The 57,671-nt window shown below is 65.8% G+C and carries 46 protein-coding genes (1 of these 46 running past the window's edge); 26 read left to right on the top strand and 20 right to left on the bottom strand.

The features are described 5' to 3' along the window. The 3 genes in view from E4K65_RS13875 to E4K65_RS13865 are tightly spaced (at most 19 nt apart) and all read left to right on the top strand, a layout consistent with a single transcriptional unit that may run on beyond the window. Positions 1–782 carry the 3' portion of an MlaE family ABC transporter permease gene (locus E4K65_RS13875; RefSeq protein WP_135174634.1) on the top strand. 352 nt of this gene lie to the left of the window's left edge, so only the last 782 of its 1,134 coding nucleotides appear in the window; its start codon lies off the left edge, out of view; it ends in the stop codon at positions 780–782. A gap of 2 nt (positions 783–784) precedes the next feature. Further along, complete coding sequence (locus tag E4K65_RS13870) at positions 785–1,555, top strand: ABC transporter ATP-binding protein (protein ID WP_027545159.1); 771 nt, start codon at positions 785–787, stop codon at positions 1,553–1,555. Between the two features lie 19 nt (positions 1,556–1,574). After that, positions 1,575–2,450 (top strand): MlaD family protein, encoded by an 876-nt coding sequence (locus tag E4K65_RS13865; protein ID WP_135174633.1) that lies wholly within the window; start codon positions 1,575–1,577, stop codon positions 2,448–2,450. A gap of 236 nt (positions 2,451–2,686) precedes the next feature. On the opposite strand, the gene E4K65_RS13860 is transcribed toward E4K65_RS13865, so the two are convergent. Next, positions 2,687–8,398 carry an apolipoprotein A-IV repeat region-like domain-containing protein gene (locus E4K65_RS13860; protein WP_135174632.1) on the bottom strand — a complete coding sequence of 1,904 codons (5,712 nt, stop codon included), beginning with the start codon at positions 8,396–8,398 and terminating at the stop codon, positions 2,687–2,689. Between the two features lie 396 nt (positions 8,399–8,794). Here E4K65_RS13860 and E4K65_RS13855 point away from each other — a divergent pair, with 396 nt between their 5' ends. Together E4K65_RS13855 and E4K65_RS13850 are read left to right on the top strand one after the other, a co-directional pair. Beyond that, on the top strand, positions 8,795–9,169 hold the full coding sequence (locus E4K65_RS13855) for an Hpt domain-containing protein (protein ID WP_135174631.1): 375 nt from the start codon (positions 8,795–8,797) through the stop codon (positions 9,167–9,169). 170 nt (positions 9,170–9,339) lie between these two features. Further along, positions 9,340–9,660: a 2Fe-2S iron-sulfur cluster-binding protein gene (locus E4K65_RS13850; RefSeq protein WP_018642875.1), complete on the top strand. Its 321-nt coding sequence runs from the start codon at positions 9,340–9,342 to the stop codon at positions 9,658–9,660. An 18-nt stretch (positions 9,661–9,678) separates the two neighbouring features. Here E4K65_RS13850 and E4K65_RS13845 read toward each other — a convergent pair whose 3' ends face one another. Continuing rightward, complete coding sequence (locus E4K65_RS13845; RefSeq protein WP_135174630.1) at positions 9,679–10,146, bottom strand: acyl-CoA thioesterase; 468 nt, start codon at positions 10,144–10,146, stop codon at positions 9,679–9,681. 182 nt (positions 10,147–10,328) lie between these two features. Between E4K65_RS13845 and E4K65_RS13840 the strand changes: the two genes are divergently transcribed. After that, positions 10,329–11,357 carry an NAD(P)/FAD-dependent oxidoreductase gene (locus E4K65_RS13840; protein ID WP_135174629.1) on the top strand — a complete coding sequence of 343 codons (1,029 nt, stop codon included), beginning with the start codon at positions 10,329–10,331 and terminating at the stop codon, positions 11,355–11,357. A gap of 108 nt (positions 11,358–11,465) precedes the next feature. Continuing rightward, the gene (locus E4K65_RS13835; RefSeq protein WP_167770791.1) at positions 11,466–12,083 is read left to right on the top strand and encodes a DUF2147 domain-containing protein; all 618 of its coding nucleotides are present in this window, start codon (positions 11,466–11,468) and stop codon (positions 12,081–12,083) included. A gap of 96 nt (positions 12,084–12,179) precedes the next feature. On the opposite strand, the gene E4K65_RS13830 is transcribed toward E4K65_RS13835, so the two are convergent. After that, entirely contained in the window at positions 12,180–13,280 is a 1,101-nt protein-coding gene (locus E4K65_RS13830; protein WP_235885633.1) for a hypothetical protein, read from the bottom strand. Positions 13,281–13,678: 398 nt separating this feature from the next. On the opposite strand from E4K65_RS13830, the gene E4K65_RS13825 reads away from it, so the two are divergent. Continuing rightward, positions 13,679–14,035 carry a hypothetical protein gene (locus tag E4K65_RS13825; protein ID WP_135174626.1) on the top strand — a complete coding sequence of 119 codons (357 nt, stop codon included), beginning with the start codon at positions 13,679–13,681 and terminating at the stop codon, positions 14,033–14,035. 176 nt (positions 14,036–14,211) lie between these two features. On the opposite strand, the gene E4K65_RS13820 is transcribed toward E4K65_RS13825, so the two are convergent. The 3 genes from E4K65_RS13820 to E4K65_RS13810 form a co-directional block, all read right to left on the bottom strand. Continuing rightward, entirely contained in the window at positions 14,212–14,481 is a 270-nt protein-coding gene (locus tag E4K65_RS13820; RefSeq protein ID WP_235885632.1) for a hypothetical protein, read from the bottom strand. A 191-nt stretch (positions 14,482–14,672) separates the two neighbouring features. Then, complete coding sequence (locus tag E4K65_RS13815; RefSeq protein ID WP_135174624.1) at positions 14,673–16,037, bottom strand: sensor histidine kinase; 1,365 nt, start codon at positions 16,035–16,037, stop codon at positions 14,673–14,675. Then, complete coding sequence (locus E4K65_RS13810; RefSeq protein WP_028173254.1) at positions 16,034–16,714, bottom strand: response regulator transcription factor; 681 nt, start codon at positions 16,712–16,714, stop codon at positions 16,034–16,036. Before E4K65_RS13810 ends, E4K65_RS13815 begins: the two co-directional genes overlap by 4 nt. A gap of 351 nt (positions 16,715–17,065) precedes the next feature. Here E4K65_RS13810 and E4K65_RS13805 point away from each other — a divergent pair, with 351 nt between their 5' ends. Together E4K65_RS13805 and E4K65_RS13800 are read left to right on the top strand one after the other, a co-directional pair. After that, entirely contained in the window at positions 17,066–17,959 is an 894-nt protein-coding gene (locus E4K65_RS13805; protein WP_167770790.1) for a MipA/OmpV family protein, read from the top strand. Between the two features lie 6 nt (positions 17,960–17,965). After that, the gene (locus E4K65_RS13800; protein ID WP_135174623.1) at positions 17,966–18,706 is read left to right on the top strand and encodes a hypothetical protein; all 741 of its coding nucleotides are present in this window, start codon (positions 17,966–17,968) and stop codon (positions 18,704–18,706) included. 4 nt (positions 18,707–18,710) lie between these two features. Here the strand turns inward: E4K65_RS13800 and garD are convergent, their stop codons facing one another. From garD to E4K65_RS13755, 8 genes are all read right to left on the bottom strand, one after another. After that, positions 18,711–20,252, bottom strand: coding sequence for a galactarate dehydratase (garD, locus tag E4K65_RS13795; RefSeq protein ID WP_135174622.1), 1,542 nt, complete (start codon positions 20,250–20,252; stop codon positions 18,711–18,713). Between the two features lie 126 nt (positions 20,253–20,378). Beyond that, positions 20,379–21,827 carry an aldehyde dehydrogenase family protein gene (locus E4K65_RS13790; RefSeq protein WP_135174621.1) on the bottom strand — a complete coding sequence of 483 codons (1,449 nt, stop codon included), beginning with the start codon at positions 21,825–21,827 and terminating at the stop codon, positions 20,379–20,381. A gap of 23 nt (positions 21,828–21,850) precedes the next feature. Further along, positions 21,851–23,209, bottom strand: a complete 1,359-nt coding sequence (gene gudD / locus E4K65_RS13785) for a glucarate dehydratase (protein ID WP_135174620.1) — start codon at positions 23,207–23,209, stop codon at positions 21,851–21,853. A gap of 29 nt (positions 23,210–23,238) precedes the next feature. Continuing rightward, the gene (gene kdgD / locus E4K65_RS13780; RefSeq protein ID WP_027548051.1) at positions 23,239–24,183 is read right to left on the bottom strand and encodes a 5-dehydro-4-deoxyglucarate dehydratase; all 945 of its coding nucleotides are present in this window, start codon (positions 24,181–24,183) and stop codon (positions 23,239–23,241) included. A 123-nt stretch (positions 24,184–24,306) separates the two neighbouring features. Next, positions 24,307–25,212, bottom strand: coding sequence for a LysR family transcriptional regulator (locus tag E4K65_RS13775; RefSeq protein WP_011088611.1), 906 nt, complete (start codon positions 25,210–25,212; stop codon positions 24,307–24,309). A 122-nt stretch (positions 25,213–25,334) separates the two neighbouring features. Continuing rightward, positions 25,335–26,687: an MFS transporter gene (locus E4K65_RS13770; RefSeq protein WP_167770789.1), complete on the bottom strand. Its 1,353-nt coding sequence runs from the start codon at positions 26,685–26,687 to the stop codon at positions 25,335–25,337. 342 nt (positions 26,688–27,029) lie between these two features. Then, positions 27,030–28,982 carry an SGNH/GDSL hydrolase family protein gene (locus E4K65_RS13760; RefSeq protein WP_135174618.1) on the bottom strand — a complete coding sequence of 651 codons (1,953 nt, stop codon included), beginning with the start codon at positions 28,980–28,982 and terminating at the stop codon, positions 27,030–27,032. A gap of 101 nt (positions 28,983–29,083) precedes the next feature. Continuing rightward, positions 29,084–30,166, bottom strand: a complete 1,083-nt coding sequence (locus E4K65_RS13755; RefSeq protein ID WP_135174617.1) for a lysylphosphatidylglycerol synthase transmembrane domain-containing protein — start codon at positions 30,164–30,166, stop codon at positions 29,084–29,086. Between the two features lie 427 nt (positions 30,167–30,593). Here E4K65_RS13755 and E4K65_RS13750 point away from each other — a divergent pair, with 427 nt between their 5' ends. Further along, positions 30,594–31,100: a YciE/YciF ferroxidase family protein gene (locus E4K65_RS13750; protein WP_135174616.1), complete on the top strand. Its 507-nt coding sequence runs from the start codon at positions 30,594–30,596 to the stop codon at positions 31,098–31,100. Positions 31,101–31,146: 46 nt separating this feature from the next. Here the strand turns inward: E4K65_RS13750 and E4K65_RS13745 are convergent, their stop codons facing one another. Then, positions 31,147–32,388, bottom strand: a complete 1,242-nt coding sequence (locus E4K65_RS13745; protein WP_135174615.1) for an MFS transporter — start codon at positions 32,386–32,388, stop codon at positions 31,147–31,149. 228 nt (positions 32,389–32,616) lie between these two features. On the opposite strand from E4K65_RS13745, the gene E4K65_RS13740 reads away from it, so the two are divergent. Beyond that, the gene (locus E4K65_RS13740; RefSeq protein WP_135174614.1) at positions 32,617–34,020 is read left to right on the top strand and encodes an MFS transporter; all 1,404 of its coding nucleotides are present in this window, start codon (positions 32,617–32,619) and stop codon (positions 34,018–34,020) included. A gap of 114 nt (positions 34,021–34,134) precedes the next feature. After that, complete coding sequence (locus E4K65_RS13735; RefSeq protein ID WP_135174613.1) at positions 34,135–36,534, top strand: bifunctional diguanylate cyclase/phosphodiesterase; 2,400 nt, start codon at positions 34,135–34,137, stop codon at positions 36,532–36,534. 5 nt (positions 36,535–36,539) lie between these two features. Here E4K65_RS13735 and E4K65_RS13730 read toward each other — a convergent pair whose 3' ends face one another. Continuing rightward, positions 36,540–36,974, bottom strand: a complete 435-nt coding sequence (locus E4K65_RS13730) for a hypothetical protein (RefSeq protein WP_135174612.1) — start codon at positions 36,972–36,974, stop codon at positions 36,540–36,542. A 79-nt stretch (positions 36,975–37,053) separates the two neighbouring features. Here E4K65_RS13730 and E4K65_RS13725 point away from each other — a divergent pair, with 79 nt between their 5' ends. Together E4K65_RS13725 and E4K65_RS13720 are read left to right on the top strand one after the other, a co-directional pair. Beyond that, entirely contained in the window at positions 37,054–37,641 is a 588-nt protein-coding gene (locus tag E4K65_RS13725) for a hypothetical protein (RefSeq protein ID WP_135174611.1), read from the top strand. Positions 37,642–37,704: 63 nt separating this feature from the next. Further along, positions 37,705–38,304, top strand: coding sequence for a YdcF family protein (locus tag E4K65_RS13720; RefSeq protein ID WP_167770788.1), 600 nt, complete (start codon positions 37,705–37,707; stop codon positions 38,302–38,304). A 70-nt stretch (positions 38,305–38,374) separates the two neighbouring features. Here the strand turns inward: E4K65_RS13720 and E4K65_RS13715 are convergent, their stop codons facing one another. Continuing rightward, positions 38,375–39,718 (bottom strand): aminotransferase-like domain-containing protein, encoded by a 1,344-nt coding sequence (locus E4K65_RS13715; protein WP_167770787.1) that lies wholly within the window; start codon positions 39,716–39,718, stop codon positions 38,375–38,377. Positions 39,719–39,903: 185 nt separating this feature from the next. Between E4K65_RS13715 and E4K65_RS13710 the strand changes: the two genes are divergently transcribed. Then, positions 39,904–40,140, top strand: coding sequence for a DUF1127 domain-containing protein (locus E4K65_RS13710; protein ID WP_135174608.1), 237 nt, complete (start codon positions 39,904–39,906; stop codon positions 40,138–40,140). A 929-nt stretch (positions 40,141–41,069) separates the two neighbouring features. Here E4K65_RS13710 and E4K65_RS13700 read toward each other — a convergent pair. Continuing rightward, positions 41,070–41,495, bottom strand: a complete 426-nt coding sequence (locus tag E4K65_RS13700) for a universal stress protein (protein WP_011088599.1) — start codon at positions 41,493–41,495, stop codon at positions 41,070–41,072. Positions 41,496–41,566: 71 nt separating this feature from the next. Continuing rightward, the gene (locus tag E4K65_RS13695) at positions 41,567–42,103 is read right to left on the bottom strand and encodes a SixA phosphatase family protein (RefSeq protein WP_135174607.1); all 537 of its coding nucleotides are present in this window, start codon (positions 42,101–42,103) and stop codon (positions 41,567–41,569) included. Positions 42,104–42,297: 194 nt separating this feature from the next. Between E4K65_RS13695 and E4K65_RS13690 the strand changes: the two genes are divergently transcribed. From E4K65_RS13690 to E4K65_RS13650, 9 genes are all read left to right on the top strand, one after another. Then, positions 42,298–43,755: an NAD(P)/FAD-dependent oxidoreductase gene (locus E4K65_RS13690; protein ID WP_135174606.1), complete on the top strand. Its 1,458-nt coding sequence runs from the start codon at positions 42,298–42,300 to the stop codon at positions 43,753–43,755. A gap of 85 nt (positions 43,756–43,840) precedes the next feature. Further along, positions 43,841–44,353 (top strand): peptide-methionine (R)-S-oxide reductase MsrB, encoded by a 513-nt coding sequence (msrB, locus tag E4K65_RS13685; RefSeq protein WP_135174605.1) that lies wholly within the window; start codon positions 43,841–43,843, stop codon positions 44,351–44,353. Positions 44,354–44,530: 177 nt separating this feature from the next. After that, positions 44,531–46,795, top strand: a complete 2,265-nt coding sequence (locus tag E4K65_RS13680; RefSeq protein ID WP_135174604.1) for a flagellar hook-basal body complex protein — start codon at positions 44,531–44,533, stop codon at positions 46,793–46,795. 36 nt (positions 46,796–46,831) lie between these two features. Next, on the top strand, positions 46,832–48,715 hold the full coding sequence (flgK, locus tag E4K65_RS13675) for a flagellar hook-associated protein FlgK (protein WP_135174603.1): 1,884 nt from the start codon (positions 46,832–46,834) through the stop codon (positions 48,713–48,715). 21 nt (positions 48,716–48,736) lie between these two features. After that, the gene (locus E4K65_RS13670) at positions 48,737–50,620 is read left to right on the top strand and encodes a flagellar protein (RefSeq protein WP_135174602.1); all 1,884 of its coding nucleotides are present in this window, start codon (positions 48,737–48,739) and stop codon (positions 50,618–50,620) included. 71 nt (positions 50,621–50,691) lie between these two features. Continuing rightward, a complete protein-coding gene (locus E4K65_RS13665) occupies positions 50,692–51,474 on the top strand; it encodes a hypothetical protein (RefSeq protein WP_135174601.1) in 783 nt (260 codons plus the stop codon). Next, positions 51,464–53,107: a hypothetical protein gene (locus E4K65_RS13660; protein ID WP_167770786.1), complete on the top strand. Its 1,644-nt coding sequence runs from the start codon at positions 51,464–51,466 to the stop codon at positions 53,105–53,107. The genes E4K65_RS13665 and E4K65_RS13660 overlap by 11 nt, the downstream gene beginning before the upstream one ends. 1 nt (position 53,108) lies before the next feature. Then, on the top strand, positions 53,109–54,362 hold the full coding sequence (locus E4K65_RS13655; RefSeq protein WP_167770785.1) for an ATP-grasp domain-containing protein: 1,254 nt from the start codon (positions 53,109–53,111) through the stop codon (positions 54,360–54,362). Next, positions 54,359–55,858 (top strand): pyridoxal phosphate-dependent decarboxylase family protein, encoded by a 1,500-nt coding sequence (locus E4K65_RS13650; protein WP_135174598.1) that lies wholly within the window; start codon positions 54,359–54,361, stop codon positions 55,856–55,858. The genes E4K65_RS13655 and E4K65_RS13650 overlap by 4 nt, the downstream gene beginning before the upstream one ends. Positions 55,859–55,961: 103 nt before the next feature. On the opposite strand, the gene flbT is transcribed toward E4K65_RS13650, so the two are convergent. Then, a complete protein-coding gene (gene flbT, locus E4K65_RS13645; RefSeq protein ID WP_135174597.1) occupies positions 55,962–56,402 on the bottom strand; it encodes a flagellar biosynthesis repressor FlbT in 441 nt (146 codons plus the stop codon). 315 nt (positions 56,403–56,717) lie between these two features. Between flbT and E4K65_RS13640 the strand changes: the two genes are divergently transcribed. Further along, positions 56,718–57,671: DUF1522 domain-containing protein (locus E4K65_RS13640; protein ID WP_135174596.1), on the top strand; the 954-nt coding region annotated here is incomplete at its 3' end.

Below are 57,671 nucleotides of genomic sequence, written 5' to 3'. Positions count from 1 at the left end.
AGCAGATCGGCCGCGCCGTGGCCGGTGTCGCCGGCACGGTTGCGGGCCTGATCGACATGCTCGGCGCGGTGCTCGCGGCGGGCGGCCGCGTGCTGATCCATCCCCGCTCGTTCCGCCTGACCTCGACCGTGCACCACATGGAGCAGGTCTGCTGGCGCGCGGTGCCGATCATCGTGCTGATCACCTTCCTGATCGGCTGCATAATCGCGCAACAAGGCATCTTCCATTTCCGCAGGTTCGGCGCCGACATCTTCGTCGTCGACATGCTGGGCGTGCTGGTGCTGCGCGAGATCGGCGTGCTCCTGGTCGCCATCATGGTCGCGGGCCGCTCGGGCAGCGCCTACACCGCCGAGCTCGGCTCGATGAAGATGCGCGAGGAGATCGACGCGCTGCGCACCATGGGCTTCGACCCGATCGAGGTGCTGGTGCTGCCGCGCATGCTGGCCCTGGTGCTGGCGTTGCCGATCCTGGCCTTCCTCGGCGCCATGGCCGCGCTCTATGGCGGCGGGCTCGTCGCCTGGCTCTATGGCGGCGTCGATCCCGAAGCCTTCCTGCTCCGCCTGCGCGATGCCATCTCGATCGACCATTTCATCGTCGGCATCGTCAAGGCGCCCGTCATGGCCGCCGTGATCGGCATCGTCGCCTGCGTCGAGGGCCTTGCGGTGCAGGGCAGCGCGGAATCGCTCGGACAGCACACCACTGCGTCGGTGGTGAAGGGCATCTTCTTCGTCATCGTCATGGACGGCGTGTTCGCCATCTTCTTCGCCTCGATCGGAATGTGACGATGGCTGGCGAAATCCAAAATCCCATCATCCGCGTCCGCGACATCACCGTGCAGTTCGGCAGCACGCGCGTGCTCGACGGCCTCAACCTCGACGTCAAGCGCGGCGAGATCCTCGGCTTCGTCGGCCCATCGGGTGCGGGCAAGTCGGTGCTGACGCGCACCATCATCGGCCTCGTGCCGAAGGTCGCAGGCTCCATCGAGGTGTTCGGCGTCGATCTCGATTCCTCCAACACGTCGCAGCGCCGCAACGTCGAGCGGCGCTGGGGCGTGCTGTTCCAGCAGGGCGCGCTGTTCTCCTCGCTCACCGTGCGGCAGAACATCCAGTTTCCGATGCGTGAATATTTGCGCGTCTCGCAGCGGCTGATGGACGAGATCACCATGGCCAAGCTCACCATGGTTGGTCTGAAGCCCGAGGTCGCCGAGCGCTTCCCGTCGGAGCTCTCGGGCGGCATGATCAAGCGCGTCGCGCTCGCACGCGCGCTTTCGCTCGATCCGGACCTCGTTTTCCTCGACGAGCCGACCTCCGGCCTCGACCCGATCGGCGCCGGCGACTTCGACGAGCTGGTCAGGACGCTCCAGCGCACTTTGGGCCTGACCGTTTTCATGGTAACGCACGACCTCGACAGCCTTTACACCGCTTGCGACCGCATCGCCGTTTTAGGGAACGGTAAGATCATTGCGGCAGGGTCGATCGCCGACATGCAGGCCTCGCAACATCCCTGGCTGAGGCAATATTTCCATGGCAAGCGCGCCCGCGCGGTCATGGGCTGAGTGGTAGCCGGAGCACCTGATGGAAACGCGGGCGAATTACGTACTGATCGGGTCGTTCACGCTGGCAGTAATTGCCGCGGCGATCGGCTTCGTGCTGTGGTTTCAGTCGCTGCACACCACCAAGCAGCGCAGCCCGCTGCGCGTGGTGTTCGAAGGCCCGGCGGCAGGCCTGCGCAACGGCGGCAGCGTCAATTTCAACGGTATCCGGGTGGGTGAAGTGGTCTCGGTGAAGCTCGACAACCCGCGACGGGTTGTCGCACTCGCCATGGTCGAGAACAACACCCCGCTCCGCAAGGACACCCTGGTCGGCCTCGAATTCCAGGGCCTGACCGGCGTCGCCGCAATCTCGCTCAAGGGAGGCGAGGAGGCCGCGCCCCCGCCGCCGCTCGACGAGGACGGCATCCCGTCGCTGACCGCCGATCCCAACAAGCTCCAGGACGTCACCGAGGCGATCCGCGGCACGCTCCAGAACATCAACAAGATCGTCGCGGACAATCAGGAATCGGTGAAGAACTCGCTCAAGAACCTCGAGACCTTCACCAACTCGCTGGCGCGCAACTCCGAGAAGATCGACGGCGTGATGGCCAAGGTCGACGGCGTGATGCTCAAGGCCGACAGCCTCATGCTCGGCCTCAACACGCTCGCCGGCGGCAAGGATGGCGGCGAGCTGTTCCAGGCGGTGAAGTCGATCCGCGAACTCGCTGATGATTTCGACAAGCGCTCCGGATTGCTGATCTCGGACGGCCGCCGCACCCTCGGCGACATCAGCCGCGCCGTGAACAATTTCGACCGCAACCCGACCCGCGTGCTGTTCGGTGCCAGCAACAGCGCGCCAGCAGCCGCTCCGCAGCCCGAGCCGCCGAAGCCGGCGGCGAACGAGCGCAAGCGGCAGTAGCGTTTAGAACACGGACCTCACCTCGTCATTGCGAGCGTAGCGAAGCAATCCAGACTGCCTCCTCGGAGACAGTCTGGATTGCTTCGTCGCAAGAGCTCCTCGCAATGACGGTGCTTGTAGAGACGCCGCGATCCACCGACCCGCATCGAATGGTTGGCCCGATGACGAGCTCAAAGCAAAAACGGAGGCCGTGAGGCCTCCGTTTTCATTCGCTATTCGTTGTCGCTACTTGCCGCTCACCCCAGCCGGCCCGCCGCGTGGGCGAGCAGGGTGTAGACGAGGCCGGTCTCCGAGGTCAGGTGGCTGCGCAGCTCCTGCGGGCCGCGGCCGTCGCGGGCGACTTCGTCGAGCAGGCGCTCGAACTCGGCGACATAGCGGTCGACCGTGCCCTTGAAGTTGCGGTCGGCGCGATATTTGCGGGCGACCTCGTCGAAGGCCTTCTGGCCGGCGGGCGTGTAGAGGCGCTTGGTGAAGGCCTTGTTCTCGCCGCGCTGGTAGCGGTCCCACATCTCGGCGGCGAGGTTGCGGTCCATCAGCCGGCCGATGTCGAGCGACAGCGATTCCAGCGGATTGCCGTTACCTTGCGGAGCTTGCGGCTGCGGAGCCGGTGCAGCCGGGCGGCCGCGCGGGGCCTCGCGTCCGGTCGGAGCGCCCTGGTTGGCGTCCGTACGGTTCAAGAGGTCCGACAGCCAGCCGTCGCGGCCTTGGTCGTTGCCGCCAGGTGCAACCGGCGGGGCTTCGGTGCGGCGCGAGGTGGCCGGCATGCCGAGGTCCGGCGGCGGCAGCGTCGAGGCGCTGCCGGTGTCGCGGATGCGGGTCTCGGTGCTGCGCGCGCCGACGGCCGCCAGCATCGGCTCTTCCTGGCGCTGCACGCTGGCGCGGCCCGCCGTCGAGACGTCGAGGCCACGGCCATGCTGGGCCACGATGCGGTTGAGCTCGGCGAGGGCCTCGATCTGGTCGACGATCACCTTGCGCATCTGCGCAGTGCTCTCGGCGGCCTCCTGCGGCATCTCGAGCACGCCGCGGCGCAGCTCGTTGCGGGTGGCTTCGAGCTCGTTGTGCATCTCGAAGGCCATCTGCTTCATGCTGGAGACGAGGTTGGAGAACTTCTCCGTCGACTGCTTGAACATCGCATCCGCCTCGTCCGTGGTCTGGCGGTAGATGTCGTGCATGGCGTCGAGGGTCTGCCGGTGCTCTTCCTCGGATGCCGCGCGCACCGCCTCGAACTGGCGGGTGATTGCGGCGGAGCCTGCGCCGGCGGTCTCCGCGACGACGCGGGCGATGTCGCGGGCACGCTCTTCGGCCGCGGCCAGCGATTCATCGAGCAGGCCGGTGAAGCGCGACAGGCGCTGGTCGAGATCGGCCGTGCGCAGGTCGATCGTGGTGACGAGCGATTCCAGCGCCTGCTTGCGTTCGGCGAGCGAGGCGGTGGTGTTCTTGTTGCTCACCTCGACGACCTGGGCAGCCTCGACGAGCGCCTTGCCGTGCGCGTCGAACTGGGTCGACAGCTCGCCGAGATCCTGGAGCGCCCGCGTGGTCTTCGTGTTGAACACGTTGAGCTGGTCTTCCAGGTTCTGCGTCGCAGCGCCGTTGCGCGAGGTGACGTCGTTCATCGCCGAGACGAAGTCGGCAACGCGGGTCACCAGCGCCCGCTCGAGCGAGTTGAGGTTGTCGTGCGCACCGGTCAGCACCTCCTGGAGGAGGATGTTGCCTTCGCGCAGACGCTCGAACAGGGCGACCGTGTCGGTGCGCAGGATCTTGCTGGTCTCCTGCATCTCGGTGACGGCCGCGATCGAGACCTGGCGCGACTGGTCGATCGCCGCGCGTGAGGCCTGCTCGAGGTCCTTGAGCGACTTGCCGACCGCGCCGGTGGCGATCTCGCTTGCCGCGTTGATGGTGCGGGCGACTTCGGAGCCGTTGCCCATCATGGTCTGCGAGAACGCATGGCCGCGGGTCTCGATCGACTTCAGCGCGTCCGAGGTGACGCGGTCGATGTCGAGCGTGAGCTGGCTGGTCTTGGAGCCGATCGCATCGATCAGGGCGCCGCGCTTGGCGTCGATCATGTTCGACAGACGGTCGGCCTGTTGCTGCACATAGGTGACGATCTCGTCGGTCTTGCCGGTCATGGCCTGGCCGAAGCTGCTGCTGGCGGCGAGCACGGAGCGCTCGACGTCGGCCGAGCTCGACTTGACCCGCGAACTCGCCTCGTTGGAGGCGGAGATCAGCGCGTTCTGGGCGTTGAGCGCGCTGGTCTGGATGTCGTTGGTCGCGTTCGCGGTGGCCGCGCTCAGCGCACGCTCGATCTCGGTCGAGATCGTGCGGATCTGGCTCGCGGCATCCGCCGAGGTCGAGGTCAGCGAGGTCTGGGCCTCACGCGCGCTGTTGAGGATGGTCGAGGCGGTGTCGGCGCCGACCGCGGTCAGCGTGCGCTCGATGTCCGTGGTCAGCGACTTGATCTGGCCCGCCGCGTCCGTCGAAGCGGAGATCAGCGTGCCCTGGGCCTCGCGCACGCCGCTGGTGAGCGCCTCGATGGTGGCGCCGCCGGCGGTCGCCAGCGCGCGCTGCATCTCGGCCGCGAGCGAACGGACCTGGCTGGTCTGTTCGGCCGAGACCGCGAGCAGGGTGCTCTGGGCGTCGCGGGCGCTGGTCGTGATCGTCTCGGCGGTCGACTGGCCGACCTGCGAGAGCGAACGATGCACTTCGGCCGCGAGCGACTTGACCTGGCTCGCCGCATCCGAGGACGCCGTGACCAGGGTGTTCTGCGCCTCGCGGGCGCCGGTCGTGATGGTCTCGGCCGTCGCGGTGCCCGCCATCGAGAGCGAACGCTGCACATCCGAGGACAGTGCCTTGATCTGGTTGGCGGTCTCGCTCGAGGCCGCGATCAGCGTGCTCTGCGCATCGCGGGCGCCGGCGGTGATGGATTCCGCCGTGGTGGCGCCGGCCATCGACAGCGAGCGCTGCACGTCGGCGGTGAGCGTCTTGACGTGGTTGGCCGCGTCCGAAGATGCGGTGACGAGCGTGGTCTGCACCTCGCGGGCACCGGCCAGGATCGAGGCTGCGGTCGCAGAGCCGGCCGCCGACAGCGTGCGTTCGACGTCGGCCGCGAGCCCCTTGATCTGGTTGGAGGCATCGCCCGAGGCGGCAACCAGCGTCGACTGCGCTTCGCGGGCGCTGGTCAGGATCGAGTTCGCAGCACCGGTGCCGACCGCGGTCAGCGCGCGCTCGACCTCGGAGGAGGTCATCTTGAGCTGGGCGTTGACGTCGGAGGAGACCGTCATCAGCGACTGCTGGGCGGTGCGCGCCCCGGTCTGGATGGTCTCGCTGGTGTTGACGACCAGGTTGGTGAGCGAGCGCTCGGCGTCCTCGACATGCGAGCGGATCGCGGTCGAGATCATCTCGGCGCGGGACATCATGTCCTCGCTGGCCTGGCGGCCGCTGCTCTCGATGCGGCCGGCGACGGCCTCGACGCGCGAGCCGAGCAGGTCCTCGAACTGCGCCACGCGCACGTCGATGTCGCTGGCGACCGAGCCGACCTTGGTCTCGATGGCCTGCTGGATGTCCTGGAAGCGCGCCGTGACCGTGTCGGTCAGATGCGTGCTGCGGCCGTCGATGATCTCGGCGACGCTGGTGATGCGGCGGTCGACCGCCTCGATCGCCTGCGCGGTGCCGTCGGTGAGCGTCGAGGTCAGGAGCGTGAGGCGTGTGTCGATCGACTGCACGGCCTGCGAGGCGCCGTTCGTCAGCGCGTTGTTCAGGTAGGTGAGGCGGGAGTCGATGGATTCGAGCGCCTGCGAGGCGCCGCCGGTGAGCGTCGTCGTGAGGTGCGTCAGGCGCGTATCGATCGTCTGGATCGTCTGAGAGGCGCCGTCGGTCAGCGACGTCGTGAGGCTGGTGAGGCGGGAGTCGATGGACTCGAGCGCCTGCGAGGCGCCTCCTGTCAGCGACGTCGTGAGATGAGTGAGGCGGGAGTCGATGGACTGGATCGCCTGCGTGGCACCGTCGGTCAGCGACGTGGCGAGCGTGTTGAGACGCCCGTCGATGGTCTCGGTGACGGACCTCGCGCGGGTGTCGAACGACTGTTCGAGTGCGGTGACACGGCCGCCGAGCTGCGCGTCGAAGGTCTTGATGTGGCCGTCGATCGTGCTGTCGAGGCTGGCGATCTTGCCGTTCAGCGAGGCATCGAGGTTGGTGACGCGTTCGCCGACCGTGGTCTCGAACTGCATCAGGCGCTGGTCCAGTACGGCAGTGATCTGGCCGCCGTTCGATGTGAAGCGGGTGTCGAAATTGTCGACATAGGTCTTCAGCGTCTCGGCGATGTCCTGCGTGCGCTGGCCCATGCGCTCGACGACTTCGCCGCCGAACGTCTTCACGGTGCGGTCGAACTCGGAGATGTGACGGGTGATCAGCGCGCCCAGCGTGCCGGAGTCGCGGGCGAACTTCTCGACCAGCTCGGTGCCCTGGTTCTTCACCAGTTCGTCGAACGCGCTCATCTGGAGCGACAGCGAGTCGTGCGCGGTCTCGGTCTGGCTGACGACCTTGGCGACGAGGGTGTTGACGGTGGCGTCGAGCGCCTCGCTCGCCTTGTCGCCGGAGGTCATGATCTGGTTGGCGAGCCGGTTGCCGGCGTCGTCGATCTTGGCGGAGATGTCGTTGGAGCGCAGCTCGAGCTCGAGCAGCAGGGAGTCCGACGAATTCTTCAGGCTATCGTGCACCTGCTCGGTGCGCTCGGAGATGCCGTCGACGATCGCGGCGGAGCGCTGCTCGAACTCGCCGGTGATGCGGTCGATGCGCTCGTTCAGCATCTCGTGGACGCGGTCGGCGAGGTCGACGAACTCGTCGTGGACGTGGCCGGTCTTGAAGTTGAGGCTGGTGGTCAGCCGCTCGCTGGCATCGAGCACGGCGCGCGTGGTCTCGTTGCTGGCTTCCTCGAGGCGGTCGAGCAGGTCGCCGCCGCGCTCGCCGAGCGCGAGGATCATGTTGTCGCCGGCATTGCTCAAGGCGCCGGTGATGTGGGCGCCGCGCTCCTCGAGCGCGCCGGTGATGCTCTTGGCGACCTCGTCGACGCGCGAGGCGATCGCGTCCGAGATCAGCGCGATGTCGTGGCGCAGGTCGATCTGCACGCCGGAGATGGCGCTGCGGACCTGCTCGGCCTGGCCGACCAGGTTGTCGCGCTGATGCGCGATGTCCTGGAGCAGGGCGCGGATGCGCACCTCGTTGTCGGAATAGGCGCGCTCCAGCGCTGCGACCTCGTTGGCCACCAGCGTCTCAAGCTCGCCGGCGCGCGCAATCGCACGCTCGATGCCGTCGCCCATCGCCGCGACCTCGCGGCGGATGGCCTGGCCGACGGTGACCATGGAATCGGAGGCCGAGCCCTCGGGCTCGGAGAAGCGGATCGCGACCTGCGCCATCGCCTGCGCGATCATGCGCATTTCCTGGCCGCGCCAGACCAGGCTCGCGAGGAAGTAGAACAGCATGATCGGCGCGAAGAACATCGCAATCAGGCCGGCGATGACGAGCACGCCGCCGCTTTGGCCCATGGCGGCCTGGATCGAGGGCAGGAAGCCGACGGTCAGCGCGGCGCAGGCAGCGAGCCAGACGCCGGCGAAGATGGTGGCGAAGGTATAGACGCTGCGGGCAGGGCGGCCCTTCTGAAGCGCCTGGAGCAGCTGGCCGATGGTCTCGCGATCGTCATTGGCGGCGCGGCGCGTCGAGCGCGGCTCCTCGATCGTATCGAACACGGTGGCCCGCTCGTTCGCGGCAGGGCGCGGCTCGAAGCTCGGCTCGTCAAAGATCGGGGGCTCCGGGGGGGACACCGACGACGCCGTTTCGTTGCGCATCGAGGCGTTGCGGCTGGTGTCCGCAGCGGTGTCGCTGATGTTCAGGGCTTCCTGGATCGCAGAAAGCGCAACTTCTGTCGGGTCTTTGACCTTTTTCGGAGTGTTCGCCATGTTCAGTCCGAGCCCTCGTTACTTGTACGCGTCCCCCCGCGAGCCCCGCGCGCTACGCAAGCCCACAGACCGGATCATGCCGCTTGCGCGGATCATCGAGCCGTCCCCACCCGGACGGCTTGTCCGCCAATTTCTGCAACATCCTATTGGCAGAGCGTCGCGAATGAAATGCCTGCGATTAAGACAATCTTAATCATCGTTAACAGGATTGCGCCCTAACGCCTTAGCAACAAATGGAATTCTCCACCGGACTCGGCCGATTGAGGCAAGTTTTTGTCAATAAACGGGCGGAGTTGCGTCAAACGACCCAAACATTTCGTTAACCATTTCCATGCTTGGGTGGGAGGAACCGCGCCGCCGAACCGGCGGAACCGTCGCGATGCCGGGGCCTGCGCCATGACGCCTGAACTGCAACGGATGGAATGGATGCCCTCGCCCCCGCTTGCGCCCGTCGACAGCCCGCTCGATCTCGACCACCTCTCCCGCATGACGCTCGGCGACGCCGAGCTGGAACAGGAAGTGCTGGCGATGTTTGCCGAGCAGGCGGTTCGTCTGCTTGCCGCGATGACCAATTTGCCGGCCGAGGCCGGCGCGCTCGCGCACAAGCTCAAGGGCTCGGCCCGCGGAATCGGCGCCTTTGCCGTAGCGGACGCCGCCGCCCACCTGGAGACCGCGATCCGGACCGGCCACGACCGGCTCCCCGCCTTCGCCGCGCTGAAGGAGGCCGTGGCCGACGCCCGCGCCGCCATCGAGGCGATCCTGAAACACTAGGCCGGCAACCCCGCAAACGGCGGTGTCCCTAGTCTTTTGTTTTGACGCGTTTTCTGCCCGCAAACCGGGATCCAGCTCGCATCAAAACGCTATGGCGCCGGGCTAACCGACCCGTTATAGGACAGCCCGGACCCTCCTTCATTCCCAACATCGCGGCAGCACGAGCACACATGGCCAAGATCCACTTTGTCGACCACAAGGGCGAAACCCGTACGGTGGAAATCGAGAACGGCGCAACCGTGATGGAAGCCGCCATCCGCAACAGCATTCCCGGCATCGAGGCCGAATGCGGCGGCGCATGTGCCTGCGCGACCTGCCATGTCTATGTCGACGAAGCCTGGCGCGAGAAGGTCGGCAGCCCGACTCCGATGGAGGAGGACATGCTCGACTTCGGTTTCGACGTGCGCCCGAACTCGCGCCTGTCCTGCCAGATCAAGGTGAGCGACGATCTCGACGGTCTCGTGGTGGCGACGCCGGAACGTCAGGCCTGAGCCAGCCGTCCCGCTCCATCAGGTGCTCGGCGGCGCAACCTCGATGCCGCGCTTGTGCCAGGGTTTGAGCTTCTCGACGATCTCCGCGGTCAGCGGCGCCGGACGCCGCGTCGCCTCATCGAGCATGACGCCGACCGACGTCGCAGAGGCGATGCATTTTCCCTGCGAGAACACGACCTGCTCGAAGGTCACTGACGTCCGTCCCAGCTTCACCACGCCGAGACCGAGCTCGATCGTGCCCGGCCAGTGCAGCTCGGCGCGGAAATGGATGTCGAGCCGCACCATGATCCAGGCGAGGCCCGGCGGCGTCAGCCCGTAGTCCGGGCTCTTCATCAGCGTGACACGGCCGGTCTCGAAATAGGTGGCATAGACTGCGTTGTTGACGTGCTGGTTGGGATCGAGATCGCCGAAGCGGACGTTGTCGCTGAGGCGGTACGGGTAGTCCTCCAGGCGCGGCGTCGTATCGAGGCGGCTTGGTGCGTTCACCGGTTGATCTCCGTCATATCCACCCTCGTTACAGCCCAGTTATTTTGACCCGGCAAGTGGGCGCGGCTGCGGGTCGCTCCCGCTTTTATGCCTTCCCTGATCCATCCCCGTTGGCTAGACAGGCAGGGTCACCTCTGCCCAAAGGGCGCCGTCCAACCGATAACGACCGATAAAGAGACGACATGAGCGACGTGATCAAAACCGATGTGCTGATTATTGGCGCCGGCCCCTGCGGCCTGTTCGCCGCCTTCGAGCTCGGCCTGCTCGACATGAAGGCGCATTTCGTCGACATCCTGGACAAGGTCGGCGGCCAGTGCGCCGAGCTCTATCCGGAAAAGCCGATCTACGACATTCCCGGCATTCCGCATGTTTCGGGGCAGGGGCTCACCGATGCGCTGATGGAGCAGATCAAGCCGTTCCATCCGACCTTCCATCTCGGAGAGATGGTCGAGACGGTGGAGAAGATCGGCGATCCCGCATTTCGCTGTACCACCGATGCCGGCACGGTGTTCGAATGCAAGGTGCTGGTGATCGCGGCCGGCGGCGGCTCGTTCCAGCCCAAGCGTCCGCCGGTGCCGGGCATCGAAGCCTATGAAGGCACCTCGGTGCATTACGCCGTGCGCAAGATGGAGACGTTCCGCGACCAGAACGTGCTGATCGTCGGCGGCGGCGATTCCGCGCTGGACTGGACGCTCAATCTGCATCCGGTGGCCAAGCGCATCACGCTCCTGCACCGTCGCGACGAATTTCGCGCAGCCCCTCACAGCGTCGAGCAGATGCGCGCGCTGGTCGCGGGTGGCAAGATGGATCTCCGGCTCGGCCAGGTCACTTCGCTGGCCGGCGCGGACGGCAAGCTGACCGGCGCGACGATCAAGGGCAACGACAACAACGTCACCGAGATCGCCTGCGACACCATGCTGCCGTTCTTCGGGCTGACCATGAAGCTCGGTCCGGTCGCGAACTGGGGCATTGCGCTGGAGAACAATCTGGTGCCGGTCGAGACATCCGCGTTCGAGACCAACGTATCAGGCATCTTCGCCATCGGCGACATCAACACCTATCCCGGCAAGCTCAAGCTGATCCTGTGCGGCTTCCACGAGGGCGCGCTGATGTCGCAAAAAGCCCATCGCTACGTGTATCCGGAGAAGCGCCTCGTGTTCCAGTACACGACCTCATCCTCCAGCCTGCAAAAGAAGCTCGGGGTCAGCTGACCGCGAGCGGGGCGGGAGGGCGATGCCCCATGTTTCTGGTGCTGGAACCGTTCGCGAAATCGCCGTAGTCTGCGGCCATTCCAGTCGTGGAATAGCAAGGTGATCATAATGCGAAATCCGTTTTCCAGCTTTCGGCTGCTCTCGCTCCTCGCGCTCGCGCTGTCGCTCGGCGCGGTGAGCCCGGCTGCGGCGCAGGCCCCCGTTGCGACGTCGGCCCAGCCGACCGCCGCGGGGCTCTGGCAGAAGGTCGAGGACGGCAAGACGGTGGGATGGTTCCTCTTCGTCGACCACAACGGTGTGTTCGAAGGCGTGATCGCCAAGACGTTCCCGCGGCCCGGCGACGATCCGAACGAGGTCTGCGCGAAGTGCACGGACGATCGCAAGAACGCCCCGGTGCTCGGCCTGTCCTTCATCCGCGACATGAAGCGCGACGGGTTGAAATATGATGGCGGTAACGTGGTCAATCCGCGCGACGGCAATATCTGGAAGGCCAAGATGACGGTGAGCCCCGATGGCCAGACCCTGACCATGCGCGGCTTCCTCGGCATCTCCCTGTTCGGCAAGGACGAGACCTGGACGCGCCTGCCGGACGCCAACCTCGCGCAGGTCGATCCCGCCATCGTCGCCAAATATCTGCCCGCACAGGCGACAGCCGCGACGACGACGAAGCCGGCGCCCGCGGCGAAGAAGGGCGGCGCAATGACGGCGCCGGCGCCAAAGCAGTAGGGTTGCTTCCGCATTCTCTTGTAGCCGGCATGAGCGAAGCGACATGCGGGACCACTTGTCCCTGATATCGCTGCGCTGACCCGGGCTACGGAGTAGTCAATACGTCCGCGCCTTCTTGCACGGCGCATAGAAGGTGCCGCTGCCGGCGACGACCCGCTCGAGGCATTGCCGGGGATCGGTGATCTCGCCGTCGACCTGGAAATAATAGGCCTGCGATCCCAGGCTCAGGACGTAATGTCCCGGCGCAAGCTCAAGCCCTGAATCGCCGGTGTGAAGCTCGTACATCTCGGGCTTCCCCGGGATCGGCGACGCCCGGAACGGATAGGAGAAGTTTCGGATCACCCCGACATCTTCTCCGCCGCCTAGATCCTTGCCTGCAGCATCGGTCGAAAACTCTCTGGCGATCTTTGCGACGACCCGAACCTCGACGCGCTCCGGGATCACGTTCGCGGCGTCCCGCCGAAACACGATGAATTTGACGCGGCCGTTCGGCAGATGCGGGCGATCGGGCTTCTTGAACTCCGGTGAAATCGCGATGCGCATGTCCGGCGCCATCACGCCGGTCGCATTCAACTCCGCCAGCGATTTGTCGTCGATCAACGCGTAGACGCCGTAGTCGGTCGGCAATACGCGCGTTGGGGGAGGCGGGGCGAGGGTGATCATTTCCGGCTTGGCGACGGCGATCGTCGTCTCCGGCTTGGGCGATACCTGCGCGATCTCCGGGGCCTGGGACGAAATCTGCCGGCGCAGCGCGGCGATGTTGTCTCGCTGCGAGACGATCAGGATGACTGCGCCAACAGCGAGCAGGATGGCCGCCGTACGCTTGATCACCGGTAGAAGCGGGCCCGAGATCGCAGGCAGCTTGCTGCGGGATATCTCGATCCTCGATCGCAAAACGGTCGCGTCGCCGGACACCAGACGACCGCCCGTCTCAGTCGCCTTTGACGAGGTGAGCTGTTGTGACGGCAACCGTTCCAGCGGCGCCTCTTCACGCGAGAACTTCTCGACCTCCTCGATTGCGACCTCGAGCGCCCGCTTCATCTGGTCGATGTTCTTGGCGTCGGCGTAGGTGAACTGCTCCTGGAGCTTGTAGCGGGCAAGGTCGTAGACCATCTGCCGCCTGGCTTCCGCGTCGTCCTTGACCGTATCGAGCATGCGCGAAATCACGAGCGCAAACTGCACTTCGCTTGCGGGCAAGTCGGTCGGATCCTGCTGGCCAGGAAGCAACTCTCTCGAACTCATAGCGCTGACGGTCCAATGCCAGTCACGCCAACACCTGATTTCTCTAATTGAAACAGTTGATTAAACGATGCGGCCCGCGTCCGCGGCCGTTTCGTACACGTCCTCGCGGAACAAGGAAAGACTCCAGAACGGCCGCGGCAAATTGCCAGCGCGTTGAATAGGCAGGACTGCGCGCCGGCCGGGGTCACACCGTGCGGCCGTAGTTCCCCGGAATGCGCGCTGGCGCCGGATTTGCATAGCTGTCGCAAAGCCGCTGGGGAGCGAGTCGCCGTTTCCACGCCTGCCGCCACCGCGCGGACGGCGAACGGCGGTGTTGGTCCCTCGCGGCGCTGATTGCGATCCGCGGAGACGACATGCGACTTGCAAGACTATGTGCGGCGGCGCTGCCGGGGCTGATGGCGCTGCTTGCGACCTCGGCGCTGGCGCGCGACGACGGCCGCTACGCCAACTCGCCCCTCAAGCCCTGGTTCGAGAGCCTGCACAGCGAATACGGACAATGCTGCTCGGATGCCGACGGCTACGTGGTCGCCGATGTCGATTGGGAATCCGACAAGGGGCGCTATCGTGTGCATCTCGACGACGAATGGGTGGTCGTACCCGATGGCGCCGTGATCACCGAGCCGAACAAGATCGGGCGCACCATGGTGTGGAAGCACTACATCGACGGCCATCCGCGCGTGCGCTGCTTCATGCCGGGCAGCATGACGTAGAAGCGTGCGAGCACCGAATTCCTGACGGTGCGGAAGAGGCTCGTCCTGCCTGGGCCCGTCCCGGGCGTCCACGTTCTTTATGCCCTGCGCAAGCCGTGGATGGCCGGGACGAGCCCGGCCATGCCGTTGTGGAAACTTCAGCGTACGCTGTGCGATCGTCGTCGGGTGGCGGACGCTTAGCGCGCCTCGCGCTCCGAACCCGCGCTCGCGAGCCGCTTCACGCGGGGCGACAGCACCGAGACCTGCACGGGCGAGGCGGGCATGCCGGCGACAGTCATCGCGGGCGCCGCCATCTGCTCCTCGACGCCGGCGCCGCCGAGCACCTGCACCTGCGTTGCCGAAATCGGAAACGACTTCATTTCGTAAGAGGGAAGCTCGCCGGCAAGCGCCCCGGCCGAGCTCGCAATCATCGCGACGGCAATGGCAATCATCGAGAGAACACGCATTGGAAAATCTCCGTGGAAGATGGCAATCGGAGGTTTGGTCGCGTCGATGCCGCAACAGGTTCGCTTGCGTGCGAACATTCCTATTGCCTTCGGCGAATATATTGGTTGCTTGATGCGAAGGGACGAAACGAGGAAGAAGTTTTTCGCGCCAATGTTTCCGGACGGTTTCGCGGAAGCGCCGATGCGCCCGCCTAGTGCTCTTGCAGATCAAGCTGCGGCGATTTGACCGCCGCGTTGGCCGCGGGAAAGTGCAGGCGCATCGTCGTGCCATGACTCGGCGCGGAAGAGATGACCAGCTCGCCGCGGTGGGCGGCCATGATCTCGCGCACAATCGACAGGCCGAGGCCCGCGCCATCGCGCGCGCTGTTGCCGGTCTGAAATGGTTCGGTCAGCCCGTGTTCGGCGCCATCGGGCAGGCCCGCGCCGTCATCGTGAATCGAGACGCCATCGCGGCTGAGCGTGGCGGTGATGCGCCGCGCGCCACGGGCGTGGATGAGCGCGTTGCCGACGAGATTGGCGAGCGCGCTGCGAATGGCGGCGTCCACGCCCTGCACCAGGAACGGTCCCTGGTCGGCCCGCTCCAGCGCAAGCTCTATGCCGGCGTCCAGCGCCGAGGGACCGAAATCGGCCAGAACGTCCAGCGTGATCTCGGCAAGATTGATTGGCCGCTTCTCGATCGCGTGATTTTGCAGGCGCGCGAGGTCGAGCATGGCGGAGACCAGCGAGGTGAGGCGGCGGACGTCCCGCACCAGCTCGACCTTCAGGGCCGGCTCGGCCACGTCCTCGATCTTCGCGCGCAGCAGCGTGAGCGGCGTGCGGAGCTGATGGGCGGCATTGCCGAGAAAGCGGCGCTGCATCCTGATATAGGCGTCGATCTCGCCGAAGGCGCGGTTCAGCGCCTCGACCAGCGGCTTCAGCTCGCGGGGGACCTCGGACAGGGAGATCAGACCTTGCGGCGCTGCAGGGTCGATCGCGAGCGCGCGAAGCGCCACCCGTTCGATACCGCGTGAAACGAAACGCGCGGCCAGCGCCGCGCCGACGGCAACGGTCGCGGCAAAGGCCAGCGCCAGCAGCGTGATCGAAAAGATACTGCGGATGAGAAAGTTTCTCGCCATCCGGCCGAAACGGACTTGAGGCTCGCCGACCATCATCGCGAGCCGCAACGCCCCCCGTTGCACGACGGCGAGGCAGAAGGTGCTCTTCTGGTCGAGCGTGCTGAAGACCGATGAGCCGACAGGCCCGTGATAGGGAAACGCGAAGGGAAGGGCCGGCCGGCGTTCGCTGCCATACTCGCTGACCAGCTCGCCCGCGGACACGACGTACCAGAGGTTCGGGCTATCCGCTTTCAGCTCCTCGAGGGCGCGCGTCGGGCGCACCGTCAAGTTCTGCCCTTCGACTATGGTGGCGCGATCGAGAACGGCGGCCACGACCCGGCAAGCCCTGAACTCGCGCTCCTCCATCGGATAGCGCCAGATGAAGAGGCCGAGCATGATCAGGAAAATCGTCGTCGCGGCGATACCTAGCGACAGCGCAAAGGTCCGGGCGATCGACGTCATCGCGGTGTTGCCAGCCGCAGGATGTAGCCGATGCCGCGCATGCTGCGGATCTCGACGTCGCCGCCGAGCGCGGCCAGTTTCTTCCGCAGGCGCGAGACCTGCGCTTCGAGCGTGTTGGATTCGATCTCGTCGTCGAAGCCGTAGATCTCCTCGATCAGGGCGGCGCGTGTGATGACACGGTCGCGCCGCATCAATAGCGCTCCGAGGATCAGCGCCTCGCGCCGCCGCAGCAGGATTTTGGTGTCGGCGACCACCGCCTCGTTGCTGCCGAGATGCAGCTCGACATTGCCGAGCGACAGCACCGCGGGCGCGAGCAGGCGAGGCCGCCGCAACACGGCGCGCACCCGCGCGATCAGCTCCTGCGGCTCGAACGGCTTGCCGAGATAGTCGTCGGCGCCGCCGTTGAGGCCGTCAACGACGTCCTCCTTGGCGTCCTTGGACGTCAGCATGATGATCGCGGGGCGTTCCGGCGACCGGCTCAGCGCCGTGACCACCTCGAGCGCATCGCCGTCCGGCAGCATCCGGTCGACGATGGCGAGATCGTATTTGAAATTGTCCAGCGCTTGGCGGGCGTCGGCAATCGAGCCGACGAGGTCGACGACGCCGTGCAATTGCCCGAGCAGCCGGCTGACATAGGCGCCGATCTGCGGTTCGTCTTCGATCACAAGGGAGCGCACGCGGGTCGTCCTTGACTCTGCTGGGGCAACAAAACCCCGACCTTGACGCTTCCTGGCCGAATTCCGGCATTTCGGTTCGTGCGCGAGGTTCCCTTTAAGGTAGCGAGCTTGGCGAATAAAAGGCAGGGACGAGGGCGCTCACCGGCACGCGCGGTCAAAGTTAGGAGCGTGAACGCGTCCCGGGCAATGTTCGGGCAATGTTGGTCCTGCGGCGCACCTGGCGAGCGCCGGGAACGGATTGGGGCGGTGGCCCTGCGCCCTGCAATCTTGGGGCAATTTTGCCGGATCACATGCTGTGGCTCCAACCACACCAGTCGACCAGGCCCAGCAGGGCCGGTCCGGGGCCCCGTAATGAAGCAATTTGACGAAGCCGCTCTCGATCGTGCGGCGAGCGCGCAGCAGAGTTTGCTGAGTGCATTCCTTGCCGCGCTCGGCGCGATCACGGCGATCCCTCAGTCTGCATCGGCGCAGACTGCGTTCACGCTGCCGGCCCCATCGTTCGACCTGCCGATGCTGCCCTCGCCCTCCGGCAACTGGACCGTCATGGTCGGTATCGGCGGCGAATACACACCGGACTTCGTCGGGTCGAAGAACGGAAAATTCCGCCCGATCCCGATCTTCTCCATTCGCCGTGCCGGATCGATCGACCAGTTTCGCGGCCCCCGCGACAGCGCCAGCATTGCGCTGCTCGACGTCGGCTATTTTCGCGCCGGGCCTGCATTCAAATACGTCTCGTCGCGCAAGAGCGACAAATATTCCGAGCTGACAGGCCTCGGCGATGTCAAAGCCGCATACGAGCTCGGCGGCTTCGTCGAATATTACCCGGTCGACTGGCTGCGCCTGCGCAGCGAATTGCGCCAGGGCGTGGGTGGCCATACCGGCGCGGTGGCCGACATTTCCGCCGACGTCATCGTGCCGCTGATCCAGAGGCTTACGATCTCGGCCGGCCCGCGCTTCACCTGGAAAAGCACCAAGGCGACCGCACCGTATTTCGGCGTCGATGCCACGCAGGCGCTGGCGTCGGGACTGCCGATGTACGATGCCAGGGGCGGTGCGCACTCGGTCGGCTTCGGCAGCCAGATCTCCTATCGCATCAATCCGCAGTGGGAGGTCCATGCCTATGTCGAGTACGAGAAGCTGCTTGGCGACGCCGCGGACAGCCCGCTGGTGAAGCTGCGGGGATCGTCGAACCAGACCACGATCGGCCTGGGCGCGTCCTATTCGTTCGACTTCAGGATTCGATAGGTCGCCATGCGCCGTCATGCTGTTCTATGGATTGCCCTCGCGGTCGCTTCCGTCGCCCTCAGTGCCGCCGCGGCGTTCGAGACGCGCGCGAGCCGGCTCCAGGCGATCAAGACCGTCGGCATCGTCTCGGCCATCGGCGAGGAGATGAGCCTGACGCAGGCCGGGCTGACCGCGCTCGGCAATACCGGGCAGAGCGCCTCGATCAGCGCCTGGGGGCTCGACGAGATGATCGTCCAGCAGGCGACGAAGCTCTTGAGCGGACGCTTTCGCGTGCAGCCGGTGAGCTACAGGCGCGCCGCGTTCGCCGCGATCAGGGATTCGGCGGTCGCGCCCGTCAATCTGCTGCGCAGCGATCCATTCAAGGAGCTGGTTCGCAGCGATGTCGCTCCGCAGGGGCTGGATGCCTACATCGTCATTACAAGGGCAAGATCCAAGCTCGGCAGCGGCCGCAACGTCGAGGGCATCGGGCTCGTCCAATACCGGACGCTGCTCGCAGACTACGGCCTGATCCACGCGCTCTACGAGGTCCGCGTGATCGACGGCAAGTCGTTTGACGTGATCGAGAAGCGGGCGGCCGCGCCGCTCGACAACACCGGGACCATGCGGCTCGCCGGTCCGAGCGGGCCGGTCGACGAGACGTTTGACGGTCCGGCGTCGGGGGAACGGCTGCGCACGGCGATAGTGGATCTCGTCACGCGCAGCCTTCCGGTCACGCTGAGCGACATGCACCTGATGGAAAGTCAGTGACCCCTCAGGTCACCGGCGCCGGATTGAACAGCGTGAGGTCGTTGTGGATGCCCCAGCGGTCCGACCACGGTTTGGTGCGGCCACTGGCGACGTCGAGGATCAGGCGGAACAGGTCCCAGCCGCACTCCTCGATGGTCTTCTCGCCGGTGGCGATGCTGCCCGAATCGAAGTCGATCAGGTCCTTCCAGCGCCGCGCGAGCTCGCTGCGGGTTGCGACCTTGATCACGGGCGCAGCCGCAAGGCCGTAGGGCGTGCCGCGGCCGGTGGTGAATACCTGCAGCGTCATGCCGGAGGCGAGCTGGAGCGTGCCGCAGATGAAGTCGGAGGCGGGCGTTGCCGCGAACAGCATGCCCTTCTGCGTCGCCTTCTCGCCGGGCGCGAGCACGCCGGTGATGGCGGACGAGCCGGACTTGACGATCGAGCCCAGCGATTTTTCGACGATGTTGGCAAGACCGCCCTTCTTGTTGCCGGGCGTGGTGTTGGCGCTGCGATCGGCACCGCCGCGGGCGAGATAAGAATCGTACCAGGCCATCTCGCGCACCAGCGCGCGGCCGACCTCCTCGTTGATCGCGCGTCGCGTCAGGAGCTGGATGGCGTCGCGCACTTCGGTCACTTCCGAGAACATCACGGTGGCGCCGGCGCGCACCAGGAGGTCGGCGGCGAAGCCGACCGCGGGGTTCGCGGTGACGCCGGAGAACGCGTCGCTGCCGCCGCATTGCAGTCCGATGACGAGGTCGGAGGCCGGGCAGGTCTCGCGGGTGCGCTTGTTGAGGATTTTCAGGCGTGCTTCGGCCTGGGTCATGATGGCATCGACGATCGCGCCAAAGCCGTCGAAGGCCTCGTCCTGCATGCGAACGATGGCGTCGCTGACGCCTTCCGGCACCAGCCGCTCAGGCGCGAGCTTTTCGCAACCGAGGCTGATGACCAGAATTTCGCCGCCGAAATTCGGGTTGAGCGCCAGGTTCTGCAGCGTGCGGATCGGCACCACCGCGTCGGGCGCGTTGATGGCGACGCCGCAGCCATAGGCATGCGTCAGCGGCACGACGTCGTCGACGTTCGGATACTTCGGCAGCAGCTCGGCGCGGATGCGCTTCACCGCATATTCCATCGTGCCCTTGACGCATTGCACGGAGGAGGAGATACCGAGAATGTTCTTGGTACCGACCGAGCCGTCCGGATTGCGGAAGCCTTCGAAGGTAAAGCCTTCGAGCGGCGGCAGCGGAGCGGGCACGGCGGTCGAGATTTCGAGCTTGTCGAGGGCGGGGGCTTCCGGCATGCGGATGCGTGCCTCGTCGACCCACTCACCGGCCAGGATCGGCGAGAGTGCGTAGCCGATCACCTCGCCATAGCGGACAATCGGCGCATCCTGCGCGATATCGACCAGCGCCGTCTTGTGCCCCTGCGGCACAAAGGCGCGCAGCGTCAGTCCGCAGGCAAAGCGGGAGCCGGCGGGAAGCCCGAAATCATTGACGACGATCGCGACATTGTCGCGCTCGTTGAGCTTGATGTAGCGGGGCTGCTCCTTCGCTGCGACGTCCTGGTCCATGAGTGGACTCCGGGATTTGTAGGGTGGGTTAGCGCAGCGTAACCCACCAATGTCTCTGTCCGCGGAAGCAGAAGAGGTGGGTTACGCTGCGCTAACCCACCCTACGATGTCTACGATATCAGCCCATCAACCCGGATAGGTGTAGGCCGTCTTCACCGTCGTGTAGAACTCGCGCGCATAGGAGCCCTGCTCGCGGGCGCCGTAGCTCGATCCCTTCCGGCCGCCGAACGGCACGTGATAGTCGACGCCGGCGGTCGGCAGGTTGACCATCACCATGCCGGACTCGCTGTTGCGCTTGTAGTGCGAGGCGTATTTCAGGCTGGTGGTGCAGATGCCGGAGGCGAGGCCGAACTCGGTATCGTTGGAGATCGCGAGCGCCTCCTCGTAGTTCTTGGCGCGGATGACGGCGGCGACCGGGCCGAAGATCTCTTCGCGCGCGATGCGCATGTTGTTGTTGGCTTCGGTGAACAGCGCCGGCTGGAGATAGTGGCCGGGCGTCTCGCGCTTGAGCAGCTCGCCGCCGAAGGCGAGCTTTGCGCCCTCGTCCTGGCCGATCTTGATGTAGCGCAGGTCCTGGTCGAGCTGGCTCTGGTCGACGACGGGGCCGATATGCACGCCCGCCTTGAGCGCGTCGTCCACCGACAGGCCCTTCAGGCGCTCGGCTACCGCGGCGACGAAGCGGTCGTGGATGCCTTCGGTGACGATCAGGCGCGAGGAGGCGGTGCAGCGCTGGCCGGTCGAGAAGTAGGCGCCGTTGACGGCGACTTCGACGGCGGTCTTGAGGTCCGCGTCGTCGAGCACGACCAGCGGATTCTTGCCGCCCATCTCGAGCTGGAACTTCTTCATCGGGTTCGACAGCACGCAGGCCTGCGCGATCTTTCGCCCGGTCTGCACCGAGCCGGTGAAGGAGATCGCGGCGACGTCGGGATGATCGAGCAGGGTCTGGCCGACCACGGAGCCGGAGCCGACGACGAGGTTGAAGACACCGGCCTGAATGCCGGAGCGGGTGATGATCTCGGACAGCGCATGCGCGGAGCCCGGCACCAGCTCGGCGGGCTTGAACACGACAGTGTTGCCGTAGCAGAGCGCGGGCGCGATCTTCCAGGCGGGGATCGCGATCGGGAAATTCCAGGGCGTGATCATGCCGACGACGCCGACGGGCTCACGGGTGAGCTCGACATCGAGACCGGGACGGACGGACGCACCCTTCTCGCCGATCAGGCGCAGCGCTTCGCCGGCGAAGAATGCAAAGATCTGGCCGGCACGGGCGACCTCGCCGATGCCCTCGGGGAGCGTCTTGCCTTCCTCGCGGGCGAGCAGGCGGCCGAGCTCTTCCTTGCGGGCGAGGATTTCGAGGGAAATCTTGTTCAGCGCGTCGTAGCGCACCTGCGGCGTCGACTGCGCCCAGGCGGGGAAGGCGGCCTTGGCTGCCGCAATCGCCTTCTCGGTCTGCGCCTTGTCGGCCTTGGCGTACTCGCCGACGAGATCGTTGGTGTTGGAGGGGTTGATGTTCTTGGTGACGCCGGAGCCGTCGACCCATTCGCCGCCGATGAAGTTCTTCAGGATCGCAGTCATCTCATTCCTCCAGGGGAAGTTTCTTACCGAACGAGGCACGGGCGCTTGTCGTCAAACGTCCAGCCGGGGATCAGGTCCTGCATGGCAATAGCGTCATCCCGGGCGCCGAGTCCATGCTGCTTGTAGAGGTCATGCGCGGCGTCGATGGCCGCCCTGTCGATTTCGATACCCAGGCCCGGCCTGTCGGGGACCGCAATCTTGCCGCCCTTGATCTGGAGCGGCTCCCTGGTCAGCGCCTGGCCGTCCTGCCAGATCCAGTGGGTGTCGATCGCGGTGACCTTGCCCGGGGCGGCGGCGCCGACATGGGTGAACATGGCGAGCGAAATGTCGAAATGGTTGTTGGAGTGCGAGCCCCAGGTCAGGCCGTTGTCCCGGCAGGTCTGGGCCACGCGCACCGAGCCTTGCATGGTCCAGAAATGGGGATCGGCCAGCGGAATGTCCACCGCCCCCAGGCGCAGCGCGTGGGAGAGCTGGCGCCAGTCGGTGGCGATCATGTTGGTCGCCGTCGGCAGGCCCGTGGCGCGGCGGAACTCGGCCAAGATCTCGCGGCCGGAGAAGCCGGCCTCGGCGCCGCAGGGGTCCTCGGCATAGGCGAGGATGCCGTGCATGTCCTTGCAGAGGCTGACGGCCTCGTCGAGCGACCAGGCGCCGTTCGGGTCCAGCGTGACACGCGCGTCGGGAAAGCGCCTGGCGATCGCGGTGACGGCCTCGATCTCCTGCTCGCCGCGGAGCACGCCGCCCTTGAGCTTGAAGTCGGCGAAGCCGTAATGGTCGTGGGTGGCCTCCGCGAGCCGCACCACGGTCTCCGGCGTCATCGCTTCCTGATGGCGGAGGTTGAACCATTCCGCCTTGCCGGTCTCGCCGGTGACGTAGTCGAGCCTGGACTTGCGGATGTCGCCGACGAAGAAGAGATAGCCGAGCGTCTCGACGCTCTTGCGCTGCTGGCCTTCGCCGAGCAGCGCGGCGACCGGCAGGTTGAGATGCTGGCCGAGCAGGTCGAGCAGCGCGGACTCGATCGCCGTGACCGCATGGATCATGACGCGGAGGTCGAAGGTCTGCTTGCCGCGGCCGCCGGCGTCACGATCGGCGAAGGCTGTGCTGACGTCGGCGAGGATGTTGTTCATCGCGCCGACGGTCTTGCCGATGACGAGATCGCGCGCATCCTGGAGCGTCTGCCAGATCTTCTGCCCGCCCGGCACCTCGCCGACGCCGGTGTGGCCGGCATTGTCGGTGAGGATGACGATGTTGCGGGTGAAGAACGGCGCATGCGCGCCGCTCAGATTGAGGAGCATGCTGTCGCGGCCCGCGACCGGGATCACCTGCATCGCCGTGACGACCGGTGCGCCGGCGACTGGCGCGCCGGAGATTTCAGTCTGGGCCATCGCGCGCTCCTCCCTGCTGTGTTTGGTCGTTATTCTGCAGCCTGTTGTGACGAGCGGATGGCGGGCAGGTTCTTGACCAGCGCGGTGAGCTCCGCAATCTCCTGCTCGGTGAGATCGGTCAGTGGCGGGCGGACCGGGCCGGAGTCGCGGCCGATCACCTTCATGCCGGCTTTAATGATCGAGACCGCATAGCCCTTCTTGCGGTTGCGGATCGCGATCAGCGGCAGGATGAAATCCTTCAGCCCGGCATGGATCGTCGCGTGATCGCGCTTGCGCACGGCGGCGTAGAAATTCGTCGCGAATTCCGGCACGAAGTTGAACACGGCCGAGGAATAGGTCGTCACGCCCATGTCGAGATAGGGCAGCGCGAAGGTTTCCGCGGTCGGCAGGCCGCCGATATAGGTGAGACGGTCGCCGAGCTTGGTGTAGACGCGGGTCATCAGCTCGATGTCGCCGATGCCGTCCTTGTAGCCGACGAGGTTCGGGCAGCGCTCGGCGAGGCGGGCCAGCGTGTCGGGCTGGAGGATGGCATTGTCGCGGTTGTAGACGATGACGCCGATCTTCACGGCGGCGCAGACCGCCTCGACATGGGCGGCAAGGCCGTCCTGCTCGGAATGGGTGAGATAGGGCGGCAGCAGCAACAGGCCGTCGGCGCCGGCCTTCTCGGCGCCAACAGCGATCTCGCGGGCGATCGCGGTGCCATAGCCGGTGCCGGCGAGCACGGGCACGCGGCCCTTGGTCTCCTCGACGGCGATCTTGACGATTTGCGGAACCTCGGTCGGCGTCAGCGAGAAGAACTCGCCGGTGCCACCGGCGGCGAACAGGCCTGCGACGTCATAGCCGCACAGCCAGTCCATGTTGGCCCGGTAGGTCGCCTCGTCGAAGGAGTAATCCGCCTTGAACGGCGTGACGGGGAAGGACAGGAGGCCCGATCCGATCTTCTGGGCCATTTCCTGCGGGGTCATCTTGCTCATGGGCGCGGCTCCCTAATTGCGTGTTGTGGAGGACGCAAGCCTGCGCGTCCATGCGCCGTGGTTTAGGAGACCGTTCGATGCGCGTCCAAGCCAAAGCCTATATCGACTGATGCGAAATCAGCATCAATCTTCCATGGTCTCCGCCGAGGACAACTCACCTGCGATTTTGACCAGCGCCGACAGCAGCGGATTCTCGTCGTCGCGGCGCCAGACCATGAACAGCTCGACCGGGACACGCGTGCGCAGCTTCAGGGGGCGCAGCCGCACGTCGGAGATCTTCAGGCTTGCGGCCGCGGCCGGCACGATGGCAAGGCCGAGGCCGGCACGGACCATGGCGAGGATCGAGTGGATCTGGCTCAGGTGCTGGACATAGCGCGGCAGCACGTCGGCGCGGGTGAACAGCGCCACCAGGAGATCGTGGAAGTAGCGGCTCTCATAGGGCGAATACATCACGAAGGGCTGGTCGTCGAAATCCTTGATGGTGATGCTGTCGGCGCTCGCCAACGGGTGCTTCTTCGGGATCGCGGCAAGCAGGGGCTCGGCGACGACACGGCGGCTGGCAACTTCAGGGCGCGCGATCGGCGGCCTGAGCAGGCCGGCGTCGATCTGGCCGGAGCTGAGCGCCTCGAACTGGTCGCCGGAGACCATCTCCTTCAGCGAGAAATCGACTTCGGGCAGCTTGGCGCGGCAGGCCGCGACGAGCTCGGGGAGGAAGCCGTAGGCGGCCGCTGCCGTAAAGCCGATCTTGAGCGAGCCGGTCTTGCCCAGCGCGATGCGGCGGGCGACCTGGGAGGCGCTTTCCGCAAGCTTCAGGATGCGCCGCGCCTCCGGCAGGAAGCTGCGGCCCGCAGGGGTCAGGCGCACCGAACGGCTGGTGCGCTCCAGCAGCGGCGCATCGATGATGTGCTCGAGCACCTGGATCTGCCGCGAGAGCGGCGGCTGGGTCATGTTCAGCCGCGCGGCGGCGCGGCCGAAATGCAGTTCCTCCGCCACCGTGACGAAACAGCGGAGCTGGTTGAGGTCGAACATCGATACATGCCTTAGATGAATAAGGCGTTTCCCCGGCACTTCTAGCATCGATCATCCCCAAAACAAAGACGGCGGCTTTTGGGGCCGCCGTTTGTTGCCTGGTCAAGCTCCCGTGGGAGCCCTCAGGAGGAACGTTTGAGCACCACCCGCTCGATCTTGCCCACCACGACGAGATAGGCGAACGCGGCGACCAGCGCGTTGGCGCCGACGAACAGCAGTGCACCGTTGAAGGAGCCGGTCGCGGCCAGGATGTAGCCGATCACGATCGGGGTGGTGATCGAGGAGAGGTTTCCGAAGGTGTTGAACAGGCCGCCGGAGACGCCGCCGGCTTCCTTCGGCGAGGTGTCGGAGACGACGGCCCAGCCGAGCGCACCGATGCCCTTGCCGAAGAAGGCGAGCGCCATGAAGCCGACCACCAGCGCCTGTCCGTCGACGTAGTTGCAGGCGATGATCGACATCGACAGCAGCATGCCGCCGACGATCGGAATCTTGCGCGCCATGGTCAGCGACCCCGTGCTGCGCAGGATCGCGTCCGAGATGATGCCGCCGAGCACGCCGCCGATGAAGCCGCACAGTGCGGGCAGCGTCGCGACGAAGCCGGCTTGCAGGATCGACAGGCCGCGCTCCTTGACGAGGTAGACCGGGAACCAGGTCAGGAAGAAATAGGTCAGCGTGTTGATGCAGTATTGGCCGAGATAGACGCCGAGCATCATGCGGTTGGAGAGCAACTGGCGGATATGGTCCCACCCGGAGCCAGCCTCTGGCACGCGCTCCTGCTTCAGATCGTCTCTGGGCGCGTCGAGATCGACCAGCGCGCCGCCTTCCTTGATGTAGTCGAACTCGGCCTCGTTGATGCCGGGATGCTCCTTCGGGCCGTAGATGGTCTTGATCCAGACGAGGCCCATGACGATGCCGAGGGCGCCCATCGCGAAGAACACGAAGCGCCAGCCGTAAGCGTGGGCAATCCAGCCCATCAGCGGCGCGAAGATCACGGTGGCGAAATACTGTCCCGAGTTGAAGAAGGCGGACGCGGTGCCGCGCTCGTTGCCGGGAAACCAGGCCGCGACGATGCGGGCATTGGCGGGGAAGGAGGGCGCCTCCGCGATGCCGACGAGGAAGCGAAGTGCGAACAGCACGACGATCGCGGTGCCGGCGCTGAAGATGCCGACCCAGCCCTGCATCATCGTGAACAGCGACCAGACGATGATGCTGAAGGCATAGACGAGGCGCGAGCCGTAGCGGTCGAGCAGCCAGCCGCCCGGCACCTGCGCGATCACATAGGACCAGCCGAACGCCGAGAAGATGTAGCCCATCGCGACGGGATCGAGATGCAGCTCCTTGGAGAGCGCGGGGCCTGCGATCGAGAGCGTGGCGCGGTCGGCGTAATTGACGGTCGTGACCAGGAACAACATGGTCACGATGAACAGCCTGACGCGAGACCTCCTCACGTCCGCTGCGGACACCACTGCGCTCATCACGCGCCTCCCTAGAACTCGAAATGTTTCCTCACCACGACTCCTAGAGGCGCGCGCGGCAGAGTGTCCAAGTTGAAGGGAGTATCGATCGATGCCGATTTTGGATTGATGGAACGGCAGGTGGGAGGGAACGATCGTGAGCTTACGAGCATGCGTTGGCGCCACGCACTCAACTGTCATTCCCCGCGAAGGCGGGGAATCCAGTACGCCGCGGCTTCTCGATTCAATCACAGCCGTCACGGAGTACTGGATCGCCGCCTTCGCGGGCGATGACAGCAGGTGTGTGGGGAGGGCGAGCCACGAGCTCGCAATGACGGCGTGGAGAGAGCTCGCTCTCGCTTCTTACCGCTGTGCGCCCGGCAACAGCGGCGCCAATAGTCCCCGCGTCACGCCCGGCGGCACGGCATCGAGGCCGAGCACGGCGCTCGCTGCGGGAAGCGCCGCATCCGCCATTGCGGCGTGGCCTTCGGCGCTTGGATGCACGGCGCCGCCATAGACGGCGGAGAGCACGCCCCAGGTGGCGTCGTGGATGTCGGTCGGCTGGCTCGCGGCCGGCAGGCCTTGCGGGTAGGTCATCGCCGCGAAGTAGCTGTCGTTGGCGTCGCGGATCCAGCGGGCGCGCGGCAGATAGGCGCGATACTCCGAGGCGCCGCGGCCGCACAGCATCGGCTGGCTCGCCGCCGTCACGATGTCCGGATTGAAGCTTTGGCCGTTCTCGGCAAAGCAGGTGCGGTCGAATTCGGGATCGTTGCCGGAATGGGCGCAGAAGCCGTGATCGGCGAACGCTGCCTGATGCGCGTCGACGAAGGTCATGCGGTCGGCTTCGGGATCGCGGCACAGCGCGCCGCGGGTGCAGGTGGCGAGCCCCTTCAGCTGCGGCAGGAATTCGGTGTCGACGAAGGTCGAGACGCGGGCGAGGCGCTGCGGGTCGGCGTTGAAGGACGGATGAATGTCGAAGCCGGCGCGGCCGCCGCGGCAGGGCACGCCGCCGTCGGCGAGCGCCGGATTGGCGTAGGAGACATAGACCACATGCGAGAGGTCGCCGCCGACGAGCGGCTTCAGCGCCTCGCGCAGCTTGACGAAATTCTGCGGCAGCTCGCGCGCCAGCGCATCGCGGGATTCGTCGACGCTCGCCATCACGCCGGAGCGGCGGAACAGCGCGCGCTCGGTCGCGGTGTCGACGATGACGTCGGCGACGAGACCGGAGAAGTAGACATCATTGGCACCGACCGAGAGCAGCACGAGGTCGAGCGTGCGGTCCGGCTGGCGCTTTTTCGCCGCGGTGAGCGCCTCGCGCAGCTCGGCGACCTGCGCGTTCACGCTGGTCTGGCAATTGCCGTTCTTGCTGGGCGCGCATTCGCGGGCGCGCTGCGAGCCGAGCAGCCCGTCGCCGATGCTGGCGCCGGTGCAGGCGAGCGGCAGGAAGGTCACCGCGATGTGGGTGTAGCGCACCGCGAGCGCCAGCGCGGTGCGGGCCTGGTAGCTGTAGAGCGAGCGGTGGCAGGGGGAGTTGAACCAGAGCGCGCCGTAGCGCTGCCAGTTGGCGAGCGTATCCGGCGCCTCGCAGGCGCGTCCGCCTTTGTAGCTGGCGCGGCTCGGCCGGTAGTATTGCCCGCCGGCGGTGCCGAGATAGGAGCGGAAGCAGAAACCTTCGTCCGACAGCGCCAGCGGCCGGTCGGGATTGCCTTCCCCCGAGGCGATACTGTCGCCGAGGCCGGCGACGAAGACGTCGCGGACCTGGATCTCGGCCTGAACGCGCTGGGTCGGATCGGAGCCGGAGGAGACGTCGACGCTCGCGACCGTCTGCTTGCCGTAGCGGACGCGCAGGTTGACCGGTTCGGCGCAGTCGAAGGTCGATTGTCGCGGGCCGTCGCCGTCGTCGAACGACCAGGCGCAGGTGGCGCCGACCGGCACCGCGCCGACGAGGCGCACGGTGACGGGGTGGTCGACCGGGGTGATGTAGTCTTCCTTGGTGTTGTCGCGGGTGCAGGGCTGATTGACCCGGCCCTGGAGGTCGATGCAGAGCCGGTTGACCATGTTGCGTGCCCAGCCGCGGCCCTCACTCTGGAGCTCCAGCGACTGCTCGGCGGCGAGGATGCTGCGGTTGCGCGCGTTCTCCACATGAAGCAGGAAGTCGCGCTCCTCGCGGAACAGGCGGAAGCGGTTGCGCACCTCCCAGGAAATCTGCATGGCGCCGGCGTCCTGCGCGGCTGCGCGCTCGGGCTGCAAAGCAGTCAAAATCCCGGCAAGCAGCAGGGCGCCTGCGAAGAAGGTGCGAAGAGATGATCGGATCATGGCCCGCGTGTTCAACGGCAAAGTTGAGGCGGAAATAAGAGAGGATTGCTCCCCCGCCCGCAACCTTTGTCTGACGATCTTGCGCGCCGCCGTCCAGCGCCTCAGCGCTTGCTGGCCTGCCGAAGCGACCGTTCGCGCTCCATCGCCGCCACCTGCTTGGGCAGGTTGCCCTGGGCGCAGGCCTCCGCCAGCCGCCGTCGCTCCTGCCAGGGCTCGACCACGTTCATCCAGAGCTCGCGTGCGCCCATGATGGAGATGGCCAGGCCGAACGGGATCACGAAATAGAGCAGGCGGAACACCAGCAGCGTCGCCAGAAGCTGCTCGCGGCCGAATTCCGGCAGCGCCACCAGCATGGCGGCGTCGAATACGCCGATCGAGCCGGGGGCATGGCTGGCAAAGCCGAGCAGGGTCGCCAGGATGAACACGACGGCGAGCGACAGGAAGTCGATCGGCGGATTGGCCGGCATCAAGAGGTACATCGCCGTGGCGCAGAAGCCGAGATCGACCACGCCGATCAGGATCTGCACCAGCGTCAGCGGTGCCGAGGGCAACACCACCTTCCAGCCCTTCTGGCCGAGCTCGCGGCGCTTCTCGCCCATGCACAGCCAGACCAGATAGGCGCCGATCGAGGCGAGGCCGCCGAGCGCGATCAGCCGGTTGATCGGCGACGGGAGCTGATCCATGTAGGAGGCGGCATCGGGATGGATGGCCATGCCGATCGAGAGCACGAAGATGTTACCGAGCCAGAAGGTCAGGCCTGACAGGAAGCAGATTTTCGCAACGTCGATCGCGTTCAGCCCATAATCCGAATAGATCCGGAAACGGATCGCGCCACCCGTGAACACCGTGGCGCCGATGTTGTGGCCGATCGAATAGGACGTGAAGCTGGAGAGCGCTGCAATGCGATAGGGCACGTGCCTCTTGCCGATCGTTCGCAGTGCAAAAAAGTCGTAGAAGGTCAGCGTACAGAACGCAAAGAAGACGCAGATCGCCGCCAGCCCGATATTCCCGCGGGGAATTTCGGTCAATGCAGTCAGGATGACGCCGGTGTCGATACCCTTGAGGGTCCGCACCAGTGTGGTGATTGCGAAGGCAATGATGAAGACGCTCGCGGCAATTCCGAGCCGTCGCCAGCCAATCCATCTCTTGAAGCCGCGCTTCAACGCGGGCAGCAGTCCGTGCATTCATCCTCCCGGCGGGGGGCAAGACCGACAAGGCCAGGTATTGGCCAGTCGGGCGCGATGGTTGCCAAAGGCAGGCGTCGATCGCTAGGCATGATCCAGATCATTTAAGGCAAAAACGGTGACTTGTGCAGCCCTTGACAAGGATAGGTTCTGTGCCGGACCGGCGACTTTGTCATATGTGGTTCACATCGGACGCGCGTTAAGCATATGAGTCGTCAGACCGGCCCGGCCCGCACGTTCGCATGTTGGCATGGTTTCATGTCGTGCCGTCCGCTGCATTGTTCCAGCGCAAGCGAAGCCGGCATTTTAGGAACGTCGATGCCGCGTGCCCGTTAGCGCCCCATCAGCAATCGAACATGGCGGAAATATGCGGCTATTCGTGGAAGCCGGTGCCTCCGTGTTCCCGAAACCCAAGAGGATCGGAACGATGGGACTGTTCACAAAAGACATCAAAACCATGAACGACTTGTTCGTGCACCAGCTCCAGGACATCTACTATGCCGAGCAGCAACTCACCAAGGCGCTGCCGAAAATGGCCGACAAGGCCACCGACCCGCAGCTGAAACAGGGCTTTTTGACGCACCTCGAGGAAACCAAGCAGCACGTCAAGCGGCTCGAGGAAGTGTTCAAGATGCACGGCGTGCAGGTGAAGGCGGTCGACTGCCCGGCGATCGACGGCATCATCGAGGAGGCGGAGGAGACCGCCGGCGAAGTCGCCGACAAGGCGGTGCTCGACGCAGCGTTGATCAATGCGGCGCAGGCCGCCGAGCATTACGAGATCGTGCGTTACGGCAGCCTGATCGCCTGGGCCAAGCAGCTCGGCCGGACCGATTGCGCCGCCGTGCTCGCCAAGACGCTCGAGGAAGAGAAGGCGACCGACAAGAAGCTCACGACGCTTGCCGAGAGCAAGGTGAATTTGCGCGCGGCAAGCTGACGGCGAGATACCTTCCGTCAGGAGACGCCGTGCATCCCGCGCGGCGTCACTTTCTCGGCTCCATCTCGCCGGCCTGGTATTTCAAGCCGAACACCAGAGCGACCACCGCAAAGACCGCAATCGTCGTGGCGAAAACCAGACTGGCGACGGTGGAGCTGATCAGCGTCGAGAGGACGCCGATTCCGATCACGGGAAGCGCGTTGCCGAGAAAGCAGCAGACGAAATAGGCCGAGACCACTTCGGCGCGGCGATCATCCGGTGCGATCTGGTTCACGACCTGCAGGCTGCCGCGATAGCCGAGGCCTGCCGCGACGCCGCAGGTGGCGGTCGCCGCGATCATGACGACGAGCGATTCCGCGAACTGTGCGGTGACGAGCAGGGCAAGGCTCGGCAACATCAGGCCGAGCGACCAGAGCATCGCGGCGCGGCTCGGCAGCGAGCGCGTCAGGGCAATGACGAGTGCAACGGCCGCCGCAAGCTCGAGGAAGATCGCGCCGGCGACCGCGTGGCTGGTGACATGCAGCTCGCTGGCGAGCACGCTCGGCGCGAGCGCGGCGAAAAAGGCGACGAGGGCCATGGCACCGAAGCCGGTGACCGCGGGTGCCACGAACCGGGGCCGGATCGACGACGGAACGCCGGCGCGGGGCCGTAGCGACAGCTGCGCGAAGGCGGCCAACGGACGATTGATTGTCTCACGAGCGAAGGCGAGAACGGCCGCGACAATGAGCAGTATTGCGAGATACGCAATGAACGGCGTTCGCAGTGGAAATGCGACATACTCGGCAAGCAGGCCGGCGATCAATGCCCCGAGACCAAGGCCGGTGAAGTTCGCGATGGTTGCGATCACGGTGGCGCGGGAGCGGTCCTGTTCGGCGACCAGTTCCGCAAGCCATGCGGTGCCGGTTCCGGCGCCGATTCCGATCGCAAGACCGCTCAGCACGCGTGCAACATAGAGCGAGGCGATCCCGTGTGCGAACAGGAACACGAGCGCACCCACAATGGCGATCCCGATGGCAATGACCGCAGTGCGCCGCCGCCCGACCTGATCGGACATCCGGCCAAATATCATAAGCGCGGTCAGGTTTCCGACGACGTAGACGGCGTAGATCAGGGTCAATGTGATCTGGGAGAAACCCAACTGCTGCTTGTAGATGACGTAGAGCGGGGTTGCGACCGTGCTGCCGGCGAACAGCGCGCCGATCAGGCTCCCGACAGCAACAATGGTTGCGGTCTTGCCGAACTCCGACCTTGCGCCTGACGGAACCGAGGTGGTGCCAACTCTTACCATGACTTTCGCTGCCTTGAAGAGAGGATGAGAGGCTCAACACGAAGCGATCTCGCGCTGTTCCCATGTCTCCGCGCGGACGGGGCTTGCATGGCGAGCAGGGCACGAGGCTTCAATGCCTTCCGGCGCGGGATGCGATTTATCCCGTGATGATGCTTCGATCATAACCGAAGCATGATCACGCAACGAAAGCTTAAATGTTGGCTTCACCCGCAAACATCGAGGTGGATCATGCCGGCAGAATATCTTCAGCTGCATTCGTCTCCGAAAACGTGGAACGCGCGAGGCGCGCAAGCTGCGTCCGCGCTGACGCTGGCTGCGATGAGCCTCGGTTATGGCGTGGTGCAGCTCGACGTCACCATCGTCAACACCGCGCTCGATGCGATGGGCAGGACGCTCGGCGGTGGTGTTGCCGAACTGCAATGGGTCGTCAGCGCCTATACCATTGCCTTTGCGGCCTTCATCCTGACGGCCGGTGCACTCGGCGACCGGATCGGCGCCAAGCGCGTCTTCATGGCCGGGTTCGCCATCTTCACCGCGGCCTCGCTCGCCTGTGCGTTGTCGCCCAATGCAATCGTGCTGATCGCGGCACGACTGGTCCAGGGCCTGGCGGCGGCAATCCTGGTTCCGAATTCGCTGGCGTTGCTCAACCATGCCTATGCCGACGACCGCGCGCGCGGCCGGGCCGTCGCGATCTGGGCCGCCGGAGCCAGCCTTGCGCTCACCGCGGGCCCCTTCGTCGGCGGCGCGCTGATCACGCTGGTCGGCTGGCGCGCGATCTTTCTCGTCAACCTTCCGATCGGCCTCATGGGCCTTTGGCTGAGTTGGCGTCATGCAACGGAGACCACGCGCGCGCCCTCGCGCGAGATCGATCTGCCCGGCCAGGTTGCGGCAATCGGCGCGCTGGGGGCGGTCGCCGGCGCGATCATCGAGGGCGGCGCGCTTGGCTGGGATCATCCGGCCGTGCTCGCGGCCTTCGCTTCAGCCCTCGTCCTGGCCGTGCTGTTCGTCTGGCGCGAGAGCCGCGCGGCGCAGCCGATGCTGCCCTTGTCCCTGTTCGGTCACCGGCTGTTTACCTTGACTGCGCTCGTCGGCCTGCTCGTGAACATCGCGATTTACGGCCTGATCTTCGTGCTCAGCCTGTACTTCCAGAGGATCAACGGGCTGTCGGCGTGGCGGACCGGACTAGCCTTCGTGCCGATGATGGCCGCGGTGCTCCCGGTCAATCTGCTGGCACCGCGCCTCGCCGAGCGCATCGGTCCGTGCCCGACCATCGTCGTCGGCGCCTGCATTTCGGCGCTCGGCTGTCTCGGCCTGCTGTGGATCGAGGCTGACACGAGCTATTGGATGATCTGCGCGCAGATGATCGCGATCAGCGGCGGACTTGGGCTGCTGGTGCCGCCGCTGACCTCGACCCTGCTGGGCAGCGTGGAGAAGGCGCGCTCCGGCATCGCGGCGGGCGTCCTCAACGCGACACGGCAGACCGGCAGCGTGCTCGGCGTTGCGCTGTTCGGCTCGCTGGTGGCCTCGGAAGGTGCGTTCATGGCCGGCCTGCACGCATCGCTGGTCGTATCGGCCGCCGTCCTGCTGCTCGCTGCTGCCGTGATCGGGATCGGCGCGCCGTCGCGAGGATGAACAATATGAGTAAAGGCGCACATCTTCCGTTCACCATCCCCGGAACGAGGACATAGCCGGTTACCGACTGTCCACCTCTGCCGGTTCTAAGTGCAGGTCCGATAGGGGCCGGCAATGTATCAAGTTCTCTACTGTCTTACGGACCAGCATGATTGGCGTCTGGTCGCGCTCGGCGGGGCGGTGTGCCTGCTCGCGAGCGCGGCGGCGATAAGCCTGTTCTACCGCGCGCGGGCGGCGAGCGGGGGTGCCCGCGTATCGTGGATCGCGCTCGACGCCATCGTTGCCGGCTGCGGCATCTGGGCAACCCATTTCATCGCGATGCAGGCTTACGGGCCCGGCGCCGGCGGCGCCTACAACATCCCCGTGACGGTCCTGTCGCTGATCTTCGCGATCGCGGTCACCTTCGTCGGGCTGAGCATCTCGGTGTCGGCGACGCGGGCGATCCCGGTCGCGCTCGGTGGCGCCGTCGTCGGTGGCGGCGTTGCCGCAATGCATTACACCGGCATGATGGCGCTCGAGATTCCCGCGCGCATCGGCTGGGAGACCGCCACCGTGACGGTCTCGATCATTCTTGGCGTTATCTTTGGATCGCTTGCGCTGGTCGTCGCGGGGCGGCGCGACAGCCTGGCGAATGCGCTCGGCGCGACGGTGCTGCTGACCGTTGCCATCGTCTCGCATCATTTCACCGCCATGGGCGCCGTGGAGCTGGCGCCGGATCCTGCGATCGTCATCAGCGGCCTGTCGATTCCGCCGGCCTCATTGTCAATCCTCACCGCCAGCGCTGCCGCTGCAATCATCGCGATCGCGCTCGCAGCAGCTGTGCTCGACCGCCGTGCCAAGGGCGAGCTGGGACGCCAGCAGGTCGTGCTCGATACCGCGCTCGAGAACATGTCGCAGGGGCTGTGCATGTTCGACGCGGACGGCAAGATCATGCTGTTCAACGAGCGCTACGCGGCGATGTTTCGTCGCACCGATATCGCGCTCGCCGGCCGCCTGCTGGTCGACGTGCTGCGGGAAGAGCAGGCCAAGGGCCAGTGGCAAGGCGACGCGAATGAATTCTTCGCGCGCCTCGTGGTCGACGCGCGCGAGGGCCGCACGACCAGCCAGATCGTCAACCGGTTCGGCCGCTCCATCCGGGTCGTCAACCAGCCGATGCAGGGCGGCGGCTGGGTCGCGACCTTCGAGGACATCACCGAATGGCTGGAGGCGCAGGCGAAGATCTCGCACATGGCGCGTCATGACGCGCTGACCGGTCTGCCGAACCGCGTGCTGTTCCACGAGCAACTCGAGCAGGGATTGCGCCGGGCGGGTTCGGGTGACCAGCTCGCGGTGCTCTGCCTCGATCTCGACCACTTCAAGGATATCAACGACTCGCTCGGCCATCCCATCGGCGATGCGCTGCTCAAGGAGGTCGGCCGCAGGCTGAGGGCGACCGTCGGCGAAAGCGACACGGTGGCGCGGCTCGGCGGCGACGAATTCTCCGTGGTCCAGATCGGACGGTCGGAGGAGGCTGCTGCGAGGTCCCTTGCCGGCCGCCTCGTCGAGGCGATCTCGGCGCCTTACGAGATCGACGGCCATCAGATCGTCATCGGTGTCTCGATCGGCATCTCGCTGTCGCCGCAGGACGGCAGCGATCCGGACGAGCTTTTGAAGAACGCCGACCTCGCGCTGTACCGCGCCAAGGCGGATGGCCGCGGCACCTACCGCTTCTTCGAGACCGGCATGGATGCGCGCGCGCAGGCGCGGCGTCTGTTGGAGATGGATTTGCGCGCGGCGCTGCAACGTGACGAGTTCCAGCCGTACTATCAGCCGATCCGCGACGTCGCCAGTGGTCGCGTCGTCGCCTTCGAGGCGTTGCTGCGCTGGAACCATCCGCAGCGCGGCCTGATCGCCCCCATCAACTTCATTCCGCTGGCCGAGGAGACCGGACTCATCGTCCAGCTCGGCGAATTCATGCTGCGCTCCGCCTGCGCCGACGCGGCCACCTGGCCGGACGATATCGATGTCGCGGTCAACCTGTCGCCGGTGCAGTTCAAGAACCCGAACCTGATCGCATCCGTGACCGAGGCGCTGACCGCCTCGGGACTGGCGGCGCGCCGGCTCGAGCTCGAGATCACCGAATCGGTGCTGCTCCAGAATAGCGAGGCGACACTGACCACCCTGCACGAGCTGCGCGCCATGGGCGTGCGCATCTCGCTCGACGATTTCGGCACCGGCTATTCGTCGCTGAGCTATTTGCGCAGCTTTCCGTTCGACAAGATCAAGATCGACCGCTCCTTCGTGTCGGAGCTCGCGACGCGCGAGGATTCCATGGCGATCATCCGTGCCGTGACCGGGCTCGGCCGCAGCCTCGGCATCGTGACCACCGCGGAAGGCGTCGAGAACGACGCGCAGCTCGAGCTGCTCAGGCGCGAGGGCTGTACCCAGGCGCAGGGCTACCTGTTCAGCAAGCCGCGGCCTGCCTCGGACGTGGCGCTGATGCTGGAGCGCCCGCGGCTGCGCGCGTCGGCGTAGAAAGGTCAGCCGCGGCGCAGGGCGAAATGCGCGCCGCAGAATGCCATCACGGCGCCAAGGCACAGCGCGGCGAGCCCGGCGAGCACGCCCGCGACCGTCGGGATCGGGCTCGGAGCCGAGGCCACCTGGCCGGCACCCGCAAGCAGGAGCACGCCGACCGCGATCAGGAATTGCCGCATCCGTTGCGGGATCTGGCCGTCAGCGGCGCTCTGCATCAACGTCGCCGTGAAATAGCCGCCGGAAAAGCCGACCGTTGCGATGAGCCACCAGGCGATCGCGGCGCCGGCCGGAATGAACTCATGCGTGTCGGAGTGCCAGAGGCCGCCGAGGTCGAGCCCGTAGCGCGCGCCCAGCATGTGCACCGCGAGCGCGAGCAGCACGCCGCAGATCACGGCTGCACCGAGAATCAGGCGGCGCGGAAAAAAGGTCGTCTCAGCCATGCCCCGCTTGTAGGATGGGCGAGGGCGACCGCGCAAGCGGGTCGCAGGCGGGATTGCGCGGACGGGGTCGATTGTCGAGATGCAGGTTTCGGACACGCAAGGCGCCCCAGGTGCGAGCTACGCCTACAAGGCGTCGCTGATCGGCTCGGCGCATCGTTTCGAGCTGACCGATGCCGGGCTGTCCTGGCACATCGGCGGCCGTTCCGGCCTGTGGCGCTATGATGAGATCAGCGCTGTCAGGCTGTCGTTCCGCCCGGTGTCGATGCAGCAGCATCGCTTTCGCGCCGATGTCAGCCGCAGCGGTGGCGGCCGCATCGCGATCCTGTCGACGAGCTGGCAGACCGCGGCGCTGATGGCGCCGCAGGACAACGGCTTTCGCGATTTCATCATCGAGTTCCATGCGCGGATGGCGAAAGCAGGCAGCCGCGCGGTGCTGACCGCGGGCCTCGGCCGCAACACCTATGCCGCGGTGCTGGCGTTCATGGCGGTGCTGACGGTGGCGATGACCGGGCTCCTGGTCCGCGCGCTCATGATCGGCGCGTTCGCCGGCGCGCTGTTCATCCTCGGCTTTGCCGCGCTGTTCGCCTGGCAGGTTGGCGGCTTCGTGCGGCGCAACCAGCCCCAGAGCTACAGCTTCGATCGCGTGCCGAGATCCCTGTTGCCTTAAGCTGCAATCGGCCGCAATCAAACGTGACTTCGCGCCCCGGTGCCGGTGTCGCATCGTGCCGCCATGCCAGCCCTGAATCGCAGTACGCGCCTGCCTGCGGCGGACGAGATCGCCAGGATCAACCGCACGCATCTGATCGACACGGCCCTCCGGCCGGCCGACCTCTTGTTCATGTTCGGCACCCGCGAGGACGTCGCACTGCGCGCCGACACTGCCGCAAGGCTGTGGCGCGAGGGCTTGTTCCGCTGGTCGATCGTCAGCGGCGGCGTGACGCCGGGCTCGGAGCAATCCGAGTGCACCATCATCAAGGCGGCGATGGCCGCGGCGGGCATTCCGGCGGACCGGATCCTCGAGGAACATGGCGCGATGAACACCGGCGAGAACGTGATCTTCTCGCTGCCGGTCATCGATGCGGCGCTTGGGCTGCAAAATATCCGCAGCGTGATCTGCCTCGGCAACACCTGGACCGCGCGTCGCTACCCGATGACGCTGCACCGGCACTGGCCCGAGGTCGAGAAGATGCTGCTCACCGTCGACAGCTTTGCGACGCCGCGCGCGCTCTGGCACACCGACGTCGAATTTCGTCGTCGTGTCCTGCATGAATGGGACAAGATCGAGCCGTACAAGGCGAGGGGCTTTATCGCGGAATGGCCGCAGGGCTGACGGACAGGATTCTGGTTTTGACGCGTTTTCTTCGCGAACCGGTATCCCACTTCGCGCGAAAGCGCTCTGGCTACTCCGTCGAGTCAAAATCCTCTTCCTTGGTGCCGAGCAGCGAGACGAGCGTGCGCAGGCCCGAATCGAGCTGCTCGAACGTGGGCGGGGCGAGCGCGAGACGCACCGCATTCGGCGCGTGACCATGCGCGATTGCAAAAGTCGAGGACGGCGTCAGCGCGATGCCGCGCCTGGCGGCTGCGGCAACGAAGGTCTGCGAGCGCCAGTGTGGCGGCAGCGTGAGCCAGAGATGATAGGAGCGCGGGTCGGCGGCGAACTGGTAGCCGGCCAGCAGCCTTGCCGCGGTCTGCTGGCGGCGCGCGGCGTCGATACGCTTCAGGCGCGTCAGCTCGGCGACGGTGCCGTCGGCCATCAGCCGCTGCCCCGATGCGAGCGCATGGCCGGAGGCGATCCAGCCGCCGGTGCGGACCGCGCTCATCACGCTCTCGCGCAGATGCGGCGGGGTGACGAGGATGCCGAGCGCAAGGCCGGGCGCGACCTTCTTGGACAGGCTGTCGATCACGATGCAGCGGTCCGGCCCGAGTGCGGCCAGCGGCGTGTCGTCGGCGAGGAAGCCGTAGACGGCGTCCTCGATGATGGTGAGATCGAGCTTCTCGGCGACGCGCATGATGTCGGCGCGCCGCGTCGCGTTCATGGTGACGCCGAGCGGGTTCTGGATGATGGGCTGGAGATACAGCGTCGACAGATGCGCCTCGCGATGCGCCTTCTGGATCGCGTCGGGCCGTGCGCCGTGCTCGTCCATCGGAATCGGGACCAGCGTCACGCCGAGCCGCGCCGCGATGCTCTTGACGTAAGGATAGGTCAGCGCCTCGACGCCGCAGCGGCCGCCGGTGGGGACGAGCGCGGCGAGGGCGGCCGCGAGCGATTGCTTGCCGTTGGCGGTGAAGACGATCTGCTCGGCCTGCGGCGCAAAATCCTTGCGCGCGAGATAGGCGGCGGCCGCGTTGCGCGCGCTCTTGGTGCCGGTGCTGGTCGAGACGCGCAGCGCGGATTCGAGCGCGTCGACGCGCTCGAGCCCCGCAAGACTCTTGGCGATCATGGCCCATTGCTGCGGCAGCAGCGGATAATTGACCTCGAAGTCGATCCGCGCGTCGCGCGGCTCGCTCAGCGCCTCGACCTCGCGCCTGATGTCGCCGGAGATGAAGGTGCCGCGGCCGACCTCGCCGACCACGAGGCCGCGGCGGAGCAACTCGGTATAAACCCGGCTCGCGGTCGAGACCGCAATGCCGCGGTCATAGGCAAAATTGCGCTGCGGCGGCAGCCGGTCGCCGGGCCTTAACGTGCCATTAGAGATATCCGAGGCAATGGCATCGGCAAGCTTCACGTACTCGAACTTGGACATTATTGCACCGAGAGCAATGTTTTCCTTGCTCCGAGTAATGTACTGGAGCATTTAAGTTCCATCAAGGTCCGCGATTGAGCCGAGGAGAGCGAGAGCAATCCGATGGCAAATGAGGTGCAGGCGCTCCCAGCGTCTGCGCCAACGGCATCCGTTTCGCCGCGTGGACAGAAGTCCGGAGAAGAAAAATGACCACGATCTCGCAAACTGCCGGGCGGAGTTTACGCCCATCCTCGTCGAGCGGATTTTTCCGCGCGCTCGCCAGCGCCACCCAAGCCATGCTCGACCGCCTGGAGCGCCGCTCCGCCGTCAAGACGCTGAACGAACTCGACGACCGCGCCCTGCGCGACATCGGGATCAACCGCAGCCAGATCGAGGACGCGGTCTACGGCCAGTTCAAAGCCGAACTGTCGCGGTATCTGTAAGGCTTTGTCACGACGCCCGGCAGGTCCGGGCGTGGTGACGTAAAATGTCTCCGCATCGTCATTGCGAGCGGAGCGAAGCAATCCAGACTGCCGACGCGGAGCGACTCTGGATTGCTTCGCTGCGCTCGCAATGACGGAGCATGTGGGTGGCACTGTCGCTCCTTTAGCTCGCGCTCTCATCGCAGACACACCTTTGCCCTCTCGCGGCGAGTTTCGCCCGAGCTTTGCTTCGTCGCGTCACGCCCAATGAAAGAGGGCGCAGGGAAGGCCGGGAGCCGGTTGGCTCCCATTGGCCGCCATGCCAAACGCGGATTGCGCTACGATGCACAGCGGGGAAACAGGGCAACCGGAGCATCCCGGCCTTCCCTGCGCGAATGGTTGGAACGGCTTATGTCGTGCTCTCCCCGGGGAGCGATGCACTATTGCCCCCGTCGCCTTGCGGATGGCTGATGCGCGCGGTCCGGTCGGACCGCACCCATCACCGCAAGACTTGGCGCACAGACCCCGGGCGCCAGGACGACACGATTTGGCCGTACGCCGGTCACACCGGTCGTGCGCGCGATGCTGTCGCTCACGGTTGCCCGCCCTGCGATGCCTGTCGCGCCGATGTGACCCACGTCCACCGCCGCCCGGCCCGCGTTCGTGACGATCGCGATACGCCCCTCTTCCTTGGGCCGGAGTGCGCGCACTATCCGCCAATTCCGAATTTCGGTAAAGCGGAATATTTTCGACAGCAGCGATTGACCGCCATTTTGCGTGTCTTGCCCGTCGGGCAACGCAAGGGCTTGTAGATGCGTAGGGTGGATTAGCCGAAGGCGTAATCCACCTCTTCTGCTTCCGCGGAGAGAGACAGTGGTGGGTTACGCCTTCGGCTAACCCACCCTACGAGATCGAGCCGCTTCGCTGCGCTCGCAATGACGGAGCAGCCCTCAGTGCCTGACCACCAGCACCGAGCACTTCGCGTAGCGCACGACGTGGCCGGCATTGGAGCCGAGGAAATAGGTGCGCATCGCCGGCCGGTGCGAGGTCATCACGATCAGATCGGCCTTCATGTGCACGGCTTCCTCCAGGATCTCGTGGTAGATGCCGCCCTGGCGGACCACGCTGGAGATGTGGGAAGCCTCGATGCCGGATTCGCGCGCGACGATGGCGAGCGCTTCCTCCGAGGTCTGGCGCTGCTGTTCGTCGAAGTCGGCCGGCACGTATTCTGCCAGCATCACCGGCGTCATCGGCAGCACGTTGAGCAGCCGCACCGTGCCGCTCCAGGTCTGCGACAGCGTTGCCGCGGTTGCGATCGCCGGCTTGGCCAGATCGGTGTCGGCGAGGTCGATGGGCACGAGGATGGACTTGAACATCTGCGCCTCCAAATCTTCCAGTCAGCCCGTGATCAGGCTGCATCGACCGGTCGAGACGGCGCCCGCGCGTCTCATCCCGATCGAAGCAGCTTGGGGCTGACGAACAGCACCAGCTTGCCGCGGCGGTAGGCCACGTCCCCCCAATCCTTCACGTCAAAGTCGAAGATCGCAAGCCCCGCGGTGGGCAGATTGTGGGCGAGCGCCTTGGCGCCGGCCGGATCGCCGCCGCCCATCAGCATCAAGGCGGCCTCGTGCATGCCGGGATTGTGGCCGACCAGCAGCAGCCGCTTCGGGTTGCCCGGGTTGGTTGCAGTGCGAATGGATTTCAGGATCTGCGCGGGATCGGCGCCGTACAGTTCCGGCAGCACCTCGACCTCGGGCGCGGCGACGCGGCCCTTCATCGTCTCCCAGGCGACATCCCAGGTCTGCCGTGCCCGGACGGCATGCGACACCAGCACGGTGTCGGGGAAGGGGGGATGGGAGGCGATCCAGTCGCCGATCTCGGCGGCATCCTTGTGGCCGCGGTCGTCGAGCCGGCGATCCTGGTCACGGCCGCTCGGCGCGTCGGTCTCGGTCTTGGCGTGACGCAGCAGCATCAAACGGCGCATGGCACTCTCGAATCGTTACACGTCCAGAATAATCTACAGGCACCGCTTGAGGACAAGGTGACAAGCGCCCGATCGGTCCTTTAAAGCGCGATGAGATTTGGACAAACCCTTATCGCGCTTTAAATTTTGTCTTGAGCATGATCTTTTCGGAAAACCGCTGCACACTTTTCCGGATCATGCTCTAAGAAAACGATATGAGCGAGACTTTCACGAGCGTGCCCCAGGAAGAAGCCGGCTTTCGCGAGCGTACGCGGCTGTCGTTCGAGCTCGACGCCGACATCTGCGTGATCGGGGCAGGGCTTGCCGGGCTCTCCATCGCGCTGGAGGCGGCCCGGCTCGGGGCCAGCGTCGCGGTGCTCGAGGGCCGCCATATCGGCTGGAACGCCTCCGGCAACCAGCTCGGCACCGTGATGCCGGGCTTTGCGCTGCCGCTCACCGAGCTGATCGAGCGCATCGGCTATGAGGACGCGCGCGAATTGTGGACGCTGTCGAAGGAGGGCGCCGAGTTCGTCCGCGCCAATGCCACCGAAGAGAACATGCCGGGAATCACCCCGAGCGACGGCGTGCTCGAGGTCTCCAACGTCGATACCGGCGACCGGTTGATCAGCCGGTTGCAGATGCTGCACGAGGATTTCGACACCGATGTCGAGGGCTGGCAGGTCGATCGCGTCCGCGAGGTGCTCAAGACCGATCGCTACTTCCACGGCGTCTACTATCCCAGGGCATTCCAGGTCGACGGCCGCAAATATGTGCACGGCCTTGCGGCGCTGGCGCGGCGGGCCGGCGCCCGCATCTTCGAGGATACGCCGGTGGTCAGCATCGACCATTCCGGTATCCGCAAGCGGATCGTCACGCCGTCGGCGCGGCTGCGCGCGACGCACATCGTGCTTGCCGGCAACATTCATCTCGGCGCGCCGTTGAGGCGCCTGTCGGAGACGCTGCTGCCGGTCTGGCGCTATGCCGGCATCACCGCGCCGCTCGGCGAGCGCGTGCACGAGATCATCGCCTTCAAGGGATCGGTGATGGATTCCGACGGCGTCGATCATTTTCGTATCGTCGACGGCGACCGGCTGATGTGGGAGAGCCCGGAGACCACCTGGGCCGCGCGGCCGCAGCGCTTTGCAGGCGGCGTCAAGCGACGGATCCGGTCGATCTTCCCCCAGCTCGGCAATGTCGAGATCACCGAGATGTTCGGCGGCGCCACCGGCCAGACCGTGCACGGCATGCCGCAGATCGGCCAGTTGCGCAAAGGCCTGTGGGTGGCGAGCGGGTTCGGCCGCCAGGGCATGAACACCTCGGCCATGGCCGGGCAGATGATCGCGCGCAGCATCCTGTGGGGCGACGAGCGCTGGCGGCTGTTTTCGCCGTTCGAGCTGGTCTGGGCGGGCGGCGCGACCGGACGGGTCGCGGGTCAACTGGTCGGGATCTGGGGCAGGACGAGCTCCGCCGCCGCAGGCACGCTCGCCCGCTACCGCGAACGTGCCAGGGTCAAGGACAGGGAACGCGAGGCGCGGCTGGCCGAAGCGAACCGGGCCGCCGGCACCGGTCCGCGCCGACCGCCGCCCGGTGTGCGGCCGCGGCCGGCCCCGGCGCCGAAACCCGCGGCTGAAGCCGTGGAACCGGCCGTGCACGACGGCGGAATCTCGCAATAAGTTGAGAAAAACTCCGCCGGGACGTGTAACGTCGGCCGCTAGAACCCGTATCTCAGGGTGTGGACGCTCCCGCACGGAGAATGAGATGTTTGACCGCCGCATCCTGCTAACGACTGTCGCCGGCCTGTTCGGCCTTTCGGCCTTCCGCTGGCTGAGAGGAACGCCTGCCGAGGCCGGCGAGAAGGCCGCGGAAACGTTCGAGATCACGAAGACCGAGGCCGAATGGCGTGCCCAGCTCACGCCGCAGCAATATGAGATCCTGCGCAATCACGGCACCGAGCGGCCGGGCTCCAGCCCGCTGCTGAAGGAGCATCGCAAGGGCGTCTTCGCCTGCGCCGGCTGCGACCTGCCGCTGTTTGCGTCCGATACCAAGTTCGAGAGCGGCACGGGTTGGCCGAGCTTCTACCAGCCGATCGAGGGCAATGTCGGCAAGACCGAAGACCGCACCTTCGGCATGCTCCGCACCGAGGTGCATTGCCGGCGCTGCGGCGGCCATCTCGGCCATGTCTTCGATGACGGTCCGAAGCCGACCGGATTGCGCTATTGCATCGACGGTTTCGGGCTGGTCTTCCACCCCGCGGCAGCGTCGGCGACGTAAGGAAGCCCCGGCAATTGTTGCCGGTCCCGGCAATTGTGCCCCGGTCATCAGACCGGGGCACTTTCATTAAGTCATTGATTTCCTGAGAATACCCGCATTGGCATAGCCCTTGCGACTGTCTCCCCCGACTGCGGCCCTGGTCGACCGGCCGCCGAGATCGGATTTGGAGACAAAGTTATGGGTATCTTCGATGCAATGAACACCTCGGTGGGTGGCCTGCAGGCGCAGTCCTACGCGCTTCAGAACATTTCCGGCAACATCGCGAACTCATCCACCACCGGTTACAAGGGCATCGGCACCAGCTTCGTCGATCTCATTCCCGACGCCTCGGTGCCGAGCAAGCAGGTCGCGGGCGGCGTGACGGCCAATGCGAAGGCCACCATCACCACGCAGGGCACGATCTCGTCCTCCACCGTCGCCACCAACATGGCGATCACCGGCGACGGCTTCTTCTCGATCCAGAAGGCGACCGGCGTCGTCGACAACGTTCCGGTGTTCAGCGGCGTCACCTACTACACCCGCCGCGGCGACTTCCAGCTCAATGCCAACGGCAATCTGGTCAACGGCGCCGGCTATTATCTGATGGGCACCACGGTCGACCCGAAGACCGGCAACCCGACCGGCAATGTCGCGAGCGTCCTGAAATTCCAGAACAACTTCATCCCGGCGCAGGCCACCACCTCGATCCAGTACGCCGCCAACCTGCCTTCGGTGCCTAACACGGCGGCGAGCTCGAGCGCGGCGAGCGGCACGCTGCTGGCGGCCGGCGGCCTCAATCCATCCGATTTCGCAGCCAATCCGCTGATCGTCGGCACGCCTCCACCGCCCTATACGAATGCGACCGTCTCCGGCGCGGCGGCCACTGGCAATCTGCGCTCCGCGTATACGTCAACAACTTCGACGAGCTCAGTTGCGCTGCAGGACAGCGCATCGGCGGTGGCAGGTACGGGTACGTCGCTCAATCCTTCGGCGAGCCCACATCTCAGCATTCTCGGCGCGCTCTCCGGCAACACGCTGACGATCAACGGCACCAACACGATCTATTTCGACCCCAACGCCACCGGCCTCACGACAACGGGCAACAGCAGCGTGATCGGCGTGAAGGCCGGCAGCACAATGACGGTTCAGGACATCCTGAATGCGATCTCGCTCGCCGGCGGCAGCGGCGTCAGCGCCTCGCTCAGCGGCACCGGCAACATCCAGATATCGACCGGCACCACCACCGACGTGTCGATCGGCAGCGGCGCGGCTTCAACCGCGCTCGGCATCAGCACCGTGACGCGGGGCGGCAACGTGCTGTCGTCACCGGCGACCACCGGAACAACGGTGCTGGGTGGCACTGCGACGGCAGGTGGTGCCGAAGTCCTCTCGACACCCTTCGCGCTCAACGACAAAATCTATGTCAATGGCACGGGTGCTTCCAATACGATCACCTTCGTGTCCGGCGTTGCTACGCCGCCGAACCAGATCAGTCTCAGCGACAATATCTCACAATTGCTCGCCCAGATCGATCAAATCAGCGGCACGACAGGCTCATCGATCAGCAACGGTGTGATCACACTGAATACCGGCACCGCAAACCCCACTCTCACGGTATCGAGCAGCAATTCCAACGCCTTTGCCGCGCTCGGCTTCACTTCTTCGGTCAGCAAGGCTCGCGGTGGTGGCGGCACAGCCGGTACCGGCACCGTGATAGGAAACGACATTGCGACCTTTACCAAGGAATCGATCAGCGGCGGCGCCGTAACCGCTTATAATGCCGCCGGTACCCCCGTGAATCTGCAGTTGCGCTGGGCCAAGACCGACAGTGCATCGCTTGGCAATGGCCATGCCGACTCCTGGAATCTGTTCTACCAGACTGACCCGTCCGCAACCGGGACAGCGGTCGGCTGGATGAACGCGGGACAGTCCTTCACCTTCGCAGCGGACGGGTCGCTGACCTCGCCGAGCGGCTCGGGGATCACGATCCCTAACGTCACCGTCGGCGGTCAGACGCTTGGCTCCGTCTCCTTCAACATCTCCTCGGGCGCGCTGACGCAATATGCCTCGACCAGCGGCGCGGTGACGATCAACACCATCACGCAGAACGGCTATGCCGCGGGCCAGCTCCGCTCGGTCGCCGTCAACAACAGCGGCCTGGTGGTCGGCACCTTCTCCAACGGCCAGAACCTCGACCTCGCGCAGGTGACGCTGTCGCATTTCAACGGCACCAACTACCTGAAAGCGCTCGACGGCGGCGCTTATGCCGCGACCGACCAGTCGGGGCCCGCGATCGACGGCGCCTCGGGCTCCATCAGCGGCTCGTCGCTGGAAGGCTCGAACACCGACATCGCAGACGAATTCACCAAGCTGATCGTGACCCAGCAGGCCTATTCGGCCAACACGAAGGTGATCACGACGGCGAATTCGATGGTGCAGGACCTCCTGAACGTGTTGCGCTGATCGGCGCGTGACGTAACCAAAGGCGGGTAAGTTCACATGGGTTTGAGTTCAGCCCTTGCCAGTGCGATGAGCGGTCTGCGTGCCAACCAGGCCGCGCTCTCGATCGTCTCCTCGAACGTCGCGAATTCGCAGACGCCGGGTTACATCGTCCAGACGCCGAACCAGATCGAGGTCACCACCGGCGACTTCGGCTCGACGGCGATGACGACCGGCGTCAGCCGGGAGCTCGACAGCTTTGTGCTGAACCAGCTGCGCACCGAGACCGGCGGCAGCGGCTACGCCGACCAGATGGCCAACATCCTGAAGCAGCTTCAGAATGTCTACGGCAATCCCGGCGGCAGCGGCACACTCGAAACCGCGCTGAACAATTTCACCACGGCGTTGCAGGCGCTGTCGACCAGCGCGGGCTCGTCGTCGGCGCAGACGGTTGCCCTCGGCGCGGCGCAGGCTCTGGCGCAGCAGCTCAACGTCACCACCAAGGGCATCCAGTCACTGCGCTCCAACGTCGAGCAGGATCTCGGCACCTCGGCGCAGCAGGCCAACGCGGCGATGAACCAGATCGCCGACATCAACACCAAGCTCCAGGGCCTGTCGGCCACCGACCCGTCCGCCGCGACGCTGATGGACCAGCGCGACCAGGCCATCAACACGCTGTCGAAATATGTCGACGTGCGCGTCACCACCGACGGCTCCAACCAGGCCAACATCTACACCACGACAGGCATCCAGCTTGTCGGTGCCGGGCTCGCCTCGCAATTCTCCTTTGCGTCCGCCGGCGCGCTGTCGGCGACCTCGCTCTACAACATCGATCCGGCCAAGTCGGGCGTCGGCGCGTTCAACATCGTCCTGCCGAACGGCTCGAAGGTCGACGTCGTCGCCAACAATGTGGTCTCGTCGGGCCAGATCGCGGCCGATCTGAAGCTGCGCGACCAGACGCTGGTGCAGGCGCAGACCCAGATCGACCAGCTTGCCGCGACGATGTCGAGCGCGCTGTCGGACAAGACCACGGCCGGCAGCACCGTGTCCGGCCCGCCGGCCGGGTTCGACCTGGACGTTGCCGGTGCGCAGCCGGGCAACACGGTCAACATCACCTACACGGACACGACCACCAACACCCAGCGCCAGGTCACGCTGGTCAACGTGACCGATCCGGCGGCGCTGCCGCTCCAGAATGCGACCAATGCCAATCCGATGCGGGTGGGCGTCAACTTCTCCGGCGGCGTGGCGGCGATTGCCTCCGCGCTCAACTCCGCGCTGTCAGGCTCGCACCTGACGTTCTCCGCGGCTCCTGCGCCGGCAACCGCCACGACGCTGCGGGTGACCGACGACAACACCGGCCTTGCCAAGGTCAATTCGGCCTCGACCACCAAGACGATCTCGTCGCTGACCTCGGGCAACCCGCAACTGGCGGTCTTCACCGACGGCGGGCAGGCGCTCTACACCGGCGCGATCACGGCGTCGGGCTCGCAGATGACCGGCCTTGCCGGGCGCATCGCGGTGAACACGCAGCTGGCCAGCGATCCCACGCGGCTGTCGGTCTACAACACTTCGCCGGTGACGCCCGCGGGCGACACCACGCGTTCGGACTATCTCTATTCGCAGCTCACCAACGCGGTGTTCTCCTATTCGCCGACGACCGGCCTCGGCTCGGCCAACCAGCCCTTCACCGGCAGCGTCTCGAACTACCTCCAGCAGTTCCTGAGCATCCAGGCCAACGCCTCGACCCAGGCCACCCAGCTCCAGCAGGGCCAGAGCGTCGTGGTCTCGACGCTCCAGGCTAAATTCAACTCGACCTCCAGCGTCAACCTGGACTCGGAGATGTCGAACCTGATCCAGCTTCAGAATGCCTATGCCGCCAACGCCCACGTGATGTCGGTGGTGCAGGGCATGATGAACACGTTGCTCCAGGCTCAAGTGTAACAAGTAACAGGGCTCTGAAACATGTCGATCAGCAGCATCAACTACTCTTCGTCGGTTCTCGGCTCGCAGATCCGCAACATCAATCAGCAGCTCACCGACCTGTCGACGCAGCTCTCGACCGGCAAGCTGTCGCAGAACTATTCCGGCATGGGCACCAACGAGGGCTTTGCGATCGCCGGGCGCGCGCAGCTCTCCAACATTGCCGCCTATACCGACACGATCACCAACGTCAACGTCAACATCAACCTCGCCAATACCGCGCTCCAGGCGCTGACGACGATCCGCAACACGGTGCAGACGGGCTCCGCCAACACCGCGCAGGATCTCAACGTCAACGGACAGACGGTCGCGCAGAACACCGCGGCCGCGCAATTCGGCTCGATGGTCGGCGTGCTCAACACGCAGTCGGGCAACCGCTATCTGTTCTCCGGAACCGCCTTCAACACGCAGCCGGTCGCGGATGCCGGCGACATCATCAACGGGACCACGACGCAGGCGGGCTTCAAGACCGTCATGGCGGAGCGCCAGGCCGCCGACCTCGGCGCCAACGGCATGGGGCGGCTGGTGCAGACGCAGCCCACGCCAAGCTCGGTTCAGGTGTCGGAGGACGTCGCGGGATCGCCGTTCGGGCTCAAGATCAAGGCGGTCTCCTCGACGTTGACGGGCGCGACCATCACCGGCCCGAGCGGCTCGCCGGTGTCATTCTCGGTCGATCTCAACGGGACCAATCCCGGCAATGGCGACAAGCTGAGCATCCAGTTCACGCTGCCTGACGGTACGACCGAGCAGATCGACCTGACGGCGTCGACGGCGACGCCGACGCCGCTCGGCAGCTTTGCGATCGATGCGAGTGTCCCGGTCAACCCGAACAATACCGCGGCGAATCTCAACACCGCGCTGAACACCGCGATCAAGAAGCTTGCCAACACCTCGCTGGTGGCGGCGTCCGCCGTGACCGCCGGCGACAATTTCTTCAACACGGACAGCTCGGCGATCGGCGCTCCCAAGAGCAATCAGGCGGCTCCACCCGCACCGATCAGCGGTGCGACGGCGCTGTCCGGCGCGAGCCCCTCGGACTCGATCTCGCCGGGCTTCGTCGCCGGCAACACCATCACCGTCAACGGCACCACGCTCACTTTCGTCGCCTCGGGCGCGACCGGCAATCAGCTCAACGTCGGCGACAGCATCCAGACGCTGCTGAGCAAGATCGACGCGATCACGGGGACTTCGAAGCCGTCGACCATCCATGGCGGCTCGATCACGATCAACACGGACGATGCGGCGAGCCTGAACATCACGAGCTCGAATACGGGTGCGCTGGGCTCGCTCGGTTTCAGCGCGACGCCGGTCACCGCGACGCAGCCGCCGCTGCGCGTCGGCTCTTCGCCCGCGAGCTCGGCGACGACGCTGGTGAACGGCACGGCCAACACCGTGAAATGGTACCAGGGCAATGACGGGCCCGGTTCGGCGCGTTCCACCGCGATGGCGCGGGTCGACGATTCCGTCACGGTGCAATATGGCGCGCAGGCCGACGAGGATGCGATCCGGCGGCAGCTGCAGGCGATCGCCGTGTTCGGGACGTTCTCGACCTCGCCGACCGGGCAGTATTCGGGCGGGCAGGTCTCGGCGCTGAGCCTGCGGGTGACGCAGGCGCTGACCCAGCAGCCGGGGCAGCAGCGTATCGAGGACATCCAGACCGACTTTGCGATGGCCCAGAACACGATGAAGGACGCGAGCACGCGCCAGACCCAGGCCAAGGCGCAGCTCCAGACCATCATCGACCAGGCGGAATCGGCCTCGCCCGACCAGGTCGCGAGCGAGATCCTGTCGCTCCAGAATGCGCTGCAGGCGTCCTACCAGGTGACCTCGAACCTTGCGCAGCTTTCGCTCGTCAAGTTCCTGTAAGGATGCGTTAAGGCGCCGTTAACCATGCCTCTTTACCTCTTGGTGAGGATTGGAGCGGGGCGGAGCTGTCGATGTCGGACAAGATGCAACTGGTGGTGGCAACGCCTTGCTTCGGCGGGCAGGTGTCGAGCATCTATGCGAGCTCGATCTTCGCGCTCCAGCGCGCCGTGCACGGCATGTCCAATCTCGAGCTCAAGGTGCTGCTGCGCGACGGCGACGCCCTGATCACGCGCGCCCGCGCCAACCTGGCCGCGATGTTCCTGGACGATCCCAAGGCGACGCATTTCCTGTTCATCGATGCCGATATCGGGTTCAAGCCGGAGCAGGTGTTCCGGCTGATCGAATGCGGCGCCGACGTCGTCGCCGGCTGCTATCCGATCAAGCGGGTCAACTGGGACAAGGCCGCGCGTGCGATCCAGTCGGGTCGGGCGGATGTGCCGGCCGCCTCGCTCGACTACGTGCTCGAGATCGAGGACCCCGACCGCATCGTGGTGGTCAACGGCTTTACCCGCGTGCGCTACGCCGGCACCGGCTTCCTGATGATCCGGCGCCGCGTGCTGGAGGCGATGTGCCGCCATCCGGACTACGCCAGCCTGCAATTCTTCCGCGAGCATTCGCACGATACGCTGGCGGCGAGCCGGAACCGGTTCGCGCTGTTCGAATGCATGATCGATCCGGCGACCGGCACGTATCTCTCCGAGGACTTCGCCTTCTGCAAGCGCTGGACCGATATCGGCGGCGAGATCTGGGCCGACATCCAGAGCTCGCTCGACCATGTCGGGCCGTCGGTATTCCACGGCGATATCGCCTCGCAATTCGCGCCGGCGCCCGCGGCGGCGGCCGATGCGGCGTGAGCCTTTCGGGATGAGCGTCGGCGCATCCCGTCTGCCAGAGCTGGGGCGAGCGTCCGACAGTGGCTCGCGCTACCGCTTGCGCGATCTGTTCACGCCGCTCGACACGCTGCTGGTCTCCGGCGGAGATTCGCGCCTGACGCTCGATCCGAACGACCGCGTCAACGCCTATGGCTGCGCGGCCTCGCCGGAGCCGGAGATCTGGAATTTCGCTTCCTCGACCGCGTCCGTGATCTCGCAAGCGGCCTATGACCGCGTCGCGCTGGCGCGCGAAGAGCTGATGCACAAGTGCCTGTTCGACGAGGTCGAGGTCGCCTTCGACTCGCGTTGCGAGGACATGCGTGACGAGCTGCGCGGACATCTCCAGCTCTCGCCGCGCGTCGATGTCGTGTTCTCGCCGTCCGGCACCGACTCCCAACTTCACGCCTTGTTCCTGGCGCGCGCGGTGCTCGGCGCAGTGCCGGTGACGATCGTGGTCGGCACGGATCAGACCGGAAGCGGGACGCCCCATACCGCACGCGGGCACCATTTCAGCACGATGACGGCGAGCGGCCTTGCGGTGCGCAAGGACGGCGCGGTGGCCGGGCTCGCCGGCGACAGCGTCGCGGTGCCGCTGCTCGACGCGGCGCCCGGCATTGCGATGCGCCCGGATGCGGATGAAGCGGTGCTGCGCGCGGTCGCGACCAGCCTCGCGCAAGGTCGACGCGTTCTGTTGCAGATCATGGATTCTTCGAAACTCGGCTGGCGCGCGCCGAGCGTGGCCTGCCTCGACGAGATCGCGCGACGCTGGCCCGGCAAGGTCCAAATCGTCGTCGATGCCTGCCAGGCGCGGCTTGGCCGCCGCCGGCTGCGTTCCTATCTCGATCGCGGCTACATGGTGCTGATGACGGGCTCGAAATTCTTCGGCGGCCCCGCCTTCAGCGGCGCGCTGCTGGTGCCGAAAGGCCTGTCGCGCTCGCTCGGCCGGATCGGCGAGATCGCGCCGGGCTTCTTCGATTATGCCGGCCGCAGCGACTGGCCAAAAGCCTGGACGGGGCTGCGCTCGCGCTTCGAGCGCAGGCCGAATTTCGGTCAATGGCTGCGCTGGGAGGCAGCGCTCAGCGAGATCGGCAGCTATTATGCCGTGTCCGGTGCATTTCGCGCCAAGGCGCTGGCCGAGCTTGCGGCCGGCATCGACAGCATGATCGCGCTGTCTCCGTCGCTTCGGGCTGTTCCGGCCGCGATCGAAGCGTCCGGGATGGACGACGAGGAATTCGCGCACGCCACGATCTTTCCGTTCACGCTGTGGCGCGACGGCAAGCCGGTTTCCATCGCCGAGACCAGCGCCGTGCATCGCGCCCTGGCGCACGACATGAACGGCGACATCGACGGCAGTGCGGCGGACCGGCAGGTTGCCGCGCAACGCTGCCTCGTCGGCCAGCCAGTACGATTTGACGAGCCGGACGGCAAGCCGCAGGCCGCGCTGCGGCTGTGCGTCGGCGCGCGGCTCGTCACCGAAGCCTGGTCGGCGGACGCCGCCCAAGCGCAACGCAATTTGCAGCATATCCTCGATCGCATCGCCCACGTGCTGGTGAAGATCGAGCTGCTGCTCGACCGTGCCGCGGCGGCGCCCGGGAAGTCTGTGCTCGAGGTCTAAGATGCTGCATCCTGTTTCAGCGCCGAACGGCGCGACCGCGCCGAACTATTCCGATCGCATCGGCTTTGCGCAACTGACGCGCCGCGCCTTCGAGGGCGGCAATCTGCATCCGCTGCGCGAGAAGCTCCTGGCGCGGATCGAGGAGGGGACGGCCGAGGCCGGCGAAGGCCTGGATCTATCGCTGATTGCCCAGCTTCTCGGCGAGAAGGAGGCCGGGCTCGTGATCCAGACCGAGGTGCTCGCCTTTCACCAATTGTTTCGCACGCCTTGCGCGGCTCCGAAACCCGGCCTGCGCGTGCTGGCGCTCGCGGCCGATATCGACATGGGCGGCAACACCCCGATCGAATTCCTGCTCGAAGGCTCCGACATCGAATTGCTGACGCTCTATGTGGTCAAGGGCGTCGGTCTGCCGGCGACGTTGCCCGAGCACGACGTCGCGATCGTGGTCGCGTCCGATTCGGAAGAATGCCGGCAGGCGCTCGCCGTCATCGAACAGGCCGCGCCGCACTGGCCGCGGCCGTTGCTCAATCGCCCCCATCTCATCGGCAACCTCGATCGCGACAAGCTCTACCGGCTGCTGGCGGGCATTTCCGGTCTCGACATCCCAGCGACCGTCCATGCGACGCGTGCGCAGTTGCTGGATCTTTCGGAAGGTAAGATCGCCTGCCAGGACGTCACGGGCGAATTGCGCTTTCCGATGATCGTGCGTCCGCGCGGCACGCATGCGGGCGTCGGGCTCGCCAAGATCGGCGATGCGCCGGCACTCACGGCCTACCTTGCCGAACGGAAAGAGCAGGATTTCTTCGTCGCGCGCTTCGTCGACTATGCGAGCCCCGACGGGCTTTACCGCAAATATCGTCTCACCATGGTCGACGGCAAGCCCTACGCCTGCCACATGGCGATCGCCGACCGCTGGGACATCTGGTATCTCAACGCCTACATGGCGTTCAGCGAAGAGAAGCGAGCTGAAGAAGCCGCCTTCATGCTCGACTTCGACAGCGCTTTCGCCGCGCGTCATCGCAACGCGCTCGACGAAATGAGCAAGCGTGTCGGCCTCGACTATTTCATCGTCGATTGCGCCGAGAACAGGGACGGCGAGCTGCTGGTGTTCGAGGCCGACAACACCGCCGTCGTCCACAACATGGATCCGCCCGCCGTGTTTCCCTACAAGCCGCCGCAGATGCGCAAGATCTTTGCCGCATTCATCGCGATGCTGTCGCGACACGCAAAAGCCGGCGAGGGGAGTGCCGCATGAACGAGATGGTCCGCAAGACACAAGCCGCCGCCACCGACACCTCGCTCGATCCGCAGGACTGGAACGCGTTTCGCGCGCTCGCTCATCGCATGCTCGACGAGACGATCGACGGCATCGCCAACATTCGTGCGCGTCCGGTGTGGCAGCCGATCCCCGATGACGTCCGCGCGGCATTCAAGGCCGACGTGCCACGCGAGGCGAGCGATCTCGCCGATGTCTATCGCGAATTCGCCGAGCACGTCGCGCCCTATGCGACCGGCAACGTCCACCCCGGCTTCATGGGCTGGGTGCATGGCGGCGGCACCGCGGTCGGCATGCTCGCGGAAATGCTCGCCGCCGGCCTCAACGCCAATCTCGGCGGGCGCGACCACATGCCGATCGAGGTCGAGCGCCAGATCGTCGACTGGATGCGCCGCCTTTTCGCCTTCCCGGAGAGTGCGAGCGGCATTTTCGTCACGGGCACGTCGATGGCCAACCTGATGGCGGTGCTGGTGGCGCGTACCAGCGCGCTCGGCACGCCGGCGCGACAATACGGCATCGGCAACGACGGCGCGCTGCTGACCGCCTACACGTCACGTGCCGCGCACGGCTGCGTCTCGCGGGCGATGGACATTGCCGGGCTCGGCACCGATGCGTTGCGCAAGATCGACGTCGATACCGATCATCGCATCGACGTCGCCGCGCTGCGTGCGCAGATCGCGGTCGACCGCGAGGTCGGCTTCAAGCCGTTCCTCGTCGTCGCCTCCGCTGGCACGGTCGATATCGGCGCGATCGACGACCTCAAGGCCATCGCGGAGCTGTGCCGCGAGGAGGGAATCTGGTTTCACGTCGACGGTGCGTTCGGTGCGCTCGCGATCCTGGCGCCCGAGCTTGCGCCGGTGCTCGGCGGCATCGAGCTTGCGGATTCCATTGCGCTCGATTTCCACAAATGGGGACAGGTGCCCTACGATGCCGGCTTCCTGCTGGTGCGCGACGGCGAGCAGCATCGGCAGGCCTTTGCGCAGCCGGCGGCCTATCTGAGCCGCGAGGCGAGGGGGCTTGCCGCAGGCGCGGTCTGGCCCTGCGATCTCGGTCCCGACCTGTCGCGCGGCTTCCGCGCGCTGAAGACCTGGTTCACGCTGAAGACATTCGGCACCGACCGGCTGGGTGCGGTGATCGCGCGAAGCTGCGCGCTGGCAAAATATCTGGAAGCGCGCGTGCTCGCCGAGCCGCGGCTGGAATTGCTGGCGCCGGTAAACCTCAACATCGTCTGCTTCCGTTACCGCGCCGATGATGCCGTCAATCGCGAGATCGTCGCTGATGTCCAGGAGTCCGGCATCGCTGCGCCATCAGGCACCACGCTGGACGGCAAGTTCGCGATCCGCGCCGCCATCGTCAACCACCGCACCGACGAGACGGACATCGATGCGCTGGTTGCGGCCATACTTGATTTTGGCGCACGGCGGGTCGGCGACGGAGTGATCGAGATCGAGGCGCCGCCGCTCGCGGCGCAGTAGCATCGATGCATCGCTGAAACGACAACGGCCCCGGAGGCGATCCGGGGCCGTTGTCGTTGGGCAGCGTTGTCGTTCGCGCGGCTCGGCCGCGCGAACGCCGTAATCAGGCGGCAGTGCTCACGTCGTCCTTGTCCGCTTCCGCCTTGGGATGCGTGGCTTCGTACTGGCCCCGCAGCTTGTCCTCATAGGCGATCAGCTTGCGGGCATCCTTCAGCGCCCGGTAGAGGTCGCCGTTCAGGATGTTGTTGTTGATGGCTTCGATGATCGGCCAGGAGCTCGGCACCGCGGTGACGATGTCCCGCACGAGGTTGAAATAGGTGCCGTGCTGGGTCTGCGGATCCGGCGAGATATACATGAGCTGGACCGCCAGATAGACGAGCTTGGCGGGCGTGTTTGCAGTCTCCGGCGTGAGGATGTCGCGCTCGCGCAGGATCGGCACGTTCTCGCCGTCGATCAGGAGGCGGGCGCGCTGGTCCGTGTTGGTGATCACCGAGTTGCCGACGATGATGCGTTCGTGCGGTTTGAGCTCGACCTTGAGAGCCATGCCTGTTCTCCATCAACGCTTTCGTAACCGAGCGCTCGTTGCGGTCTATCTGGACCTGATTCTCGCTCGCAACTAGTTAACGAGTTGTGAATCTCCGTGCGGCGCGCGGAAAACATAATTAAGTTCAATATCTTATCTGTGTGGCGGCGCGGCGGTGTGGACCGCTTGCCGGGGCGAATCATGCGCCGACTCAGCGAAAGCGCCGGATTGATTTCATGCTTCGTTAGATTCTCGGCGCCACGGTCCGGCGGTCGCTTGATCATGATGATCACAGCAGACGCGTAACAGTAGCGTTTACCAGAAAGGTAACAGCGTATGTCCGGCATTGTTCTCTCCTCTTCGGTTCGTCAGAACCTCCTCTCCCTCCAGTCCACCGCTGATCTTCTCGCCACCACGCAGAACCGTCTGTCGACCGGCAAGAGCGTCAACTCGGCCCTGGACAATCCGACCAACTTCTTCACGGCACAGTCGCTCGACAACCGCGCCAGCGACATCAACAACCTGCTCGATGGCATCGCCAACGGCGTGCAGGTGCTGCAGGCCGCCAACACCGGCATCACCTCGCTTCAGAAGCTGATCGACTCTGCGAAGTCGATCGCCAACCAGGCGCTGCAGACCACGGTCGGCTACTCCACCAAGTCGAACGTCTCCGCGACGATCTCCGGTGCGACGGCGGCCGACCTGCGCGGCACGACCTCCTTTGCCAGCGCGACGGCGAGCAGCAACGTCGTGTATAGCGGCGCGGCCGGCGGCACCACGGCGGCAAGCGGCACCACGACGCTCGGCGCCACCATCGGCTCGTTCACAGGCACCGCGGGAACGGCCGGCGACGGCACCACGGCGCTGACCGGCGCCATCACCCTGATCGCCACCAACGGCACGACCGCAACCGGCCTGGCCAGCAACGCGCAGCCCGCCGACGGCGACACGCTGACCGTGAATGGCAAGACCATCACGTTCCGCAGCGGCTCGGCTCCGGCCTCGACCGCGGTTGCGTCCGGTTCTGGCGTCAGCGGCAACCTCGTCACCGACGGCAACGGCAACACCACCGTCTATCTCGGCACAGCGGGCACCCCGGCTGCGACTGTCAGCGACCTGCTGACCGCGGTCGATCTGGCCAGCGGCGTCAAGACGGTATCCATCAGCTCCGGCGCTGCGACGATCGCGACCAGCCTCAACCAGACCGCTTCGAGCGTTGGTGGCGGCGCCGTCACGCTGAAGAGCTCGACGGGTGCGGATCTGAGCGTCACCGGCAAGGCCGACCTGCTC

This window comes from Bradyrhizobium niftali, assembly GCF_004571025.1.
Taxonomy (GTDB): Bacteria; Pseudomonadota; Alphaproteobacteria; order Rhizobiales; family Xanthobacteraceae; genus Bradyrhizobium; species Bradyrhizobium niftali.
This window is presented reverse-complemented; position numbering and strand designations above follow the sequence as displayed.

Excerpts from the sequence above, each read along its gene's own strand:
- E4K65_RS13745 (WP_135174615.1), bottom strand. The coding sequence starts at position 32,388 with ATGGTAAGAGTTGGCACCACCTCGGTTCCGTCAGGCGCAAGGTCGGAG.
- E4K65_RS13820 (WP_235885632.1), bottom strand. The coding sequence starts at position 14,481 with ATGCGTGTTCTCTCGATGATTGCCATTGCCGTCGCGATGATTGCGAGC.
- E4K65_RS13750 (WP_135174616.1), top strand. The coding sequence starts at position 30,594 with ATGGGACTGTTCACAAAAGACATCAAAACCATGAACGACTTGTTCGTG.
- E4K65_RS13855 (WP_135174631.1), top strand. The coding sequence starts at position 8,795 with ATGACGCCTGAACTGCAACGGATGGAATGGATGCCCTCGCCCCCGCTT.
- E4K65_RS13760 (WP_135174618.1), bottom strand. The coding sequence starts at position 28,982 with ATGATCCGATCATCTCTTCGCACCTTCTTCGCAGGCGCCCTGCTGCTT.
- E4K65_RS13680 (WP_135174604.1), top strand. The coding sequence starts at position 44,531 with ATGGGTATCTTCGATGCAATGAACACCTCGGTGGGTGGCCTGCAGGCG.
- E4K65_RS13655 (WP_167770785.1), top strand. The coding sequence starts at position 53,109 with ATGCTGCATCCTGTTTCAGCGCCGAACGGCGCGACCGCGCCGAACTAT.
- kdgD (WP_027548051.1), bottom strand. The coding sequence starts at position 24,183 with ATGAGCAAGATGACCCCGCAGGAAATGGCCCAGAAGATCGGATCGGGC.
- E4K65_RS13670 (WP_135174602.1), top strand. The coding sequence starts at position 48,737 with ATGTCGATCAGCAGCATCAACTACTCTTCGTCGGTTCTCGGCTCGCAG.
- E4K65_RS13800 (WP_135174623.1), top strand. The coding sequence starts at position 17,966 with ATGCGCCGTCATGCTGTTCTATGGATTGCCCTCGCGGTCGCTTCCGTC.
- flgK (WP_135174603.1), top strand. The coding sequence starts at position 46,832 with ATGGGTTTGAGTTCAGCCCTTGCCAGTGCGATGAGCGGTCTGCGTGCC.
- E4K65_RS13715 (WP_167770787.1), bottom strand. The coding sequence starts at position 39,718 with ATGTCCAAGTTCGAGTACGTGAAGCTTGCCGATGCCATTGCCTCGGAT.
- E4K65_RS13770 (WP_167770789.1), bottom strand. The coding sequence starts at position 26,687 with ATGAGCGCAGTGGTGTCCGCAGCGGACGTGAGGAGGTCTCGCGTCAGG.
- msrB (WP_135174605.1), top strand. The coding sequence starts at position 43,841 with ATGTTTGACCGCCGCATCCTGCTAACGACTGTCGCCGGCCTGTTCGGC.
- E4K65_RS13720 (WP_167770788.1), top strand. The coding sequence starts at position 37,705 with ATGCCAGCCCTGAATCGCAGTACGCGCCTGCCTGCGGCGGACGAGATC.
- E4K65_RS13775 (WP_011088611.1), bottom strand. The coding sequence starts at position 25,212 with ATGTTCGACCTCAACCAGCTCCGCTGTTTCGTCACGGTGGCGGAGGAA.
- E4K65_RS13825 (WP_135174626.1), top strand. The coding sequence starts at position 13,679 with ATGCGACTTGCAAGACTATGTGCGGCGGCGCTGCCGGGGCTGATGGCG.
- E4K65_RS13735 (WP_135174613.1), top strand. The coding sequence starts at position 34,135 with ATGTATCAAGTTCTCTACTGTCTTACGGACCAGCATGATTGGCGTCTG.
- garD (WP_135174622.1), bottom strand. The coding sequence starts at position 20,252 with ATGGACCAGGACGTCGCAGCGAAGGAGCAGCCCCGCTACATCAAGCTC.
- E4K65_RS13790 (WP_135174621.1), bottom strand. The coding sequence starts at position 21,827 with ATGACTGCGATCCTGAAGAACTTCATCGGCGGCGAATGGGTCGACGGC.
- E4K65_RS13805 (WP_167770790.1), top strand. The coding sequence starts at position 17,066 with ATGAAGCAATTTGACGAAGCCGCTCTCGATCGTGCGGCGAGCGCGCAG.
- E4K65_RS13725 (WP_135174611.1), top strand. The coding sequence starts at position 37,054 with ATGCAGGTTTCGGACACGCAAGGCGCCCCAGGTGCGAGCTACGCCTAC.
- E4K65_RS13665 (WP_135174601.1), top strand. The coding sequence starts at position 50,692 with ATGTCGGACAAGATGCAACTGGTGGTGGCAACGCCTTGCTTCGGCGGG.
- gudD (WP_135174620.1), bottom strand. The coding sequence starts at position 23,209 with ATGGCCCAGACTGAAATCTCCGGCGCGCCAGTCGCCGGCGCACCGGTC.
- E4K65_RS13650 (WP_135174598.1), top strand. The coding sequence starts at position 54,359 with ATGAACGAGATGGTCCGCAAGACACAAGCCGCCGCCACCGACACCTCG.
- E4K65_RS13840 (WP_135174629.1), top strand. The coding sequence starts at position 10,329 with ATGAGCGACGTGATCAAAACCGATGTGCTGATTATTGGCGCCGGCCCC.
- E4K65_RS13870 (WP_027545159.1), top strand. The coding sequence starts at position 785 with ATGGCTGGCGAAATCCAAAATCCCATCATCCGCGTCCGCGACATCACC.
- E4K65_RS13690 (WP_135174606.1), top strand. The coding sequence starts at position 42,298 with ATGAGCGAGACTTTCACGAGCGTGCCCCAGGAAGAAGCCGGCTTTCGC.
- E4K65_RS13835 (WP_167770791.1), top strand. The coding sequence starts at position 11,466 with ATGCGAAATCCGTTTTCCAGCTTTCGGCTGCTCTCGCTCCTCGCGCTC.
- E4K65_RS13860 (WP_135174632.1), bottom strand. The coding sequence starts at position 8,398 with ATGGCGAACACTCCGAAAAAGGTCAAAGACCCGACAGAAGTTGCGCTT.
- E4K65_RS13730 (WP_135174612.1), bottom strand. The coding sequence starts at position 36,974 with ATGGCTGAGACGACCTTTTTTCCGCGCCGCCTGATTCTCGGTGCAGCC.
- E4K65_RS13700 (WP_011088599.1), bottom strand. The coding sequence starts at position 41,495 with ATGTTCAAGTCCATCCTCGTGCCCATCGACCTCGCCGACACCGATCTG.
- E4K65_RS13710 (WP_135174608.1), top strand. The coding sequence starts at position 39,904 with ATGACCACGATCTCGCAAACTGCCGGGCGGAGTTTACGCCCATCCTCG.
- E4K65_RS13850 (WP_018642875.1), top strand. The coding sequence starts at position 9,340 with ATGGCCAAGATCCACTTTGTCGACCACAAGGGCGAAACCCGTACGGTG.
- E4K65_RS13695 (WP_135174607.1), bottom strand. The coding sequence starts at position 42,103 with ATGCGCCGTTTGATGCTGCTGCGTCACGCCAAGACCGAGACCGACGCG.
- E4K65_RS13755 (WP_135174617.1), bottom strand. The coding sequence starts at position 30,166 with ATGCACGGACTGCTGCCCGCGTTGAAGCGCGGCTTCAAGAGATGGATT.
- E4K65_RS13865 (WP_135174633.1), top strand. The coding sequence starts at position 1,575 with ATGGAAACGCGGGCGAATTACGTACTGATCGGGTCGTTCACGCTGGCA.
- E4K65_RS13815 (WP_135174624.1), bottom strand. The coding sequence starts at position 16,037 with ATGACGTCGATCGCCCGGACCTTTGCGCTGTCGCTAGGTATCGCCGCG.
- E4K65_RS13740 (WP_135174614.1), top strand. The coding sequence starts at position 32,617 with ATGCCGGCAGAATATCTTCAGCTGCATTCGTCTCCGAAAACGTGGAAC.
- E4K65_RS13660 (WP_167770786.1), top strand. The coding sequence starts at position 51,464 with ATGCGGCGTGAGCCTTTCGGGATGAGCGTCGGCGCATCCCGTCTGCCA.
- flbT (WP_135174597.1), bottom strand. The coding sequence starts at position 56,402 with ATGGCTCTCAAGGTCGAGCTCAAACCGCACGAACGCATCATCGTCGGC.